The sequence below is a fragment of the Streptomyces sp. NPDC050548 genome, from assembly GCF_044457385.1.
Lineage (GTDB): Bacteria > Actinomycetota > Actinomycetes > Streptomycetales > Streptomycetaceae > Streptomyces.
Window position 1 is genome coordinate 390993 of record NZ_JBITGV010000007.1, and the last position, 46239, is coordinate 437231.

Sequence of the window (46239 nt, forward strand, 5' to 3'; positions counted from 1 at the left end):
CGACGAGCGCTACGAGCCCGACCTGGGCCCGGAGCCGGATGTGGACGAACTCCGCGAGCGCTTCGCGGTGATGCTGGAGCCGATCGACGTCTACTCGGAGGTCTTCGACCCCTACGAGCCGCGCAAGGCCCCGGTCCCGGCCCGCATCTCCGACGACCTCGCCGACCTCATCACCGACCTCCGCCACGGCATGGCCCACTACCGCGCGGGCCGCACCACGGAGGCCCTGTGGTGGTGGCAGTTCTCCTACTTCTCCAACTGGGGCTCGACGGCGTCGGCGACGCTGCGCGCGTTGCAGTCGGTGGTCGCGCATGTGCGGTTGAACCAGCCCCTCGCGGAGTTGGACGGCCTCGACACCGACCAGAGCGTCATGGGCGACGAGACGCTGGAGTTCGAGGCGGGTGCGGTGATGGCGGAGGAGATCGCGGGGCCGTTGGGGATCAGGCCGGTGAAGTAGGGCTTTCAGGGCTTTTCCACGGCACGTTGTGGGGCGCGGCGAGTACGCTGCGCCCCACAGTGCGTATACGGGGACGAGGGGGACGCCCGATGGCCGATGAGGTATGGATGGGCTTGGCCGAGGCGATCGGGGCGATCCGCGCGGAGCTTCAGCAGGCGGCGCGGGACGGGGCGGGGCAGGAGATCCAGTTCCGGACGGGCCCGGTGGAGATCGAGTTCGCCGTGGACATGAAGAAGGACGGAGAGGCACGGGCGAAGGTCTTGGTGCTCCCGTTCGGCGCGGAGGCGAAGGTGGCCCGGTCGAAGGGCACGACGAGCCGCGTGAAGCTCACCCTCCAGCCGGTCGACGCCGAGGGCGAGGATCGGCGTATCGCGGACGACTCCGGGGAACGCCCCAAGTAACGGGGAACACGGGGGTGTTGGCCTGTGGCTGTGGACGTGCGGCGGGTCGTGGAGATCTGGAATCCGGTCGGGAAGTGTTCGGGGACCGGTTACTTGGTCGCGGACGACATCGTCCTGACGGCTCTTCACAATGTGCTGGGCTGTGGGGTCTTGGAGGTCAGGGGTCTCGGTGGCGACTCCAAATGGCTTGCGGCGGAAGTGTTGTGGCCGCTGACAGAGCTACCCGATCTGGAGCGGGAGCCGCAGGCGGACGGGGCGTTGGTCAGGATCACGGATGTCGGATGGTTCCCGCCGATGGGAGCTGACCCCGTCCGCTGGGGGCCGGATCGACGGTGGCCCGGTCGTCGCGGACGAGGGGCGGCTTGCGTGCGTCGCGGTCGGCTTCCCCCGGTCCGAGGTGCGGGACGGCATCCCGGACACGAAGGAGATCCGCGGCCACATCGAGAGGCTGACGGGACTCAAGTCCAGTGGGCTGATCACGGCGTACGTCGACCAGGTAGCCGTGCCCGGTGTCTGGGCGGGCGCGTCCGGGGCGGCGCTCTTCGCACGGGGGCGGCTCATCGGGGTCGTGACGGAGGATCACCCGAGCACGCTGGTTTCGCGGAGCAACCGGGCTGGCGCGTATCGGGTGTCGGGGGATGTGGCGCGGGCGATCCTGCTCTACGAACAGGCGTTGGCCCGCTGTCTTCGTGTACTGGGCGAGAACCACCCGACGACAAAGACCGTCCGCGCGAATCTCTCCGCCGCGCGCGCCCAACAGCCCTGACCTACGCCCCCGCCAACGCCAGCACCGCCCCCAACCGCCCCGCCTCCACAAACGGCGCCGTAACCGTAGGCTCGCTGTACCACCGCAACGGCCACGTGTTCCCGTCCAGCGCCGGAATCCCGATGTACGTGACGGTACGAGCGCCCCGGCCGCCGAACTGCTGCACACCCAAAGGCCAGTTGTGCCGGCGCACCTCTCCGGGCGCCAGCAGGAAGTACATCCACCGGAACCCGGCGGCCTCGCAGACGACAGGCCCGGCATCCCCGTCGGCGGCCTCGATGAGACGCGCGGCGACCCGTTCTCCCCGTACGCCTTCGATGCGTACGGCGTCGAAGTGGACCCCGGTGAGACGGAGTTGGTGACCGGACGCGGGGATCCAGTCCGGCAGGTGAAGTGAGTCGGTCATGGTCACACGGTGGCGTTTGCGAAGCTACGCTCGGTAGTGACTGAGGTGATACACGCCGGGGTGTATCGGTCGGAGGTTGGTGCTGTGCCTGGTCAGTCCAAAGCCAAGTCCATTCCGCCCGTGGCCTGGCGGTACAGCGGGAACCAGCTGAAGCGGTGGCGCACCAAGGCCAACGTGAGCCGGGAGCAGCTGGCCGCCGCCTCCAACTACTCGCCGGACACCATCAAGTCCATGGAGCAGGGCGTACGGATGCCGACGCCGCGCGTGCTCGACGTGGCCGATGGGATGTGCCGGGCCGAGGGCCTGTTGAGCGCGGCCAAGGACTACTTGCTGAGGGAGAAGTTTCCGGCGCGTGCGCAGGACTTCATGGAGAAGGAGCGGGAGGCGATCAGCCGGTGGTCGTACGAGACCACTCTGGTACCAGGGCTGTTGCAGACCGAGCCGTACGCACGGGCGCTCATCGAGAATCGCCTTCCGCCTCTGGACGAGGCGACGGTGGAGAAGCGGATTGCGGCACGAATGGAGCGGCAGGCCCTTCTCACGGGGTGCACACCGCCGATGGCCGTGAGCTTCGTTCTCTACGAAGCGGTTCTGCGCAGCCCCCAGGTGGACACCGAGCAACTGCACCGACTGCTTTGGACGTTCCGTCTGCGAAACGTCGTCTTGCAGGTGCTCCCCTTCGAACGGGCCATCAGCGACGCCCTCGTCGGGCCAATGGTCCTGTTGGAGACCTGCGACCACCAAAGGTTCGCCTTCACGGAAGGGCCGTTCGTCAGCGAGTTGTCGGCTGATCCGGAGGTTGTAAGCCGGGTGAGTGAGCGGCTTAGCATGATCCGCGCGCAGGCTCTGAGCCCTGCCGAGTCGGCCCGTTTCATCGAGCGGATGGTGGATCAGTCATGAGTGACAAGTTGACGTGGTTCAAGTCGAGTTACAGCGACAACGAGGGCGGCGACTGCGTAGAAGCAGCCATTCCCACCCCCCGAACCACCATCCACATCCGCGACTCGAAGAACCCCTCAGGCACTCAACTCACCGTCCCCGCCCCCGCCTGGACGGCGTTCCTCTCCGGAGTCTCCGCAGTTCACCCCGGAGCTTGAGCCCCGGGCTTCGAGCTCTTTTCTTGGGTTCTGGGCTGGGTGAAAACAACCCAACCAACCAAGCCTGTACGTGAGTTGAGGGGGGTTTAATCCGAACGGGTGACGTTTCGTGATCAGCTTGCGCCGCAAGGTAAAGCCGCTCTAGGTTCACGGCAAACAAGCAAATAGATCGGCCCCGGTCGGTGCGCCAACACCGGCTCCGGGGCCTAGACCTACGGATCGAAAGAAGCTCGATCGTGGCTTACGCCCAGCCTAGCCCCGCCCTGCCGTCCCCGTCGCACCCCATGGCCAAAACGGGCTACGGAAAACGCGCCACGGGTGACGAAGAACCGCACGCGGACCCGGACTTCGCACATCTGCTCCCGCGAGACGCCGAGATCGCCGTCTTCATCGACCACCTCGACAACGGCCACGCCATGGGCCACAAGGTGATCGCGGCCGAGCATCCCCGTTACGGCCAGCAGGCCTGCCGTACGTCGCTCAAGAGCCTCACCGAGGCCGGCCACCTGCGCTGGATCAAGGAACACATCACCGTCGAGGACAACTCGATGCGGTGGGTGACGCGGACGTACTGGTCGCGTACGCCCAGGTCGGCGCAGTGGTGGGCCGAGTTCGCGCGTGAGCGCCACGGCAGGGACGTCACGCACGACTACCAGCCGGGCCTGGCGAGGACGGAAGACCCGGCCCCTGCGCCGGAGCGCGAGAGCGAGAGCGAGACCGACGGGACGCCGGAGACGGACCCGACCCCGGAGACGGACCCGACCCCCGAGCCCAGCGCCGCGTACCGCGCTCTCGCTCAACTCCGCACCGCAGACCCCCGCATGTCCCTCTCCGAAGCCGAGTGCCGAGCCCTCGAACCCCTCGCCGCCGAGTGGTTGGCACGAGGCGCCACCCCGGCCGACATGGCCCGCGCGCTGACCGACGGACTGCCACCCACCATCACGAACCCGGGCGGGCTGGCCCGCACCCGACTGGAGACCAAGATGCCCCCGAAGAAGAACGACGCTGCCGAGACCCGCCCCCTCCGCGCCCGTGTGACCCGCGTGCTCATGGCCTGCGCCACCTGCGACGCCGACGAGCGGACGGCGAAGATCATCAACGGCATCTGTGAGGAATGCCGTGCGGAGCCTGAGATGAGCGAGGAGGAGATCAAGAAGGGGTTCGAGGAGATCGCCTACCTGGGAACCACGACGGCCCGCCTCCTGAAGCAGAAGCTGGAACGCCGTACGGGCGGGCCTGTGCCCGACACGTTCCGCCCCGTGCCGATCGAGGACCGCGTCCACTACCACTACCGAGACAACCGCGACCGCATCGCGAACGGCCTCCCGCCGAGGCGGTGGAATCCGTGACGGTCGGGAAGCGGCACGGAGGAGAGGGCGGCGGCGTATGAGCGTGCAGGACGTGCCGGTCGGGGCACTATGGAGTCGAGGAGGCGACGCCATGACCCCCAGGACCGAGCAGCAGCCCCAGATGTCCGTCGAGGAGTTCGAGCAGCTGGAACGCCATGCCCCCGAGACCGTGCGGCTGGAGTTCATCAAGGGGAAGGTCCAGGTCAAGCCCGTGCCGGACGGCAACCACACGGAGATCTACATCTGGCTACTGGAGCGGTGCATGCAACTGCGTCCGGACCTCCGGCTCTATCCGGAGCGGGGCCTCAAGACCGAGGCCTACCGCAAGGGACGCGCTCGCGCGGACGCGATCCTGATGCCCAAGGGCAGCCTCAAGGGGCATGGGGAGTGGTCCGAGGCCGACGGAGTGTTGATGGCTGTGGAGGTCACGTCGTACGACTCTGACACGAATCAGCGCGACCGGATCGAGAAGCCCGACGGGTACGCGGCCGCAGGCATCCCCGTCTACCTCCTTATCGACCGCGACGACTGCTCGGTCGTCGTGTTCAACCAGCCTGAGGACGGCCGCTACCGCCACGAGGAGAAGCTCCCCTTCGGCGCGACCATCAAGATCCCGGACCCCGTGAACATCACCCTGGACACCGACCCCCTCAAGGAGTTCGCCGACTGATCACAGCCCCCACACCCCCTTCCCCACCGCCGTCACCCCACCCGCCAACGCCAGCGTCAACACCAGTGCCCGCGCCCGCGGTTCGGGTATTCGCCCCGCCAACCCTCGCCCGATAACCCCGCCCACAACCATCGCGGCGCCCACCGCCACCCACCGCGCCCCGCTCAACGACGGCACCCCGTTCGCCGCCACCGAGAACGCGTTGACGACGACGCCGTAGAACTGGGCGTTGGGGACGAACTCCCGTACCGTCCAACCCGCGTTGACCGCGTACAGGGAGATCGGCGGACCGCCCACCCCCGCCGCCGCGTTCATGAAACCGCCCGCCGCTCCCGCCGCGACCGCACCGCGAGTGCCACGAAGCGCCGGCACCCGGGCGCCGCGCATCACCAACAAGACAGCCACCGTCACCAACCCGCCCATCACCAACAGCAGCACAGGCGGCGGCAGTTGGCGCGTCATCCACGCCCCCGCCGGCACCGTGCAGACCGCCGCCGCGCACAGCGGGACCATCGCGCGGGCCCGGACCTTGCGCCAGCCGCCCGCCAGGCCTACGACACTGATCGCACCGGCGGCGCAGTTCGCGAGGACGACGCCCTGCGTCGGGCCGAGGAGCAGCACCAGGGCCGGTACGGCTACCAACGCGAAGCCCATTCCCGTCAGCCACTGGACGGAAGAGCCGAGCAGAACGATCGCGGCCAGCAGCATGTCCCCCGTCATGGGGCAACATCATCCAGGGTCGGGGTGTAGCCCGCTACACCCTCACTTCGGGACTGGGCTCCCTCGTTGCGGCACCCGGGAAACGGGATCGTTGGACGCATGAAGAACTTCCTCTCCTCCAAGCCCGTCCTCTGGTTCCTCTTCCTCTTCAACCTGGTCGTCGCCGCGGTCGCACCCTTCGTGGTCGACGGAACGCAGGGCGTGATGACCGCCGTCGGCATGGGCGTCGTGGCCCTGGGTGCCGGTGTCAGTCTCGTCCGGGACCGTGGTCAGGCGGACACGGCGCGTTAATTGGAGCAGTCCTTCCTCGCTCCTGTACGTCCGCTGCACGGGCGCTAACCAGCGGAAAGCCAGTCTGGAGTCATCCCAAAACACACCAGTACAACTGGAGTTGAGATGACCCGCCGGACCATGAGCAAGCGTGCAGCCGCCGTCACCGTCACCACCGTCCTTGCCCTCGGTTCCCTCGGCACCGTCGCCGCGACCGCCGGGCCCCGGCACGACACCAAGCCCTCCAAGAAGCAGATAGCCGCCCTCTTCGACGGCTGGAACGCCGCGCTCAAGACCGGTGACCCGGAGAAGGTCGCCAACCGGTACGCGCCGGATGCCGTACTGCTCCCCACCGTCTCCAACAAGATCCGCACCGACCGCGCGGAGATCGTCGACTACTTCGAGCACTTCCTGCCGAACAAGCCGGTCGGCAAGAAGGTCGAGACGATCGTCAACGTCCTCGACAGCAACTCCGCGATAGACACCGGCATTTACGAGTTCACGCTCACCGACCCGGGCACCGGTGCCAAGCGGGTCGTCGAGGCCCGTTACACCTACGAGTACGAGAAGCGCGGCGGCAAGTGGCTGATCGTCAACCACCACTCCTCGGTGATGCCCGAAGGCTGATCGCGACAGCGAGTCCTCCGCCGGGCGCGTCCCGCAGGGTCACCGTTCCGCCGTCGTCCGTCACCAACTGCCGTACGACGGCCAGGCCCAGGCCCGAACCGGTGCGCCCGGTGAGGCCCTGGCCGCGCCAGAAGCGGTCGAAGGCGCGGGACTTGTCCGCGTCGGACATGCCGGGGCCCTCGTCCGTCACCGTCAACTCGACCTCGTCGCCCCGGGATTCGGAACGCACGGTGATCTTCGCGCCGTCCGGCGACACCTCCAGGGCGTTCGACAGCACGTTGTCCAGGACCTGTTCGAGATGACCGGGACTGGCCAGCACCAGCGGCCGGCCGTCGACAACACTCCCCCTGAGCGCGATCTCGACCCCGCGCTCGTCGGCGGCCGGTCTCCACACCGAGAGGCGTTCGGCCACGATCTCCCGCAGCGGCAGCGGTTCCGCCGCCGTCACCTTCGCCTCGGCCCGCGCCAGCACCAGCAGGCCGTTGACCAGTCGGCTCATCCGGACCACTTCGGCCGTCGCCTGATCGACGTCCTCCCGTACGAACTCGTCGTCCACACCGTCCGCGATGTTGTCCAGCGAGAGTCTCAACGCCGTGAGCGGGGTCCGGAGTTGGTGGGAGGCGTCGGCCACGAAGATGCGCTGCGAGGCGATGAGGGTGTCCAGGCGCTCGCCCGCCTGGTTCAACGTCCTGGCCAGCGTCTGCGTCTCGTGCGGGCCTGTCACGGGCGTACGTGCCGTCAGGTCGCCGTCGCTGAACTTGCTGGCCATGTCGTTGAGTTGGCGCAGGGGGCGGGTCAAGCGGCGGGCCACGAGCGCGCCCAGGCCGGCCGCCACCGCCAGGACACCCACCGCGAGGATCGCCCGGAAGCCCCAGATCTGCCAGAGCCGCCGGGTCAGGTCCGAGGTCGGGTACGTGATGCGTACGGCGCCCACCGTCTTGCCGTCGCGCCGCGCCGGTGCTGTCACCTCCAGCTTTCCGCCGCCCCAGTGCGTCGCGGTCTTGGCGCGTGACGCGGGGAGTACCTCGGCCGTCCCGGGGGTCTCCTGCGCGTACGCCACCACCATGCGGTCCAGCGCGGCGCGCGAGGCCGCGTCGCCGCTCAGCAGCAACGCCATCGTCTTCGCCTCGCGCCGCACCGACTGCTCGGTGTCGCCCCGGAGTTGGGCGGTCAGCGTGAAGGCGACCGGCACGGTGAACGCCGTCAGCGCCACGGCCACCAACAGGACGTAGCTGACGATCAGTTGCCGGATCATGAGGCCGGAGGCCCGTCTCCGGAGGAGGTGATCTCCAGGCGGAAGCCGACTCCCCGTACCGCCTCGATCGTGATCGCGCCCGCCAACTTCCTTCGCAGCGCGGCCACATGGACGTCCAGCGTCTTCGTCGGGCCGAACCAGTTCGCGTCCCAGACCGCTTCCATGATCTGCTCGCGCGACATCAGCGCGCCGGGCTCCTCGGTGAGGAACGACAGCAGGTCGTACTCCTTGGGGGCGAGCGGGATCTCCGCGCCGTCGAGGCGGACGCGGGCGGCCTTGCGGTCGATGGTGAGGCGGGTGCCGTAGGCGTCGGGGCCGGCCGCTTCCGAGACCGCCCTCGGCTGTGCGCGGCGCATCACCGCCCTTATGCGGGCGATGACCTCGCGGACACCGAAGGGTTTCGAGACGTAGTCGTCGGCGCCCAGTTCCAGGCCGACCACCCGGTCCGTCTCGTCGCTGCGCGCGCTGATCACGATGATCGGGACGTCGCCGCGGGCGCGCAGCGCCTTGCACACGTCGAGGCCGTCGGTGTCGGGCAGGCCCAGGTCGAGGAGGACGACGTCGTAGGGGGCGGAGTGGCTCAGCGCCGCGCCGCCCGTGGTGACCCAGTCGACCTCGAAGCCGTAGCGGATCAGTCCGCGTCGTAGGGACTCGGCGACCGGCTCATCGTCTTCCACCAGAAGTACGCGCACACGGCGCACCTTAGTGCGGGAAACCCGATTCCCGGCTGTCACCTGTGACGCTCGGCACTTTTCCCGCACCCTTGGATTGGGCATGCGCTGACCTGGGTGTCCGAAGCTTCCGGGTCTCACCATGCGATACCGCGGAAGCGAATTTCGGGCGCTCGTTAAACTGAGCCGACACACCAGGACTGAGCGAGGAGCGCACGTGGGCCTTGTCGTGCAGAAGTACGGAGGCTCCTCCGTAGCCGATGCCGAGGGCATCAAGCGCGTCGCCAAGCGAATCGTGGAAGCGAAGAAGAACGGCCACCAAGTGGTCGTCGTCGTTTCCGCGATGGGCGACACGACGGACGAGCTGATCGATCTCGCCGAGCAGGTATCTCCGATGCCCGCCGGGCGTGAGTTCGACATGCTGCTGACCGCCGGAGAGCGGATCTCCATGGCACTGCTGGCCATGGCGATCAAAAACCTGGGGCACGAAGCCCAGTCGTTCACCGGCAGCCAGGCAGGCGTCATCACCGACTCGGTCCACAACAAAGCCCGGATCATCGATGTCACGCCGGGGCGCATCCGGACCGCGCTGGACGAGGGCAACATCGCCATCGTCGCCGGGTTCCAGGGTGTGAGCCAGGACAAGAAGGACATCACCACGCTGGGGCGCGGTGGCAGCGACACCACCGCCGTCGCGCTGGCCGCCGCCCTCGACGCCGAGGTCTGCGAGATCTACACGGACGTCGACGGGGTGTTCACCGCCGACCCGCGGGTGGTGCCGAAGGCGAAGAAGATCGACTGGATCGTCTTCGAGGACATGCTGGAGCTCGCCGCCTCCGGCTCCAAGGTGCTGCTCCACCGCTGTGTGGAGTACGCCCGCCGTTACGACATCCCGATCCATGTGCGGTCCAGCTTCAGCGGACTTCAGGGCACCTGGGTCAGCAGTGAGCCGAAGCAAGGAGTCCAGCAGGTGGAGCAGGCCATCATCTCCGGTGTCGCGCACGACACCTCCGAGGCCAAGATCACGGTCGTCGGCGTGCCCGACAAGCCGGGCGAGGCCGCGGTGATCTTCCGGACGATCTCCGACGCCCAGGTCAACATCGACATGATCGTGCAGAACGTGTCGGCGGCCTCGACGGGGCTGACGGACATCTCCTTCACCCTCCCCAAGGCGGAGGGCCGCAAGGCCATCGACGCCCTGGAGAGGAACAAGGACGGCATCGGCTTCGAGTCGCTGCGCTACGACGACCAGATCGGGAAGATCTCGCTGGTGGGCGCCGGGATGAAGACGAACCCGGGCGTCACCGCCGACTTCTTCACCGCCCTGTCCGACGCGGGCGTCAACATCGAGCTGATCTCGACCTCCGAGATCCGCATCTCGGTCGTGACCCGTGCGGACGACGTCAACGAGGCCGTCCGCGCCGTGCACACGGCGTTCGGCCTCGACTCCGACAGCGACGAAGCCGTCGTCTACGGAGGCACCGGCCGCTGATGGCCACCACCGGAGCGACCGTGCGTCCGACGCTCGCCGTTGTCGGAGCGACCGGGGCCGTCGGCACGGTCATGCTCCAGATCCTGTCCCAGCATGCGGACATCTGGGGCGAGATCCGCCTGATCGCCTCTCCGCGCTCGGCCGGCCGCAAGCTGGCCCTGCGCGGGGAGCAGGTCGAGGTGGTGGCCCTGACGGAAGAGGCCTTCGACGGGGTCGACGTCGCGATGTTCGACGTACCCGACGAGGTCTCCGCCCAGTGGGCGCCCATCGCCGCCGCCAAGGGCGTGGTCGTCGTCGACAACTCGGGCGCCTTCCGGATGGACCCCGAGGTGCCCCTGGTGGTCCCCGAGGTCAACCCGCACAAGGTGCGCCACCGGCCGCGCGGGATCATCGCCAACCCGAACTGCACGACCCTGTCGATGATCGTCGCCGTGGGCGCGCTGCACGCCGAGTTCGGGCTGCGCGAGCTGGTGGTGTCCTCGTACCAGGCCGTCAGCGGGGCCGGGCGGGCCGGGGTCGACACCCTGCGCCAGCAGCTGGCCCTCGTGGCCGGTACGGACCTGGGCACCAAGCCCGGTGACGTGCGCCGGGCCGTCGGCGACAACACCGGGCCGTTCCCGGAGCCGGTGGCGCTGAACGTCGTACCGTGGGCCGGTTCGCTGCGCGAGGACGGCTGGTCCTCGGAGGAGATGAAGGTGCGGGACGAGACCCGCAAGATCCTCGGCCAGCCCGCACTGCCCGTCGCCGTGACGTGCGTCCGCGTCCCGGTGGTCACCACGCACTCCCTCACGGTCCACGCCCGCTTCCAGGGCGAGGTCACCGTCGACAAGGCGCGCGAGATCCTCGCCACGGCCCCGGGGGTCGTCCTCTTCGACGATCCGGCCGCCGGGGAGTTCCCCACCCCCGCCGACGTGGTCGGCACCGACCCGACCTGGGTCGGGCGGCTGCGGCGGGCGCTGGACGACCCGACGGCGCTCGAACTGTTCGTCTGTGGCGACAATTTGCGCAAGGGAGCGGCCCTCAATACGGCACAGATCGCCGAGCTGGTGGCGCGCGACCTCGGGTGAGAAGCGGACCCACCCGCTCCGCCCAGCCGTAAATCCGCTGGCCAGTGGCGCACGGGTTTGTAGGATCACTGTGCGCGATGTGGCCGGATTAATGGTTGGGACCACTTGAATCCAGCCACCTCCGCATCCGAAGATTTCACTCCCCGCTCTCCGCAACCGCGCGGTCGGCGGGGAGCGTCTTTGCGGACGCCCTTCAGCGGGCGCGGGGATGCGGCGAGGGGCGTGGGGACGCCCCGGCCTTTTTGTGACACAGGGGAAGAGCGGGTAGGCATGAGGGTGTTCGACGCACTATCGGTTGTGCTGCCTGACACCAGACGGGTGGGTGGACTGTTTGTTTCGTCTGACATAAATGTGACGGTCGACGCGTACAACCCCCGAGGGGGGAAGCGTGTCCAACTTGCGTGGCTCAGGTACTCGACTTCACTGCGGCACGCGGCACGGCCCTACGGCCTCCGCGTGGATCCCGTGCGCCCGGCGGCATGCCGGTGATCGCGCCGATGCCCGCAGCGCGGCCCGCCCGCATCCCGAACCAGCGCGAAGGTGTCGACGACACCGTCGCGGCCGGAACGACCGTCGACCACCTCACCGAGACCTATCGGGCGCACTACCGCTCGCTGCTCGGCCTGGCCGCGCTCCTCCTCGACGACACCGCCTCCTGCGAGGACGTCGTCCAGGAGGCGTTCATCCGGGTCCACTCGGCGCGCAAACGTGTCCGTGACCCCGAGAAGACCCTGGCGTATCTGCGCCAGACCGTCGTCAACCTCTCCCGCTCGGCCCTGCGCCGCCGCATCCTCGGCCTCAAGCTCCTCTCGAAGCCGATGCCGGACATGGCCAGCGCGGAGGAGGGCGCCTACGACCAGTTGGAGCGCGACTCCCTCATCAAGGCGATGAAGGGCCTCCAGCGCCGCCAGCGCGAGGTCCTGGTCCTGCGCTACTTCGCGGACATGACCGAGGCGCAGGTCGCCGAGTCGCTCGGCATCTCGCTGGGCTCGGTGAAGGCGTACGGCTCCCGCGGCATCGCCGCCCTCCGGATCGCGATGGAGGCCACGGCATGAGCGACAACGTCGACGGAAACGGCGCGCGTGGGCGGCGCGAGCCGGAAGTCCGGCGCGGTCCGACCTGGGCCCGCAAGGAAGAACCGAACGAATCGCACGCTGGGAACGGAATTGTGAACCACGGCCCCGACGAACAGAGCCCCACCGGGCCGAGCCTCGACGGGAACTCCGGAGGAGGCTCCGGAGGGGAGAACCCCGAGAACCCGGACGGCATCCAGGCCGCCGAGAGCCCGGAGGGCCCCGAGACCGTTCGGGGGCGCGACCCCGAAGGACTCGGGGGGCTCGCCGGACTCGCCGCGCAACTCGACGGACTCGGCGACCACGACACCGAGGGATTCGCCCCGGACGAGCTGGCACTGCGCCGCCTGCTGCACCAGGCGGTCCAGGAGGTCGAGCCCCGCGACGGGACACTGGAGCACCTGCGCAAGGCGGTGCCCGCCCGCCGGGCCCGCAAGCGCCAGGCCGTCGTCGGCATGGCCGCCGCCGCGCTCTTCTTCGGCACCGCCATCCCGGCCCTCGTGCACGTCTCGAACTCGACGGGTTCCGTCGACCCGTCCATGGCGGGCAACAGCTCACAGGCCCAGGGCGGCACCAGTCAGGGCAAGAACCCGGACGGGGGTTCCAGCACCTCGGGCGGCTCCTCCGGGCAGACGTCGGGACAGAACCCGGGCGGCCACAAGAACGAGGGCGGGGGCAAGAACCAGGGCGCCGGCACCGTGAGCGCCAACCCCTCGGCCAGCACCGGGACGGCCGCGCCCATCTGCGGCGCCACACAGCTCGGCTCCGCCACGTCGTCCGTGGCCGCCGCCGATACGGGGGGCATCGTCTACGGCACCTTCACCGTCACCAACACCTCCGGCACCAGCTGTACCGTCGGCGGGCCCGGCACCGTGGGATTCACCGCGCTGGGGGCCGCTGAGAGCAGCAAGATCTCCGTGACGCTGCACGCGGCGGGGGACTCGGCGACCGGCCTGCCCGACCCGTCGACGGAGCCCGCCGAACTGGTGCTGCTGCCCGGCGCCGCCTACCAGGTCAAGTTCGCCTGGGTGCCCTCGGAGACCTGCCCCACCAGCAGTGGCGGCAACAGCGGCGGCACCACCACCGGCGGCACCACGCCCAGCCCGTCGCCCTCGGAGGACGCCAGCACCACCAGCGGCTCCACGGCCGGTGACACGGGCACGTCCGCCCAGCTGCTCCCCGAGGACGGCACGCTCGACGGCAGCGTCCAGGTGTCCCTCACGGCGGAGGGCGGCTCGCCGGCGACCTCGACCGTCGTACCGAACGCGTGCGCGGGGACGATCTACCGGACGGGCGTGCTGTCGGCGTCGTAGGACGGCCGTCGGTCGTCGCAACAAGGCGCCGGTTGCCGGTCCACGGGGGACCCGGCGGCGGGCGTCAGACGGTGACGCGGGCCGCCTGCTCGCTCTCGTCCTCCGGCAGCAGCCCGAGTTCCGCGTCCCGCGCGAACTCCACCTCGCGGCGCAGCAGCCGGAACCACATGAAGACGACGAAGCCCGCGAAGACGAACCACTCGCCGGTGTAGCCCAGGTTCTGGAACGCCTTCAGGTCCAGGCCGGTGTTCGCCGGCGCGGTCGCCGGTACGGCCGTCATCCCGGAGTCGGCCCTGTCGAGCGTGATCCACGCGTCGTACACGGGGTAGGGCACCAGGTTCACCAGCGAGGCCGCGCTGATCGCCGCGGTCTGGCCGGACGGCAGGCCGCCCTGGGCGCTGACGCCGTTGTCGCCGGGCGTCTCGGAGGCCTGGAGCGAGCCGGTGACGGTGATCTCGCCGGTCGGTGCGGCCGGTGCCTTCGCCGCGTCGGGCGTGCCGGGGAGCCAGCCGCGGACCACGGGCAGCGCCTTGCCGTCGTCGGTGCGCAGCAGGGTGAGGACGTAGTAGCCGTTCTTCCCGTCCAACTGGCGGTCGGGGACGAGGAGTTGCTTGCCGTACCGGCCGGTCGCGGTGGTCTGCCGGCCCGAGGTGGCCTGGTCGACCGGCAGCAGTTCGGCGAGCGGGCGGGCGGTCTCCTTGCGGTCCGTCTGGACCTGCCTGGTGGCCTGGTGGCTGCTGTCCACGCGCGCCTGGAACCGGCTCAGCTGCCACGACCCCATGAAGATGCAGAAGGGGATGGCGAGCAGTACGAAGACGTTGATGCCCCACCAGCGCGATGTCAGCAGAAACCGGTACACGCCTTCCACGGTACGGGGCTGCCGCGAGGGCCTCGGCCCGGGGGTGGGCCCCAGGGTTCACCGGCCGTCGGCAATGCTCCGACCGGGACTTGGTCGAAGTTATCCACAGGCTGAGGATCCAGTCAGTGCAATGTCTGTGAGGGCGGGCAGTATGGGGCCATGACTGAGAGCAACGGGTCCGCGTACACACCGGACTGGGAGAAGCGCTTCAGGGCGCCCCGAGTGTCCCTGCCCGACTGGGCGGAGGACGCACCCGACCGTTCCCTGTTCGTGTCGAACGCGACAGGGACGTATGAGCTGTACGCCTGGGACCGGGCGACGGGCGAGCAACGCCAGGTCACGGACCGGCCGAACGGCACGACGGACGGTGTGCTCTCCCCGGACGGGGAGTGGATCTGGTGGTTCGACGACAAGGACGGCGACGAGTTCGGCGTCTGGCGCCGCCAGCCCTTCAAGGGCGGCCCCGACGAACCGGCCGTCCCCGGCCTCGAACCGTCCTACCCGGCCGGACTGGCCCTCGCGCGCGACGGCCGCACGGCGGTCGTGGGCCGCTCCACGGACGAGGACGGTACGACGATCCACCTCGCCCGCACCGGCGACGAGACCGCGCTGATCTACCGCCACCGCGAGTCCGCGGGCGTCGGCGACCTCTCGCACGACGGCTCGCTGATCGCCATCGAGCACACCGAGCACGGCGACGCGATGCACTCGGCGCTGCGCGTCCTGCGCCCGGACGGCACGGCGGTCGCCGACCTGGACGACACCAAGGGCGGCACCGAGGAGCTGGGCCTTGAGGTGCTCGGCTTCGCACCCGTCGAGGGCGACACCCGGCTCCTCATCGGGCATCAGCGGCGCGGCCGTTGGGAGCCGTTGGTGTGGGACGTGGTGAAGGGCGGCGAGACCGACCTGGCCCTGGACCTGCCCGGTGACGTGAGCGCCGAGTGGTACCCGGACGGCTCGGCCCTCCTCATCGCGCACAGCTTCGAGGCCCGCAGCGAGGTCTTCCGCTACGACCTCGCCTCGGGCGCCCTGGAGAAGGTGCCGACCCCGCCCGGTACGGTCTCCGGCGCCACGGCCCGCCCCGACGGCAACGTCGAGTACCTCTGGTCGTCGGCCGCCGAGCCGTCCGCCGTGCGCTCGACGACGGGTGAGGTCGTCCTGGACCCGCCCGGCCTGAAGTCACCGGGCTCGGTGCCCGTGGAGGACGTGTGGGTGGAGGGGCCGGGCGGCCGTATCCACGCCCTGGTCCAGAAGCCGGCGGGGGCGACGGGCCCCCTCCCCACGGTCTTCGACATCCACGGCGGCCCGACCTGGCACGACAGCGACTCCTTCGCGGCGGGCCCGGCGGCCTGGGTCGACCACGGGTACGCGGTCGTGCGGGTCAACTACCGCGGCTCCACCGGGTACGGGCGGGCGTGGACGGACGCGCTGAAGCACCGGGTCGGTCTGATCGAGCTGGAGGACATCGCGGCGGTCCGCGAGTGGGCGATCACGTCCGGTCTCGCCGACCCCGCCCGGCTGATCCTCACCGGCGGCTCCTGGGGCGGCTACCTCACCCTCCTCGGCATCGGCACCCAGCCCGACGCGTGGACGCTCGGCATCGCGGCGGTCCCGGTCGCCGACTACGTCACGGCGTACCACGACGAGATGGAGGCCCTGAAGGCCATGGACCGCACGCTGCTGGGCGGCACCCCCGAAGAGGTCCCCGACCGCTTCGAGGCGTCCTCCCCGCTGACCTACGTCGACAAGGTCACGGCCCCCGTCTACATCTCGGCCGGCGTCAACGACCCCCGCTGCCCGATCCAGCAGATCGACAACTACGTCGAACGACTGGAGAAGCGTGGCGCGGTCCACGAGGTGTACCGGTACGACGCGGGACACGGGTCACTGGTGGTGGACGAGCGGATCAAGCAGGTGAGACTCGAACTGGACTTCGCGGCAAGGCATTTGGGGGGAGTGGTGTCCGCTTAGCCGCGGGCAGTCGTGCCGCTGGGGCGGCACGGGTGGGCGCGGACGGCAACCCCGCAGCGCCGGGTTGCGGTCCCACCCCCGGCCGACCCCGGCGCAGGGCACCGTCACGTCCCGGCCCGCTCCCGAGGCCGCCGCCCCAGCAACTCCGCCAGCCCCCGCCGGGTCGCGGCAAGCACAACCCGGTCCGAGCCCCGCAGGACATACGTGTCGGGAAGGTCCCACATCAACCCCGACCGCCGTACGTCCTCCGACGCGTCCTGGTTGGCCGTGTCCAGGGCCAGCACCCGCCAGGACCCGGCCCGGAACGCCTCGGCGATCGTCCTGCCCTCCAGTTGGGGATGCCCGCCCACGGTCATCGCCGCGAACAGCAGCACCCGCCGCTCGACGGGGATCGCGCCCAGGATCTGCCGGCCCATCATCGCCCCGGCGAACGCGGGCGCGGCCAGATGGGAGACGCTCCGGCTCCGGGTGAGGGCACCGGGGTGGGCGGCGCGCAGGGTGCGGTACACGGCGGTCGCGAAGTCGTCGTCGTAGAGCCGGAGTACGACGCGCAGATCGGGCCGTACGGAGCGGGCGTAGAGCACGGCTTCGAGGTTGGTGGTGTCGGAGCTGGTGACCGCGAGCAGGGCGTGCGCGCGGTGGATCTTCGCGGACTCCAGGACGCCCTCCTGGGTGACGTCCCCGAGGATCACCGGCACCCGCAGCCGGCGGGCGACCGCGAGACCGCGGGCCTCGGGGTCGGCCTCGACGCACACCACGGGGATGTTGAGTTCGCGCAGCCGGGTCAGCACCCGGGTGCCGATCTTGCCGAGCCCGAGCAGCACCACATGCCCGCCGAGCCCGCGCGGCGGCTTGCGCAGCGCGGACGCCGTACGGAACGTGCCGAGGGCCTCAAGGACCGCGGCCAGCAGCACCGGCAGCATCAGCAACCCGACGAGACCGGACAGGAGTTGAAGGATCTGCCGGCCCAACGGCGCCCCGATCGCGGGGTCGTCGATCGCGAAGAGATCCAGCAGCGTCAGATAGAAGGCCCGCACGGGATGGATACCGGTCACCAGCCACAGCGAGACGGCGAGCGCGATCACGCACGCCACCATGCCCGCCAGCGACCAGCGCAGCCGCCGCGAGAAGAGGGAGGAGAAGGCCGGTACGACACCGCCCCCGCGTCCGCCCGGCAACTGCGGCCCGGCGTACGACACTTGCTCAAGGACGACGGTGCCGCGCCCGGTGGCCGAGGCGACCGCCGCCGCGTCGGGCAGCAGGCGCGGGCCCTGTTCGCCCATGCCCTCGGAGCCGTCCGCGCCGGCCGGGTCGCTGCTGGTGGCCGAGAGCAGGGCGAGCGTGGCGAGTCCGGGGTCGGCGACCTGCCCGGGCCCCGGCGGCGGCCGTTCCACCGCGCGCAGCAGCAGCCCGTCGGTCTGGACGACCTTGCTGGTGCCGGCGAGGGCGGTGGCGGCCAGCGCGGGCGCGGCGGTGTCGGCGTCGGAGAGGACGGTGGTGGAGGCGTCGAACCCCGTGACGGTGGCGTCCCCGGTCGCCAACGCGGCCGCCTGGTCGAGGAGTTCCTCGATGTGCTGGCCGAGGCGCCGGTTGTAGAGGCGGAGCACGAGCCGGATACGGGGGTTGAGGCGGCGGGCGGTGAGGGCGGCGCGGATGTTGGTCTCGTCGTCGTCGTGCACGAGGGCCAGCGCGGTCGCCCGCTCCACGCCCGCCTCCGCGAACACCGCCTCGGTCAGCTCGGGGACCTCCAACACCCGTTCCCCGCGCGGGGTTTCGGGGGCGGGCGGGGCGCCGTTGCCGTTCGCCCTGGCCACCGCCGCGTTGACCCGGTCGCGCAGCGCCACCGAGGCGGCACGCGCGCGGCCGACGACCGGCGGGCGGGAGTTGACCTCGGAGAGCGGTACGACGAGGGTGATCTGTTCGCCGTAGACCGTGCGCAGTTCGGCCGCGAGCCGGTGCGCGAGCGCGTCGTCGCCGCACACCACCATGTGTGCCCGAGCGGTGCCCGGCGGGGTCTGATGAGGAACGCTGCTCGCCACGAGGGGAAAGACTGCCCCAAGGAGGCGGGTGGTTCCAGTATTCCGCTGAACACCCGTGCCCCGACTGCCGTATGCAGAGAGAGGGAGCAAAACTCGCGAAACCCCGCACCCGCCGGAGGTAGCACACCCGTGGCCATCACCACCGAACCAGCCGCGCCGACCACGGAGACTCCGCCGACCCCGGAAGCACCCCCGGAAGCATCCCCGGCGGCACCCGCTCCGGCGAAGGACGGCTGGCAGCTCAACTCGCCGCTCGTGCTGACCATGGTGCTGCTCCTGGTGGTGCTGGCGCAGGCGCCGATCCGTACGGCCCTGTCCGCGCCCGTGATGCAGAGCTGGATGACGGTGTTCGTGGCCGTGGTCGTGCAGGCGCTGCCCTTCCTGGTGCTGGGCGTGCTGCTGTCGGCGGCCATCGCGGTGTTCGTGCCGGCCACATGGTTCACCCGCGCGCTGCCCAACAACCCCGTGCTCGCCGTACCGGTGGCCGGGATGGCGGGCGCGATCCTGCCGGGCTGCGAATGCGCGTCCGTGCCCGTGGCGGGGGCGCTGGTGCGCCGGGGTGTCACCCCGGCGGCGGCGATCGCGTTCCTGCTCTCCGCCCCGGCGATCAACCCGATCGTGCTGACCGCGACGGCCGTGGCGTTCCCGCGCAACCCCGAGATGGTGCTCGCCCGGTTCGTCGGCAGTCTGCTCGTGGCCTGTGTGATGGGCTGGCTGTGGACGCGGCTCGGCCGCACCGACTGGCTGAAGCTGCCCGCGCACGAGCCGCACGCGGGGGAGACCAAGGGGGCCGCGTTCTGGGGCTCGGTGCGGCACGACGTGATGCAGGCCGGCGGGTTCCTGGTGCTCGGCGCGATGTCCGCGGCGACGCTCAAGGCGGTGGCACCGGCGAGCTGGCTGCGGACGGCGGCCGACAACCCGGTGGTGGCGATCCTCGCCCTCTCGATCCTCGCCGTACTGCTGTCCATCTGCTCGGAGGCGGACGCGTTCGTGGCCGCCTCGCTGACCCAGTTCTCGCTCACGGCGAAACTCGCGTTCCTGGTGGTGGGACCCATGATCGACCTGAAACTGTTCGCCATGCAGGCGGGCACGTTCGGGCGCGGCTTCGCGATGCGCTTCGCGCCCGCCACCTTCGTCCTCGCCATCGCGGGCGCGGTCGTCACCTCGGCGGTGCTCCTGTGAGCCGGCAGGCACAGGCGGCGGTCCTGTTCCTGATCGGCACGGCCCTGCTGCACGCCGGCCTCACCAACCTCTACCTCCGCTACGTCAAGGCAGGACTCCAGCCACTGCTGCTGCTCTCCGGCGGGGTGCTCATCCTGGCGGCACTGGCGACGGCCTGGTACGAGTGGCGGCGGGCGCGGGCGGAGAAGGCGGCCCACGCAGATATTCCGGTGACGGACGACAGCCACGAGCCCGGTCATGGTCACGTACACCGCGAACCCCGCATCTCCTGGCTCCTGTTGCTCCCCCTCTTCGCCCTCATCCTGGTCGCCCCGCCCGCCCTCGGCTCCTACAGCGCGGTCCGCACGGGCACGGCCATCCAGCAGCCCTACGGCCTCTCCAAGCTCCCCGCCGACAACCCGCTCACCATCGGCCTGGTCGACTACGCGACCCGCGCGGTCTACGACCACGGGCACTCCCTCGGCACCCGTCAGCTCAAGGTCACCGGCTTCGTGGCCCTCGACAAGTCCGGCGCCCCCTACCTCGTGCGCATGGCCCTCAACTGCTGTGCCGCCGACGCCCAGCCGGTGAAGATCGCCCTGACCGGCAAGATCCCGCCGGTCCTGCAGCCCGACACCTGGCTGCTGGTCACCGGCACCTACTCCGCCAAGCAGACCAAGGACCCGGTCAACAACCGCCCCATCCCCTACTTCCAGGTCACCGAGGCCAAGCCGGTCCCGACCCCGAAGGACCCGTACGACGAGAGCTGGAACCAGTGACGTCGTAGGGCGCAGGGGGACCCCGCTCCAAGCCGTGTCGTGGCCCGCGGGCGTACCGTGAAGAGACCGAGGATTTCTCGCGCACCGGATCGCGCCGGTGCCGTCCTCGGCGAAGGACGACGCCGGGGCGGACCTGTCCGCACCCGGGGCAGGACTCGCCCCATGACCGTGAATGTGCCCGGTCGGCCGATGACCGCGGACCTCGGCAGGCACGGCGGTGCGGACGCGCGCGGCGCTGCGGACACGCGCTTCGGTGCCGACGCGGCCCAGGGGGAGAAGTCGTGGTCGCCCGGCCGGGAGCGCGGCCCGTCCCCGCGGCAGGGGGACCGGCTCCGCCCGCTCAGCCGACGCCAGATCGAGGACCGGTTCGATGACCTGGGCGATCTGTACGAGGAGACCTCCGGCGGCCACCGCGCCGGGACCCGCTCCCGCGCCGAGTTCCTGCGCCGGCTCGCGGGCGATGTCCGGCGGCCCGGGTTCACCCTGCTGATCGCCGAGAACACCACCCTGACGGCCTTCGCCTACGGCTTCCCCGTGCGCGGCGCCGATCCGTGGTGGCAGGGGTGCGACACCCGCCTTCCCCGGACCGTGCGCGGTCTCGCGGTCACCGGCGGGCTCTTCGCCGTCTCCGGGATCGTCGTCCCGCCCCGTGTGCGCACCCACTACCAGGACCGGGACTGGAACCTCGCCCGGCGCCTGCAATGCCGGCTGCTCGACGATCACGCGCCGGCCCTCGGCGTCACCCTGGTGCCCGCCGGCGACACCGAGACGCTGACGGCGTACCGGGCCTGGGGCTGGCGGGACGTCGTGGCGGAAGTGCGCGATCCGCGGCCGCCCGCCGGGGCCTGCCGGGTCCTGCTGCTGGGCCGCTGAGCGCGTCAACCGGCGTCCACGGGCGTCAGGACATCTGTGCTCGCCGCGACAGAGATTCCCCGGGTGCGACTAGAGTTCCCGTAGGGGGAAACACGCTCCCCTGCGGCGGGCCTTCCCTCTCCGGTGGTCCGCAGGAAAGGTGTACATGCCCGCAGAAAGCCAGCAGCCCGCGGCCGACCGGCTCGACGACGACGACTACCCCGCCTACACCATGGGCCGGGCCGCCGAGCTGATCGCCTCCACGCCCGGATTCCTCCGGTCGCTGGGCGAGGCCGGGCTGATCACGCCGACGCGGTCGGACGGCGGTCACCGCCGCTACTCGCGCCATCAGCTCCGTACGGCCTCCCGCGCCCGCGAGCTGGTCGACCAGGGGACGCCCATCGAGGCCGCCTGCCGCATCATCAGCCTGGAGGACCGGCTGGACGAGGCGCTGCGCGTCAATGAGGAGCTGCGTCGTTCGTCCCATCGGTAGAAAATCTGATGTCGGCGAAACAGAAATTCACTGTTTCGAGCGGCGCTTTTCGAACCCATTTACGCCGCCGCGGAAATGGGTTCCGTGCTAGGCTGACTTCAGTTGCAGTTGTGGTTGCCAATTTTGAACCGGTTCTCCGGGCAGGTGATCATCACGGCGATGGAGGAGATTCGTAAAGTGCGGATCTCGTGCACTGCCTAGGAGTTAAGACATGGCCACCGGTACCGTGAAGTGGTTCAACGCGGAAAAGGGCTTCGGCTTCATCGAGCAGGACGGCGGCGGCGCTGACGTCTTCGCCCACTACTCGAACATCGCCACCCAGGGCTTCCGCGAGCTGCAGGAAGGTCAGAAGGTGACCTTCGACATCACGCAGGGCCAGAAGGGCCCGCAGGCGGAGAACATCGTTCCCGCCTAAGCACGCGAAGCTGCGAAACAGGGGCCCGCACCTTGGGTGCGGGTCCCTTTTCGTATCTGCTCATTTACCCGCTGTTCCCTCTGCCGTTCTACGGCCACCCGCTGTTCTTCGGCCGTTCTCCGGCTTCCCTGTTTTCCCCGAGGAGAAATCCTCCCCTCTCCTCCCGCTCGAACCCCTTGGTGAGGCACCATGCGCTGCGTGATCGCCCGTTACCCCTTCGATCTGACGAAGAGCGAGGTGGAGGAGATGCTCAAGGGCATCCGCCCGGAGCAGCCCGTCAGCGGCCCCTGCGCCGTCATCAGCCGCAAGCTGTACCCGGTCAAGCAGGTCGGCGAGGTGATCACCAAGCAGGATCGCCGTGACTTCACCGCCTTCGAGGTCACCCGGGCCCTGACCCGCCTCGGCTTCACCTGCCACGAGACGCCGCCGGCACCGGCCACCCCCGCGCCCGCCGCACCGTCCGCCGAGTCCGGGTCCGACTCCGGCCCCGAATCGACGTCGTACATCGGCACCACTCTGGGCTGACGCCTCCGCCCCGCACACCTCCGCATCCCCCAAGCGACCACGCCGCCGACGAATCATCCGGGCGCGGGGTCGCTTTTTTCTGCGCCGAACGGCTTGCCTCACAGTTCCTTGTCCGGCCAGTCCAGCAGCCGCGCGCCGATCACCGCCGTCTGGAGCGTGTACCGCTGGCCGGGGTCCGCCGGGTCCGCGCCGGTCAGTTGGTGGATGCGTTCGAGGCGATACGTCAGGGCGCGGACGCTCAGGGAGAGCCGGCGGGCGGCCTCCGCTGCCACGCAGCCGCAGTCGAAGTACGTCGAGAGCGTGTCCAGCAGCGGTCGCGGGCCGCCGCGCGCCTTGGTGAGCGGGCCCAGCGCGTCGAGGACCAGGTCGGCCATCGCCTGCCGGTCGCGGGTGAGCACCGGGTAGACCAGCAGGTCGGCGGCGCGCAGCAGCGGGCCCTCCAGGGTGAGCCGCTCGGCCAGTTCGAGGGTGTTCAGGGCCTCCTCGTACGACTGGACGATCCCGCCCGCACCCGGCTGCGGCCGGCCGATCGCCACCCGGGTGCCCTCCGCCGCCGCGTACGACTGCTTGGCGAAGTGGGTGAGGACGTCGTCCTGGTCGCCGGGCGCGACGCACAGCATCCGGCCGGCCTTCGTGGTGAGCAGGATGTTGCGGTCACCGAAACGGCTGATCATCGCGCGCTCCACCTGACGCGGAACCGGCGCGCTCTCGTCGTAGGGCATCGGCCCCTGGACGACGGCGACGGCGTGCGAGTGGGACAGCCGCAGTCCGAAACGCTCGGCGCGTTCGGCGAGCCGGCCCAGACCGCCGCGGCCGTAGAGCAGATCGTCGATGAACTCCCGTCGGGCCGCCTCCTCCTGGCGTACGGCGACTCGCTGGGCGCGTTCGTAGCCCTCGGCGAAGGCGTCGACGACCTGGTGCACCGCGGCAAGTGTGCAGTCGGCGGCGCCGGGAGTCTCCGGCCAGGCCGCGCGGGTGGCGGCGAGATGGGCGTTGACCAGGGCGCGCAGTCCGTGTCCGGCCTCGGCCGCGTGTTCGCCCAGGGCGCGGCGGGCCTCCAACTCGGCCCGGGTCAGGCGCCGTCCGGTGACCGCGACCTCCGCCAGGAGTTGCGCGTACCCCGCCAGATACTGCTCAGGTATTCCGCGCTCCGGCAACGCCGCCCCCTGTTTTCTTGACGCCCTGGTGACGCTTTCTTAGCGCGTCACCGGCATCAAGACCCTAATGAACACTGCCGGGTTCCGGCAATGCGCGGGCGTGCACCCCGCGTGCACCATGGCGCCAGGGGAGCACCGCGGATGGTTCGGGTGCCGGACACCGGCAGGTTTCCGGCACCCGAACCGCGATCCGGGCGTCCCCGTCGACAGTCGGGCGAGTAAGGGAACGGGGGGCCGGGATCATGGGGGCGTTCATCGCTGCCGCGACCGGTTTTCCCACCGTCGTCTTCACCGCGGCGCTCGTCGTGGTCGTCCTCTACTGGCTGCTGGTCGCGCTCGGCGCGGCCGACGCGCACGGCCACGGCCACGGTCACCTCCACTCCCGCGCGCACTCCGGTGGCCGATGGCTCGGCGGGGTCCCGGTGACCCTCGCCTTCTCACTGTTCGTCGCCGTCGGCTGGCTGATCAGCTTCTGCGCGAGCGTGCTGCTCGTCCCCTCGGGCCCGGCCGGCGTCCTGATCGGGGCGGCCGTGCTGATCGGCGCGGGGTACGCCTCCTGGCAGGCGACCAAGCTGCTCGTACGGCCGCTGCACCGCCTGTTTCCCGACGAACACGGGCCGTCCCGGCTGGACTTCGTCGGGCTGACCTGCACGATTCGCACCGGGCGGGTGGACGCCGACTTCGGGCAGGCCGAGGTCAGGGCGGCGGACGGCTCGGCCGCGACGGTCCAGGTCCGGCAGACGGGCAACGACGCCCTCGCCGGCGGCAGCACCGGACTGCTCTACGCCTACGACGAACCCGGCGAGTTCTTCTGGGTCGCGCCCTACGACAGCGCGCTGGACCCGAGGACCGGACCCGGCACGACGGGATAGGCCGCCAACTCCGGCCACCCGCACGCCCATCGGTCTCCACTCGCTGACCTCTGCCTGCTTGTCGATCACCCTTCTCTCCTCAGAGGACCCATGTCATGAACGCCATCACCGTGGGCATCGGTGTGTTCGTCGCCGTTGTCCTGCTCATCGCGCTCGCCCTGCTCCTGCTGGTCGGGCGGCTGTTCCGGAAGGTGGAGCAGGGGCGGGCGCTGATCGTCTCCAAGACGAAGAAGGTCGACGTCACCTTCACCGGCGCGGTCGTTCTGCCGGTGCTGCACAAGGCCGAGTTCATGGACATCTCCGTGAAGACGATCGAGATCCGCCGTACCGGGCGCGAGGGGCTGATCTGCCAGGACAACATCCGGGCCGACATCCACATCAGCTTCTTCGTGCGGGTCAACAAGACCGTCGAGGACGTCATCAAGGTCGCGCAGGCCATCGGCACCCAGACCGCGAGCGACCCGGTGGCGATCCAGGACTTCTTCGCCGCGAAGTTCTCCGAGGCGCTCAAGACCGTGGGCAAGCAGCTGGACTTCGTCGATCTCTACACCAAGCGCGAGGAGTTCCGGGACCGGATCATCCAGGTCATCGGCACCGACCTCAACGGCTACCACCTCGACGACGCGGCCATCGACTTCCTCGAACAGACCCCGATGACCCAGCTCGACAACCAGAACATCCTGGACGCGCAGGGCATCCGCAAGATCACCGAGCTGACGACGATCGAGCACGTCCGCACCAACGAGTTCCAGCGCACCGAGCAGAAGGAGATCACCCGGCAGAACGTCGACGCCCGGGAGACCATCCTGGAGCTGGAGCGCCGGCAGGCCGAGGCGGAGATCAAGCAGCGCCGTGAGGTGGAGGTGCTGCGGGCGCGCGAGGAGGCCGCCACCGCGAAGGTCCAGGAGGAGGAACGGCTCGGCGCCCAGGCCGCGTTCCTCCGTACCGAGGAGCAACTCGGCGTCCAGCGCGAGAACCAGGCCCGCGAGATCGCCGTGGCGCAGAAGAACCGCGAGCGGGTCATCGCCGTGGAGAACGAGCGCATCGAGAAGGACCGGCTCCTCGAAGTCATCGCCCGCGAACGGGAGACCTCGCTGTCCGGGATCGCCCGCGACAAGGAGGTCGAGGTCGAGCGGCGCGAGGTCGCGGACGTGGTCCGGGAACGGATCGCCGTGGACCGTACGGTCGCCGAGCAGGAGGAGGCCATCAAGAAGCTGCGGGTGGTCGAGGAGGCGGAGCGCACCCGGCAGGCGGTGATCATCGCCGCGGAGGCCGAGGCGCAGGAGAAGCTGGTCAAGGACATCAAGGCGGCCGAGGCCGCGGAGGCCGCCGCCAAGCACCGCGCCGGAGAGCAACTCACCCTCGCCGACGCCCGGTTGAAGTCCGCCGACCTCGACGCCCGCGCCAAGCTGCGCCTCGCGGAGGGCATCCAGGCGGAGGCCGCCGCGGCCGGACTCGCCGAGGTCCAGGTCCGCGACAAGGAGGCCGAGGTCACCGTGAAGGCGGGCCGCGCGGAGGCCGAGGCCACGGGGGCGCGGCTGCGGGCGGAGGCGGACGGCACCGAGGCCCGGCTGCGCGCGGAGGCGGAGGGCACCCGGGCCATGGCACTCGCGGAGGCCGAGGGCGCGCAGGCCAAGGTGCTCGCGCAGGCCGAAGGCGTACGGGCGAACGCGCTCGCCGAAGCCACCGGTATCGGCGAGAAGCTCAAGGCCGAGGCGGAGGGCCTCACCGAGAAGGCCGCCGCGATGGCCGCCCTCGACGACGCCTCGCGCGGCCACGAGGAGTACCGGCTGCGGCTCCAGGCCGAGAAGGAGATCCGGCTCGCGGGTCTCGACGTGCAGCGGCAGGTCGCCGAGGCGCAGGCCACGGTCCTCGCGACCGGTCTGGAGAACGCCGACATCGACATCGTCGGCGGCGACACCGTCTTCTTCGACCGGCTCGTCTCCGCGGTCTCGTTCGGCAGGAGCGTCGACGGCTTCGTCCAGAACTCCGATACGGCACAGGCGTTGGCGCGCCCGTGGCTGGACGGTACGTCGAACATCGCCGAGGACCTCGGGCGGGTACTCGGCTCGGTCTCCACGGCCGATGTGCAGAACCTCACCGTGTCCGCGGTGCTGATGAAGCTGATGCGGACGGACACGGCGAACGCCGGTCAGCTACGGCAACTGCTCGACAAAGCCGGTGAGTTGGGCCTCGCGGACACCCCGCTGACCGCGCTCAACGGGCACCCGGCGAAGGCTTGACGCCTGGCGAAAGCCTGACGGCCGGCCAGGGCTCGACGCCCGGCGAGGGCCTGACGGCCGGCGAGGGCTCGACGCCCGGCGAGGGCCTGACGGCCGGCGAAGGCCCTACGCCCGGCGAAGGCTCGACGCCCGGCCGAGGCCGCCGCCAGGCCCCACAGACGGTCCGGAACTGCCGCACAGGGGACGGCAGTTCCGGACCCACCACTCCCGACCACGCACCCCGCCCGAGATCCTGAGAGGGCCCCATGACCACCGGCCTGGACACCGGCACCTACGAGGTCCTGCGCGACCGCCTCGCCGCACAGGCCGCCGAACTCGCCCGCCGCGCGGAGGCGCTCAACGCCCGCCGCACCGAGGAGTTCGGCTCGACCCGGCTGGAACTCACCGGCACCGGACGCCTCACCACCGAACACCCGGCGACGCCGAGGGACATCGTCGCCGTAGGAGACGCGCTGCTCTTCGGCCGGCAGACCTCCCTCGGCGTCACCCGGGAGACGGCGGTGGCCGACGTTCTCGCCCTCCACGACCGCCACGACCTGCGCGTGCTGCCCGAGAACGCTGTACCCGGACTCCTCGACGACCCGGAGTTCGTACGGGAGTTCACCGCCCTGCACCGCTACTACCGGCAGGCCCGCCTCCTCCAACTCCGGCGCGTCGACGGCAAGTTGCTGGCCGTCTTCCGCACCGGCGAGAAGGCCGACGACATCCGGGTACTGCGCTGGGCCCTCACGGACGACGGCCGGGCGGCGACCTTCCTGGACGCGCACGGCGAACGCGACCACGTCTTCCCGCCGCCGTACGACTTCGACTGGACGGGAACGGGCCGCGAGGACCTCGTCCCCGGCCGGCACCCGCATGTGCGGATCCAGGACGGGCTGTACGTCGACACGCTGGGCGGCACCCTCACGGTGAAGGTGGAGGACAACACCGAGACGGGGGAGGGGATCTACTCCGAACCGGTGGACGAGCCGCTGCAGTCGCCGGCCGACGCGGAGATCGCGTACGCGCGGGTGGGCGCGCTCGTGCTGCTGCGGGTGCGGCCCTACAAGGAGGACGCCCACCGCTACCTGGTCTTCAACACGCTGACCAAGGGTGTCGTACGGCTCGACGGGATCGGGCTGTCCTGCCGGCGGCTGCCGGAGGAGCAGGGGATCGTGTTCCCGGGCGGGTACTGCCTGGCCACGGGGGAGTGCAAGACCTTCGAAACGGCCACCGACAGGCTGGAGTTGGAGCGGATCGTCCGCTCGCCCAACGGGGAGGACGTGCTGTTCGGGTACCGGTCGCGGGGGTCGGGGCGGAGCCTGCTGCTGCCGTACAACATGATCCGCAAGGAGGTCGCGGCGCCGCTGCCCGGGCAGGGGTGGGCGCTCTTCGACGACGGCACGGTGATGGTGCTGGGCGCGGCGGGGGATGGGGAGGCGGCTCGGGTTCATGCGGTGCGGATCTGGCGTACCCCGTTCGTCTCCGACACCCGTGCCGCCGCTCAACTCGCCGGTTCCGGCCCGCTGTTCCGCGTCGGGAACGCCGATCTCGTGCGCGGGATCTCCGACTGTCTGTCGCTGACGGGCGCGGTCGTCGGGATGGAGCCGGCGGCGGAGGTGTACGAGGCGCTGGTCGCCGCGTGTGTCCGGGCGGCCGATACCCATCACTGGCTGGGGGATGCCGAACTCGGCGATCTGCGGGGGCCGTTGGAGGAGGTGCGAGGTACGGCGGAGCAGGTCCTGACCGAGTTCGAGACGGTCCGGACTCTGACCGGGCGGGCCGCCGACGCCGTTGCCGATGCGACGGCCCATCTCGCCTCCCTCGTACGGCGGTTGCGGGGCGAGGTGCCCCGGGACGCGGCGGGCTGGGTCGCCGGGCTCACGGAACTCCGGCGGGCACAGGGGCACTTGCTGACGCTGAAGGAGATGCGGTACGCCGACACCGCGCGGATCGAGGAGGCGGCGGCCGAAGTCGAGGCGGATCTGGGGGTGTTCGGGCAGCGGGCGGTGTCGTTCCTGGCGCGCGAGGACGCGTTCGCCGGGCACCACGAGCTGATCGAGGGCCTGGTCGCGGAGGCCGGGGCGCTGGCCAAGGTAGCCGAGGCGGCCCCGGTCGCGGCTCGCCTGGACGAACTGACCGAAGGGCTGCGGACGGTGACCGAGGTGGTCGCCGGACTCGACATCGGTGACGCCACGGTCCGTACCTCGATGCTGGAGCGGGTCGCCGAGGTGCTGGGCGGCGTCAACCGGGCCCGCGCCATGCTGGACGCCCGGCGCGCGGAACTCCGGGACGGGGAAGGGCGGGCGGAGTTCGCGGCCGAGTTCGCGCTGCTGGCCCAGTCGGTGACCGGAGCGCTCGCGGACGCGGCCACCCCGGAGGCCTGCGACACCCAACTCGCCCTGCTGCTGGTCCGGTTGGAGAACCTGGAGGCCCGCTTCGCGGACTTCGACGACTTCCACGCCGAACTGGACAGCAAACGCACTGAGATCCACGAGACGCTCTCCGCCCGCAAGCAGACCCTCGTCGACGAACGCGCCCGCAGGGCCGAGCAGTTGGCGCGGTCGGCGGTGCGGGTGCTGGAGACCGTGGGACGGCGGGCGGTCGCGCTCGCCGACGCCGACGCGGTGAACACGTACTTCGCCTCCGACCCGATGGTGGCGAGGATCCGCCGTACCGCGGGCCAAATCCGCGAACTCGGCGAGCCCACAAGGGCGGAGGAGCTGACGGGCCGGCTCACGGCCGCCCACGCGGAGGCGACCCGCGCGCTGCGCGACCGCGCCGACCTCTCCACGGACGGCGGCCGGACCCTTCGTCTCGGCCGCCACCGTTTCGCCGTGCACACCGAGCCCCTCGACCTCACCCTCGTCCCTTCCGGCGACGGCCTGGCCTTCGCCCTCACCGGCACGGACTACCGATCCCCGGTCAGGGACCCGGAGTTCGCGGCCACCCGCCCGTACTGGGACCGCCCGCTGCCCTCCGAGTCACCCCGGGTCTACCGCGCCGAACACCTCGCCGCCCGCCTGCTCGACGAACACGGCGCACAGGCCCTCGCCCAGGAGACCGACCTCGCCGCCCTGGTCCGCCGGGCCGCGCAGGAGTCGTACGACGAAGGCTACGAACGCGGTGTGCACGACCACGACGCGACCGCGATCCTCACGGCCCTGCTCCGCCGGTACGAGGACGCGGGCCTGCTGCGCCACGAACCGGCCGCCCGCGCATGCGCGTTGCTCTTCTGGACGCACGCCACGAGCCCACGGGCCCGCGAGAACTGGACCCGGCGCGCGAGGTCCCTGGCCCGGGCCCGCGACCTGTTCGGACCCACCCCCGCCGACGCCGAACTCCGCGCGGAACTCGCGAAGGAGCTGGGCGGCGAGCCCGCCGCGGCCTACCTCCTCGACGAACTCACCACCGCCCCCGAGGGCTTCGTGATCAGCGCGGGCGCCCGCACCCTGCTCGACAAGTTCCGGCGGGCAGTGGGCAGTTCGGCCTACGACGACGATCTGACCGCCCTCGACGACGACCTGCCCGCGCGCCGCCAGCTGGTGGAGGCCTGGCTCACGGCGTACACGACGGCGTCCGGGACGCGGGTCGATCCGGGAGACCTGGCGGAGGCGGTGGCGGCCGAACTCTGCCCCGGTGCACCGCGTTACGAATCGGACGCGCGGATGACGGAGACGGTGGGCGGACTGCTGGGCAGCCATCCTCGTGTCGTGGGGGGTGAGTTGAGTGTGAGGGTCGATGAACTCCTTGCCCGTACGCGCGAGTTCCGAACCCGGGACGTGCCCGGTCACCGCGCGTACCAGAGCCGTCGTACCGCCCTCGTGGTGGCGGAACGCGCTCGGCTGCGGCTCGACGAGTACCGGCCGCGCGTCCTGTCGTCCTTCGTCCGGGGCCGGCTCGTCGACGAGGTGTACCTCCCGCTGATCGGGGACAACCTGGCCCGGCAGCTCGGCACGGCGGGGGAGGACGGGGCGGTCGGCACCGGCGGGCTGCTCCTGCTGATCTCGCCGCCGGGGTACGGCAAGACGACCCTGATGGAGTACGTCGCCGACCGGCTCGGACTGGTTCTGGTCAAGGTCAGCGGCCCGGCCCTCGGGCACGGTGTCACCTCCCTCGACCCGGCCGAGGCGCCGAACGCGACCGCCCGACAGGAGGTGGAGAAGGTCAACTTCGCGCTCGCGGCGGGCAACAACGTGCTGCTCCACCTGGACGACATCCAGCACACGTCACCCGAACTCCTGCAGAAATTCATCACGTTGTGCGACGCGACCCGGCGGATGGAGGGCGTGTGGGAGGGCGTGGCGCGCACCTACGACCTGCGGGGCAAGCGGTTCGCCGTCTGTATGACCGGCAACCCGTACACCGAGTCCGGCAGCCGGTTCCGGGTGCCCGACATGCTGGCCAACCGTGCCGATGTCTGGAACCTCGGCGACGTACTGACCGGCAAGGAGGCGCAGTTCGCCCTGAGTTTCGTCGAGAACGCGCTGACCTCGAACCCGGTACTGGCCCCGCTCGCCGGCCGCGACCGCGACGACCTGGACCTGCTGATCCGGCTGGCGCGGGGCGACGCGACGGCCCGCGCGGACCGCCTCTCCTACGCCTGCGATCCCGCCGAACTGGCCCGTGTCGTCGCCGTGTTGAGGCATCTGCTCGCCGCCCGCGACACCGTCCTCGCGGTCAACTCCGCGTACATGGCGTCGGCGGCGACCACGGAAGAGGCCCGCACCGAACCGCCGTTCCGGCTCCAGGGGTCGTACCGGACGATGAACCGGATCGCCCGGCGCATCGAGCCGGTGATGAACTCCCGTGAACTGTCAGCGGTGTTGGACGACCACTACACCGCCGAGGCACAGACCCTGGGGACGGAGGCGGAGGCGAACCTGCTGAAGCTGGCGGAGCTGCGGGGCACGCTGACGGATGAACAGGCCGTGCGCTGGGGCGAGTTGAAGGCGACGTACCCGCGCATGAGTCAGAGCTGAAGGAGCCGTTGGGTGATCTCGCGGTACTGCCGGAGTGCGTGCCGGAGTTCGTCGGACTGGGACGTGAGGTCCGCGGGTTCCTCGGGTTCCGCAGCGGCGGCGGTGTCCTGGTCGGCCCAGGCGGCGCGGAGGAGTTCCCGGCGGGCCGCGAGGGCGCTCACCAGCTGGGCGGTGGCCTCGTCGTAGGCGCTCTCCGCCTCCGCCAGGGCGTCGTGCGGGGTGTCGGCGAAGGTGTTGAGGGCGTGCCGCAGCCGCTGGAGGACCTGCTCCCGCTCGGCGGACGGGAGCAGTGGCTCCGGGCCCGGTGTACGGCGTTCGGCGGGGGTCCGGTTCTGGCCGGCGGGCTGCTGGGCGCGTGTCTGGTCGTACATCAGGATGCCGCTTCCGTTCCGCCTGAAGGCGTTCGTGCCTCGTCGGCCTCTCGACGGCCTGTTCCAGGCTCCCGGAGACCCGGTCGGTCGTACCCTTCAACGACTGCGCAGTGCTGCCAGTCAACGTCCGGCGCGGGTCGGTGTCAACGCGAGGTCGGACGGGGCGTGCGGTTGCCCGCGGCTCAGTCGGCCTGGTGGGGCACCCACTCGCTGGTGTCCAGCGAGTAGCCGTACTGCGGACGTCCGCTCATGCCGCTGGTGCGGAACGGCTTCCCCTGGTCGTCGATGCGCAGCACGCCCTTGCGGGTGCCGCTGGACCACGCCAGCTCCAGATACCAGCGCACGTCGTGGGAGGCCGCGGCGGCCGTGATGTACAGGACCTCGGGCTCGCTCTCGCTCACCTTGTACGGCAGACCCGTCTGCCCGGACTTCGGCGTGACCGCCGGGCGGATCGAGTCCAGCCCGATGTCGAAGGAGTGCGTGGGCACCCCGCCGCCGCAGCCGACCCCGATGTACCCCATCTCGTACACGTTCCAGGCCGGTGGCGCACCGCTGTCGACGACCCGGACGTTCAGGGACTGCAGCACCACGGTGTCCTGGCCGGTGCCCTGCACGGTCAGTTCGAGGTACTGGCTGTCGGCGGAGACGGCGCCCAGCGCGCTCACCCAGCTCGGCGCGTCCTGCTCGGTCGGCGGCGGCGGCACCTTCGCCGCGTCCCGGTCGACCAGATAGGTCTGGCCGCACGGGCTCTCCCAGGCATACGGCCGGGTCGTCACCGTCAGCGGAACGGCCGCCGCGTCCGCGGCCCCGCCGGACTTCGCGCCCGTGGAGGCGGACGCCCCGCTCTTCGCCGTAGCGGACCCGGAGGGACTCGCGGAACCGGAGGGCGAGGTCGACGCGGACGGCGAGGAGGTCGACTTCGCGGAAGCGGAAGCGGACGCGGACGAGGAGGGGGTGCCGCGTCCGGTGGAGGTCACGGAGCCGGCCTCCTGCTTCCGGTCGCCGCCGCCGTTACCGGACATGAAGTGGGGGACGAGCGCGGTGGCGGCGAGTACTACGGCTACCGCGGCGGCTGCGAAGAGGGTGGTACGGCGGCGGTTGCGCGGGGCGGTCGCGGTCACCGGTAGGGCGGATTCGGGTTCGGGTTCGGGTTCGACTGCGGGGGGAGGGGTGGGAGCGGGGGTCGGCCCTGGGGCGAGGGTCGCCTCTGGGACCGCGGTGGTCGCTTCCGGGGGCGGGACAGGGGGCGTGGCGGCGGCGGTGGTCGCGGTGGCCGTGGCGGTGGCCGTGGTTGCGGCCGTGGCGTTCGCGGCGTTCGCGGCGGACTTCCGTTCGCGCTGGCGGGCCCCGTCGGCCAGGATCCAGCGGCGGTGGGCCTCGACGAGTTCGTCGGGGGTCGCCTTGCAGAGGCGGGCGAACCGCTCCACGGGGGCGTACTCGGTGGGTACGGCGTCGCCGTTGCAGTAGCGGTGCAGCGTCGACGTGCTCATGTGCAGCCGCTTCGCGAGCACGCCGTAGCTCAGCCCCGAACGGTCCTTGAGCTCCCGTATCAGCGCCGCGAAATCGGCCGTCTCGTCCACCACTGCCACCCAGCCCCCATTCCAGTCCAGCGTTCCAGGGAAGTCCTGTTCCCCCAGGTAAGAGCCGGTGCGAACGTTCCAGGTTCCCGTAACTCACGGCTGCCGTGGCGGGTGGGACGGAAAGCGGCACAAGCTCTGGTCATCAAAGCACGCCGTCCGCCGACCGGTCGGACGGCCCGCGAACTCCCACCTTCCGAAAAGGATCACAGCCATGTCCGTGTTCACCGCCCGTCCCCGTACCCGTACTCGTCTCTTCGCCGCCGCCACTGTCGCGCTCGCCGCGCTCTCGCTCACCGCCTGCAACGGCGAACTGGGAGTAAAGGACTCCGGCGCGGTCTCCCCGAACCCCTCGAAGGTGACGACCTCGGCACCGTCCGGGACGAAGACCGGCCAGAGCGGCGGCAGCACGTCGGGCGGCTCCTCCACAGGGGGCTCTTCGACCAGCGGCGGCAAGGGATCGGGCGGCAGCAAGACGAGCGGCGGCTCGGGTTCGACGTCCGGCTCCGGCTCCGGCTCGGGTTCGGGCAGCTCCACGACGCGCGTCAGCTGCAGTGGCGCCAACACCAAGGTGACCGCCCAGCCGGTCAGCCGCCCCATCAACCACATGCTGCTCACCGTCACCAACACCGGCTCCAAGACCTGCGACCTCCACTACTACCCGGCCGTCAACTTCGACGACGCCCAGTCCGTGCCGCCGGTGATCAAGGACTCCCAGCCGCAGGCCGTCACCACGCTCGCCCCGGGCCAGTCCGGCTACGCCGGCGTAGCCCTCTCCGGCGGCAACGACGGCAGCGGCACCAACGGCGGCACCGTCAAGTCCCTCTCCGTCTACTTCTTCGACGGCAACAAGAACAGCATCAGCCCGGCGGCCACCCCTGCCCTCCCCAGCAAGGGCGTCTACATCGACGACTCGCTGCGGGTGACGTACTGGCTGAGCAGCGTGCAGGATGCGTTGACCTACTGAGACGGGGGCGTACGGGGTGGTGGTGGGAGGGGGCCGGTACTGGACGTGGATCCGGTACCGGCCCTCCGGATGACCGCCTGGTTGTCGTCCACGACGACATGGCATCAAGGCCTTGGAGGTCGAGGTCCCGCCCGGCGTGGAGAATGCCATCGCAGTGCGGATGATCCACGGGCTGCGAAAGGGTGCACATGAAGTACGTCACGGCAGTCTGGGACGACGGAGGGTTCTTCCTGGATGCCGGGGCCTATCTCGCCGAACTGCCGCGACTGCGCGCCGACCTGCCCCCGGGAGCCCGGTCCTTCGCCACCGACCCCGGCCACTACGACATCGCGGGCGCGACCCGCTGTGTAAAGGACCTGGAACTGACCGGGGTCCACCTCGCCACCGACAAGAGCGGCTGCCTGGTCCTGGACTTCGCCCCCAACAAGTTCAAGCACGACGCCGGCCTGCGCATCAGCTACTCGGGCGTGACCCACTTCTCCGTCGACTACGAACACTCCATCGACTGGATGCCGACCGATGCCGTCCTCCTCGACGAAATCCTCCCGCACGAGGACGACGGCTGCACCCACGAGATCGCACTGACCGACGCGACCGTCCTGGTCCGCTGCCGGGACCTGGAAGCGGCGTGGGGCGACACGGGTTGACGGGTACGGCGTCGGTGGTCCCACACCGCCGGGACCGACTCTCCGCGCATACGGGCGTCGGCGGGGCCGCACTGACGCGGTTTCGCCATGATGTCCGGGACTCCGGGACGGCAAGGTCCGCCGGCAGCGTTCCGCAGAAGACCCGCATGATCGCGATGTGCTCCAGCCGCTCGGGCGCGCTGAGGTACGCCCGCAGCTCCTGCACGCCGCTGCCGGGACTGCCCGGAACGCGGTCGGCACGCACCTCCCAGGCGCCATCGGTCACCAGATGGTGAAAGGGGCAGGCGGGTGTCGTCCTGTTGGCCGGGCCGTGCTCGGCCAGTAGCTGCCTGAGGTCGTTCTCCACCGTGCTGTACCGCAGCTCGCCGTCGGCATCCTGCTGGAACCGGCCGAGCGCCTACAGGAACAGCAGCGGCTTGTGCGGAGCGCGGGTCCCGCTTCTGGTCCACTGCCTCGGCTTCGCGGTGCGCTCCGACCAGTCCATGGCCGGTGATCGTAGTGGTACCTCGTCGAACGACGATCCGCGCATGTGAAAGGGCGTGGGCAGGCTCGTGAGGCCCTTGACACGAAACCTCGCGTTGTCGAATCGGTGTCACCCAGTTGTCCGCCAGGTCACCCTCATTCGAAGGGGTGTTGGTACAGACCCTGATGGGATGATTCCCATCTCTTACCGTCATGAGTTCGGCTGCGCCGTGGGCGTTGTTGTTGAGGACGCAATCGGAGCACTGGACGACCAGAAGCCGTCGTCTGCGTTGGGGCGCGGGACCGCTTTTCCGTAATAGCTGCGACCATTCACCTGTGTCGAAGGTGCGGTAACGTCTGATTTTTTAACGCAAGCAGTTTGGACGTCAAGAAAGAACTGCCCCTCTCCGCCGACGATCAAACTCATCTTCAACAGGCCATCACCGGTCTCGGCATACACCTCAGGAAATTCCTTATCTGAGTTGACGTCGATAATTTTATGTCCACCCTTCTTCCAGTAGCGCTCAATTACACCAATAAGAGCCCCCCTTCTCGCGGCCGAAACCTTCGTCATTACGACTGCACGGCGTGTAACATCCCCATAGCCACTAGATCCGCCGTCGCAACTGCCATGATCTGAAGTGTCGTGAGTCCACTCAATGGGGGGCTTTACCGCCGAGAAGGTCTGATAGACCAAATTGTCGGCCTCGTTCGCCTTACGCGCCGCAGGCGACTTGTCGAGCGGAATTTTTTTCTCTGAGATAAGGCGTCGCGGATGCGTCAACAGCATCGATATCGGATGCCACGTCCGCCCATGTCTTGGTATCCACATCCAATCCAGGCGCGGCCTTCAGTTTCTCCAGCGCCCCGTAATAGCGGACGTCGATCTCTTGAGCGCGGAAGACGGCATAACTGAGACGGTCGGCGATGTCCTTGGCCTTCGCGTAATGTGGATTCGGGCTCTTGAATTGGGTTCCACCGTCCCCCATCCCCGGTTGATACAGCCCCTCCTTGCCGGAAGACGGACTCGGATTGCTCGAATCGAACCGCCCGTTCTGGCCGTAGGCTGTTCCGCCGGGGACTTCCTCACCCGTCAGGTCGCCTTCTCCACCGGCGGGATATCCGATGCTGCCGTTCTCGTTGACACGGAGCGGCCTCTGTCTGCGCTCACCGGCTCGCTTCTTCACGCAGCCTCTCCCGCGTTGTGCTGTCCCGCGGTGCGGCGCCGCGCGTGTTCGGCGTCGAGTTCCTCCAGCTCGTCGAGCGCTGCCGCATGCTCGTCCTCAGTCACGGGGCCGTGTTCTTCCTGCAGCCAGTCGACCAGTTCCCGGAGGCGGTCCCGGTCGCGCTTGAAGCGCAGCGCCTCGGCGACGTACGCCGACAGGCCCCGCTCTGCCGCGTCCGCGCGGATCTCGTCCAGGAGATCCTCGGGGATCGTCACGGTTACCTTCTTTGTCGCCATACAAGAGACCATACTCTTGGTATTGCACTGCTTACCATTGGGGCGCGCGTCGAGGCTCGGCGATCAGGTGGCCGCGGCGGGGCGTGGGCTGCCGTGGAAGACCTGGCTGGTGTGCCAGGAGCGGTGGATCGCCGCGACGGCGTGGGCGCCTGGTCGAGGTCCGATGAGCGGGCGGTCGGCGAGCGCTATGACGTGCCCGCGGGCGGCGGGACTGTGGCCAATGAAGCGCTGCGAGACCAGGATGCGGTGGCCGCCGCCGATGCCGAGGACGCCCTTGTCGAAGAGCTTGTGGTGCAGCGAGCACAGGCACAGTCCGTTGCCGACGTGGTCGGGGCCGTCGAACGCCCACCAGCGCACGTGCGCGGCCTCCAGTCCGACCGGTACCGTGCCGATTCTGCTGTCGTAGCCGCAGAAGGCGCACTGGTACTCGTAGGCCGTCAGGACCAGCTCCCGCATCCGCGGATCCCGTCGCCTGCGCAGGGTCGAGAGCTGTCCGGTCGCCGACGGCTTCGCACAGGTCGCCGTGGAGCGAAGGCGGGAAGTGCAGGTCGAGCAGGACCCGTGCCATCCGGCCGAGCAGCGACGGCTCTTGCCGCGGCCGTCCGCAGTTCCGGCGCCAGCCGCCCTGCGGCTCCGACACCCCGCAGCTCCCGCACGCTACTGCCGGGACTGCTCAGTCCGCGATCGGTGCGTACTTCCCACACGCCGTCGCTCACCAGATGGTGGAACGGCTAGGCGGGCGTCGTCCTGTTGGGCGGACCGCACTCGGTCAGCAGACGCTGCAGATCCTCCTCCACCGCGCTGTACCGCAGTTCGCTGGCAGCATCCTGCTGGAACCGGCCGAGAGCGTACTGCAGCAACAGTAGCGGCTTGTGCGGAGCGCGGGCCCCGCTTCTGCTCCATTGCCTCAGCTTTGCGGTGCGCTCCAGCCAGTCCATTGCCAGCGATGGTAATCGTGACCCGTCAGCGGCACCTTCGGCCTCACGTAATTCCCACAGCCAGAGACGAACTCAAACCGGCGTGCTTCCGCCAGGAACAACGGGTGTTGTCACGGCGACACGCACAGCGCCGGTGTTCGATGGGGCGACCTGGGCCACGCTCTCGTCCTCGGCGTTGCGGGCGACGATCGCGGGGACACCAGTGCCTGTCGGGACATGGCGCACGGTCCATCCAGCGCTCTCGAAGTAGGTCTGTGTGCGTGCCATCGCCCGGACGATCTCCTCTTCCGTAAGAGGCTGGGTCGACCAGGCATGGTGGACGTAGGGGCCTTCGGAGTCCTGGTAGGCGCTGGTTCCCTCTCCCGCTTGTGCTGGGGAGTGCGGGGCTTGGAGAGCTTCGTAGATCCGGCTGGAGTGGTCCAGGGCCCGATGCTCGGCGAGCTCGTCTACCTGCGTGTGCCGGAGGGCCGTGGAGTCGGCCGTGGACTGGTCGCCGGCGCTGCGCGGGAAGCAGGGCGATGTCACGCCGAGGGAGGCCAGCCCTTCACCCGTAGACCGGTTCACCACACCGGTGATGGCGTCCATCCAGAAGTCGTCGGGTTCGGTACGCATGTTCACGTGAGGGAAAGGCTTGGACCAATCTGTGTCCGATGACTGGAACTTGTAGCCCAGCTTCACCCAGGCGTCCCTAGCTTGCCGCACCAGCGATTTAGCTTTGCTGCCCGGCACTCCAGTCAGCTTGTATGCGATGCTGACCTGCAACCGATCATCCGAGCCACCGTCGTCCCGGGCAATACAGGCTCCCATCGGCGCGGCGCCCACCTGCTCGATTTTCGGCTTCGGCGACATGCCGTCCACCGCCTGGTGAATGATTTCATTAGCACGCTTGATTGCCTGTTGCTCGTTCATCGTGGTCTGTTTCGGCGTTGCGGCGCCGTCTCCTTCCCCATCCTTCGATGTTCCGCAGGCCGTAACCGCAGTCATCACGGTCACCAGTAGACCGATCGACATCAAGTTGCGCAATTTCACGGGGTTCCTCCGGTTACGATCTCCGCCATATGATCCAGCGACTCGCCCTCCCAATACTGAGAGTGGGCGGGCATAGGCTTCCCATGCCAACCCGGAAGATGCCCATCGCCAACCTTGAAAGTTTGCCCGCCAAATTCGTCGGACGTCGGGTCATTCCCGTACATGACTGAATGGTCGTTAAAAAGGCGCCAATAAGCCTTCGGGTTCAGCGGTGCCGCCTGCCCTGCTGGCGGCGGGGCCATATTGACCAGGTCGTTCTTCGCCGTTGCAGCCCAGACATGGTCCGCTGGAATGTTCAGGTCCCCGGCATGACTGACCCCCACGCCCGGGCTCCCGACCAGGATCGCGTTGTCTACCGGCAGATTTGGGTGATCACGCATTGTCTCTCCGGCTACAAGAGTTCCGTAGCTGTGCCCTAAGAGTGTTGAGTTCGCGTGCCCTCCCTGATGAGCCGTGTCCATTCCGGTCAGAAAGTTACTCAGCGGCTCACGCGCGTTGTCGGCCCACTTGGCGTCAGTCGCGTCGCCCAACAGACTTTGAGGAGCGTCGTAACCGAGCCACAGGATTGACGCGGTCGAATGTGTTGGATCCGTTCGCTCTGCTCTTCCTTGGAGCTGCTCGGCCCGGCGAACGTCACCGTCGATGCTGCTGAGATTCGATCCGGTTCCCGGAACATACGTTGCCACGTTATCGGCAGTGTCAGGATTCCCGATGGCCATAACTACATGCCCGAGGTTCTTGTTGTCGAACCCGAGCAGATATGGTTGGGTAGCCTCATCCCCGGTGTAGTTGTCGTAGCGGCTCTGGATTGAATCCATGCCGTCAATTCTACCCTGAATTTCCTGCCGCTTCGCGTCCCATTTCTTCCATTCCGTTTCGGGAAGTCTTTCCTTTACATCCACCGTCTCGCCGGTATTAGGGTTGATCTGGTGAACGATCGTATATCGGTCGGGCTCCTTCGCCATCCAAGCGTCCAATTCAACCTGCGCGGCACCATGAGCCTCGGCAAGGACAGTTCGGTTCGCCTCATCGCGCACAGCGGTGGGAAGCCCGTCCATCCAGCCAATCGAATCGGGATGGACAGAGATGTAGTCCGCCTGCTGTTCATCAGTGAGGCTCTTCCACCATGCAGCGTTTTCCTTCGGAGTGCCGTGCTTGGGTGGCTCCCTGAGTGAGTCCAGGTAGTCCTCGGACGCTTTGAGGACACCGCCGGTATCCTTCTTCACGTCCACCCAGTCCCGGTCGGAGACCGTCAGATCGTCGTCGGCCTTCAGCGCCCGCAGCTTCGGCGCCCACTTCTCGTCGGCCTCCGTGGCCTCCTTGAGGGCGTCGGTTATCTGGTCTGCGTACTCCTGCGCGCGACGGTGATGGGGATTGGGGTCGAAGTTGGCCGCCTGGCGGCCGACCGCCGAAGCCGTCGCGTCGCCCAGACCAGTGACCGTGCCGCCCTCGGGAAGCTTGCCGTCGACCTCGTCACCGCCGGCCGGATAGCTGATCGAACCATCGGCGTGCACGGTGAACTTCTCGGCCTGCGCGTTCTCGACCGCCGCGTCCAGCTTCTTCTTAGCTGCCGCCAGGTCGTACGCGAACCCGTCGAGCGCCGTACCGACCAGGCCGCATTCCGCCTGTGTGTAGTGGAAGTTCTGCGCCAACTCCTGCAGCTGCGTCAGGGCTGCGTCTGCGGCCTCGCCCTGGTTGGCGTTGCGCATGGCCACGCTGATCTGTCGTTCGATACGGTCCTTGGCCGCACTGGCCATGGCGCTCGTACTGCGATATCCGTCCGCCGAGTCCGAGAACTCCCACGGCTTCAGGGCCCTGAGGGTTGCGAAATCCACGGCGCCCCGTCACCGGCCCCCGGCCTGGCCGCCGACGGCGGGCGTGTCCTCGTACTGGACCTTCAGCTCGGCGATTTCGGCCTTGATCGCCTCGTCGGTCCGTACCTGGCCGTTACCCACCTTCTCCAACAACCCCGCCAGCGCGTCGCACCGCCCGCTCACGTCCTTGACGTAGCGCTCCCAGGAGCCGTAGACGTCCCGCTGGGCGGCAGCAGTCAGGCACCCGGAGTCCTTTCCGAGGCCCTTCTGGCCGTCCGCCAGTTTGGCCAGCGCCCTGCTGATGTTCTCGGACAGCGAGCCCACGCCTTCCCCCGCCTTGGACCACGCCGCCTTGTCCGACCTCAGCCTGCCGGAAGGAGTGTCGGCGCTGCTCGTGCCGCCGCCTCCCGGATCCATCGGCAGCGAGTTGAGCTGCATCCGCGCAAAGTGCCGGTCGACCGCAGTGGCCTTGAGCTGCTTCCACTCCTCCCACGCCATGCGTGGCCCCTCCCCGTGTTTTGTCGTATGCCGCCGAGCGGTTGTGACAGTGCGACCGCAACGCTCTGGTGATCGAGAAGCACAGTAGCGTTACCGCATCTTGGGCCTCATCCGTATCGGCCACCAGTGCGTGTGAGTACCTGTACTCAGGCGACACCAGGTCCTGGCCGTCGCCTGCGGGCGACAGCAGCAACCGCGATCACGCCTCCGAGGAGTACGACACCGCCGATGCCCAGCGCGATCCAAGAGGTGTCGTCCTCCTTGTGCGCGGAGGCGGCCGAAGCGGAGCCGTCAGCCTTTGCCGGAGCACCCGTGCCCGTGGACTCGGAGGCGTCCGAGGAAGGCGAGTTCGAGCCCGCGGCCGCGGGGTCCGGGAAGTCCGGGAGAGGGTACTTGTCCGCGGGCCCGGGGTTGCCGGGATTCGTCAGTGCGATGCGGGGGCGTACGGCGCCGTAGCCGAGGTAGTCGGTGCGGTCCTTGCCGCTCTTGGGTTTGCTCGCGGTGTTGAGCATGACCCGCAGGACCTGGTTGTTGGTCCAGCTGGGGTGCTTGGACCAGATCAGGGCGGCGGAGGCTGAGGCGAGGGCGGTGGCGTCGCTGGTGCCGTCCGTCTTGCACACTCCTGTGCTGCTGGTCAGGCAGGCGGCGACGATGTCCGCTCCCGGCGCGACCACGTCGACCTCGGGGCCGTGCTGGGACTCCTTCGTCGCCTTCACGTTCCTGTCGATCGCCCCGACGCCCACGACACCCGGAGTCGCCGCCGGATATTCGAGTTCGTTGAGGGCGTCGCCGGTGTTGCCCACGCCCGCGAAGATCAGCTTGCCCTTGGACAGCGCATAGGCGACGGACTCGTCCAGTTCCCGCGAGTGCGCGGTGCTCCCCTGCGAGATGTTGATGACCTGGGCGTCCGAATCAGCCGCGAACCGGATGGCCTTCGCCATATAGGTGGGGAAGTCGTCCGGGTTGCCGTCGGCACGGCTCTGCTCGATGAAGTCCGGCATGCGGATCGGAAGGATCTTCGCCCCCGGGGCCAGGCCGTAGGAGCCGTTGGCGGTGCCACGGCCGCCGGTACCGGCGATGAGGACGGCCATGCGTGTTCCGTGGCCGTCGTAGTCCGAGTGCTCGTCCCCGGGGTGCTTGGAGTAGTCCTTCCCCGCCACGACCTGGCCGCGCAGGTCGGGGATATCGGCCTTCACACCGGTGTCGATGACCACGACCGTGATGCCCTTGCCCGTGCTGGTCTTCCACATCTGGTCGGCCTGCATGGCATCCAGATACCACTGTTGATCGCGGATGGTGTCAGCGTGCGCGGGCGTGACGGCGACGCCCGCCAGCAGGATGCCTGCCACGGCCGACACGACCGGTCCACGTCGTCTGGCCTGCTTGCTGCGGGTGCGCATGTTCGTCCTTCTCGTCGGGCGTATTCGTCGAACCCGTTCTACGGGTGGGGTCGAGCTCATGCGGGCTGCGCTGGGTTGCTGCGCGCGCTGTCCCCGTCTTCCCCCGGATGGCCGGAGCCGTTGCGGGAACGATTGTCGCGACGGGAGCCGTCGCCCTGGCGCGGGGGCGGGGCGAATGCGCCTCGCGCTGTTCCGTTGCTCCGCGGTGGTGTGCCGTTGGCGTTCGCTCCGTGGACGAGCCCCTCGCCCCCGGAGGTGAAGGCAGCCCTCCCGCGCCTTTGCGAGGGCCTCGGCTGTCCGCCGACGATCCCGCTGGACTGGGCAGGCATCCTGGATCGCCTCGCCGCTCCCTCTCGGGTTGTCGTGCGTTCTCCGCTGCGGGTTGGCGTGGCGCCTGGGCTCGTACCTCCGGTCACAGGGCTACGGCCCGCGGAAGTTTGCTGCTGGTTCGGGGTACCGCCGATGACGGTGCCGCGCGGAATCGCACCGGTGGGCCGTCCCGCGGCGGGCGAGATGGGGCGGCCGCCGGTGATGCCGCTGGTGCCCCTGCTTGCGCTGGGGCCGGCCAGCCCTTGTCCAGGCGTCCGCGGGCTACCAGTACCAGCAGTCAGACCGGGATCGGGCGTTGTGGGCAGCCCACGGACTGCGCGCGGACTTTCGGATGCGCCTGGCCCGGTCGGCAGTGAGCCCCGACCGCTGTACGTGGAACGGCCTCCGCCTGTCCCAACGCCCGGCGGAGGCATCGTCCCACCCCCGAACGCGGGCGGGAGCAGACCAGTGGGAGACGATGCTCTGCTGTCCGGGCCGCCGATCCCCGAGGGTGGAGCCGGAGCGGAGGATGGAGCCGCTGGGGCGGACGGAAGTGTTCCGACGCTGTCGATTGCAGTGTTTGTCACGGCAGTTGGGAGGCTCTGCTCCGTAACTGGTACATCCGGCACGCCTGCCAGGTGGCGCGGCGGGGACGCCTGCGGAGCCGAACTCGTCACGCTTGAACCGGAGTCGCTGCCAGGCTCCCGCCCCGGCGACACCGCTCGCGCGGCCACTTCTCCGCCTGCGCTCCCACTGCTGGTCGGAACCGAGACGGACGTGCGGTCGAAAGATGGGGGCACGAACCGTTCCGGCAGCTTCGGGAACTCGGGCGCCTCCAGCGCGTCGATCTGCTCGGTCGAGGCCGTGTACGACTGGGCGAGCTTGATCATCAGGCCGGCGGCGTCGGCGCTGTCGTTGGAGTACCGGGTCTTGGCCGTCTTCACCTCGGTGGCCGAGGGGCCGCCGTCGTGGTTGCCGACGTCCGTCGCCTTGGCTGCGTGCGCGTCGAGCACCGACCGCGCGGTGGCGCTCTGCTTTCGCAGGATCTCCAGCTGGGGCTTGACCTCGTGGAGTGTGTCCGCGGCGTGGCCGAGCCACTTGCCCGCGGACTCGCTGTAGTCGCCCAGACCCAGGGTGGCCAGCGCGGCCTGGTTGCACCACGTCCGGAATGCCTCACCGCCCTCGCCGTCCCACTCGACCGCCATGCTGTGCGTGCGCAGGTCGCCGCCGATCTCCTTGATCGTCTTGGCGGCTTGGGTCAGCAGTTCGCCCAGCTCCGTGGCCGTCGCACCGTCCGCGGGCTCGACCATGGCCCACAGCTCTTCCGGATTGTGGGCAACGAACCGGGTCTCCTTGACCATCTGCCAGGCTCGACTGCCCCAGTCAGACATGAAGTTGACCCGCCTTCCCTACCGCGGTCACTGTGCTGCCACTCTTCGCCGACACCGACATCACAGGCCACCGGCTTGCTCATCCGCCGGCTGGGAGCCCTGCTGGTCACGGGCCGATCCGTTCGACGCGCCGCCGGTGTGTGCCTTCGTCCCCGGACCCGCCTCGTCGGCGATCAACTTGTCCGCCTCGACTCGGATCCGGCTCAAGCGGTCGCGGATGTCGTCGTCCAGGTTGTGATAGCCGCTCTTCGACGCGTCGACCGTGACGACCAGCCCCTCGATCTGTAGCGCCAGCATCTTGGACAGCTGCTCCAGGCGGGAGTGCACGCGGGTATAGGAGGCGTGAAGTGCGTCGGCCTCGTCGAAGCTCCCCAGTCGTCCCGTCGGCAGGCCACCACCGGCGATCTTTCGCGGGGCGGCCTTCGACTGCTCCAGCTGGGTCAGGAGATCGTCGACCCGCTTCTTGAAGGTCGTCAGCGTCTCGCCCTCGACCCGCAGCGCCTGTGCCACGGCGACACCGGCAAGGGGCCCGATGCCCGACGCGGCGATCGCCCCGGCAGCCGCTTCCAGCCCAGCGGCAGTTGCCTGCGGATCCCCCGTGCTGTCGACCGCCACCGCTTCCTCCCCGTACGGCACGTTGCTCAGCGAGTACCTCGACCGCTCACTGGCAGTGCCTCATCCGTAACAGATGCAACTCGGCAAGATAGCTGTGGTCTTGCGTCTCCGCGGAATCCGGCTGCCACGAAGGCGTGAAGCTGGCTGAAAGCCGATCCTGTTGAGGCTCGGAGTCGATTTGCCCCTGCCACGTGTGACCTCCTTTACCGCGCCGGTTGAGCGAGAGGCGGCTATCGACCGGACCAAGAGAGTGGGTTGTGAATGGCCGATGCGAGACGGTAGCCAACTGTCCGCTCAACGAAGCCGTGCTGAAGGACCCCGCTGTGGCCAATGTGCCAGCAGGGCACCTGCGGGGACATGAGTACGAGTACTCAGCTGGGGTGGCGGATCGATCACACAGATGCAGCGGGTTGAGGGTGACCGAAATCAGGCCAGCCTCAAGATCAACTCTGTCAGGCGGCGAGACCGGCGAAGAGTGGACAGACAGAAGTGGCTGGTACGCGGCGGTACATGGCGCAGAGCCGACCTTGACCAGCGTCCGCGGCGGCTGGTCCGCTTACTGGGGTTGGGATGTCGGGCTCGGGGGGTGTCTGCGTGTTTCGGGTGGACCTGCATGCGCTGTGTCAGCTCGTCCGCCCGGAGGTGGAGGCCGTACACCGGACCCGCCTGTCGCGATGCCGACGTCCACTCGGGTCCGCGCTATGCAGTGAGCCTTTTCCAACCTCAGCTCGTTGCGTGGTGAAGGACGAGGACGGCCTTCACCATGTCGGTGATGCGGTTGGTGCTTCAGCGGAGCTT

42 protein-coding genes and 2 pseudogenes (1 of these 44 cut by a window edge) are annotated in these 46239 nt (G+C 69.5%); 25 read left to right on the forward strand and 19 right to left on the reverse strand.

The annotated features are described in order from the left end of the window. The 3 genes from ACIBJH_RS22230 to ACIBJH_RS22240 form a co-directional block, all read left to right on the forward strand. Window positions 1-457, forward strand: partial view of a DUF5063 domain-containing protein gene (locus ACIBJH_RS22230; RefSeq protein ID WP_381245312.1) — the 3' portion only. It extends 206 nt beyond the left edge of the window; 457 of the gene's 663 nt are visible here — the last part of the coding sequence; its start codon lies beyond the left edge, outside the window; it ends in the stop codon at window positions 455-457. A gap of 89 nt (window positions 458-546) precedes the next feature. Then, a complete protein-coding gene (locus ACIBJH_RS22235) occupies window positions 547-858 on the forward strand; it encodes a trypco2 family protein (protein ID WP_399118567.1) in 312 nt (103 codons plus the stop codon). 274 nt (window positions 859-1132) lie between these two features. Continuing rightward, complete coding sequence (locus ACIBJH_RS22240) at window positions 1133-1624, forward strand: tetratricopeptide repeat protein (protein ID WP_399118568.1); 492 nt, start codon at window positions 1133-1135, stop codon at window positions 1622-1624. Between the two features lies 1 nt (window position 1625). Here the strand turns inward: ACIBJH_RS22240 and ACIBJH_RS22245 are convergent, their stop codons facing one another. Then, window positions 1626-2036, reverse strand: coding sequence for a hypothetical protein (locus ACIBJH_RS22245; protein WP_399118569.1), 411 nt, complete (start codon window positions 2034-2036; stop codon window positions 1626-1628). A 78-nt stretch (window positions 2037-2114) separates the two neighbouring features. Here ACIBJH_RS22245 and ACIBJH_RS22250 point away from each other — a divergent pair, with 78 nt between their 5' ends. The 4 genes from ACIBJH_RS22250 (at window position 2115) to ACIBJH_RS22265 (ending at window position 5146) form a co-directional block, all read left to right on the forward strand. Next, the gene (locus tag ACIBJH_RS22250) at window positions 2115-2930 is read left to right on the forward strand and encodes a helix-turn-helix domain-containing protein (protein ID WP_399118570.1); all 816 of its coding nucleotides are present in this window, start codon (window positions 2115-2117) and stop codon (window positions 2928-2930) included. Next, the gene (locus ACIBJH_RS22255) at window positions 2927-3127 is read left to right on the forward strand and encodes a DUF397 domain-containing protein (RefSeq protein ID WP_399118571.1); all 201 of its coding nucleotides are present in this window, start codon (window positions 2927-2929) and stop codon (window positions 3125-3127) included. Before ACIBJH_RS22250 ends, ACIBJH_RS22255 begins: the two co-directional genes overlap by 4 nt. Before the next feature lie 284 nt (window positions 3128-3411). After that, the gene (locus tag ACIBJH_RS22260) at window positions 3412-4476 is read left to right on the forward strand and encodes a hypothetical protein (RefSeq protein WP_399118572.1); all 1065 of its coding nucleotides are present in this window, start codon (window positions 3412-3414) and stop codon (window positions 4474-4476) included. A gap of 91 nt (window positions 4477-4567) precedes the next feature. Continuing rightward, window positions 4568-5146 carry a Uma2 family endonuclease gene (locus ACIBJH_RS22265; RefSeq protein WP_399118573.1) on the forward strand — a complete coding sequence of 193 codons (579 nt, stop codon included), beginning with the start codon at window positions 4568-4570 and terminating at the stop codon, window positions 5144-5146. On the opposite strand, the gene ACIBJH_RS22270 is transcribed toward ACIBJH_RS22265, so the two are convergent. Further along, window positions 5147-5866, reverse strand: a complete 720-nt coding sequence (locus ACIBJH_RS22270) for a TSUP family transporter (protein ID WP_399118574.1) — start codon at window positions 5864-5866, stop codon at window positions 5147-5149. A gap of 99 nt (window positions 5867-5965) precedes the next feature. Between ACIBJH_RS22270 and ACIBJH_RS22275 the strand changes: the two genes are divergently transcribed. Further along, window positions 5966-6157 (forward strand): hypothetical protein, encoded by a 192-nt coding sequence (locus ACIBJH_RS22275; protein WP_399118576.1) that lies wholly within the window; start codon window positions 5966-5968, stop codon window positions 6155-6157. Window positions 6158-6262: 105 nt separating this feature from the next. Then, on the forward strand, window positions 6263-6763 hold the full coding sequence (locus ACIBJH_RS22280) for an SgcJ/EcaC family oxidoreductase (RefSeq protein ID WP_399118577.1): 501 nt from the start codon (window positions 6263-6265) through the stop codon (window positions 6761-6763). Here ACIBJH_RS22280 and ACIBJH_RS22285 read toward each other — a convergent pair. Both ACIBJH_RS22285 and ACIBJH_RS22290 read right to left on the reverse strand, forming a co-directional pair. Next, window positions 6729-8018, reverse strand: a complete 1290-nt coding sequence (locus tag ACIBJH_RS22285) for an ATP-binding protein (RefSeq protein WP_399118578.1) — start codon at window positions 8016-8018, stop codon at window positions 6729-6731. The genes ACIBJH_RS22280 and ACIBJH_RS22285 overlap by 35 nt on opposite strands. Continuing rightward, complete coding sequence (locus tag ACIBJH_RS22290) at window positions 8015-8710, reverse strand: response regulator transcription factor (RefSeq protein ID WP_399118579.1); 696 nt, start codon at window positions 8708-8710, stop codon at window positions 8015-8017. The genes ACIBJH_RS22285 and ACIBJH_RS22290 overlap by 4 nt, the downstream gene beginning before the upstream one ends. A gap of 196 nt (window positions 8711-8906) precedes the next feature. Here ACIBJH_RS22290 and ACIBJH_RS22295 point away from each other — a divergent pair, with 196 nt between their 5' ends. The 4 genes from ACIBJH_RS22295 to ACIBJH_RS22310 all read left to right on the forward strand — a co-directional run bounded on the left by ACIBJH_RS22295 (window position 8907) and on the right by ACIBJH_RS22310 (window position 13634). Next, complete coding sequence (locus ACIBJH_RS22295; RefSeq protein ID WP_399118580.1) at window positions 8907-10181, forward strand: aspartate kinase; 1275 nt, start codon at window positions 8907-8909, stop codon at window positions 10179-10181. Next, window positions 10181-11248, forward strand: a complete 1068-nt coding sequence (locus tag ACIBJH_RS22300; protein WP_399118581.1) for an aspartate-semialdehyde dehydrogenase — start codon at window positions 10181-10183, stop codon at window positions 11246-11248. Before ACIBJH_RS22295 ends, ACIBJH_RS22300 begins: the two co-directional genes overlap by 1 nt. A gap of 479 nt (window positions 11249-11727) precedes the next feature. After that, the gene (locus ACIBJH_RS22305) at window positions 11728-12303 is read left to right on the forward strand and encodes a SigE family RNA polymerase sigma factor (protein WP_019070324.1); all 576 of its coding nucleotides are present in this window, start codon (window positions 11728-11730) and stop codon (window positions 12301-12303) included. Next, window positions 12300-13634 carry a hypothetical protein gene (locus ACIBJH_RS22310; RefSeq protein ID WP_399118583.1) on the forward strand — a complete coding sequence of 445 codons (1335 nt, stop codon included), beginning with the start codon at window positions 12300-12302 and terminating at the stop codon, window positions 13632-13634. The genes ACIBJH_RS22305 and ACIBJH_RS22310 overlap by 4 nt, the downstream gene beginning before the upstream one ends. A 64-nt stretch (window positions 13635-13698) precedes the next feature. Here ACIBJH_RS22310 and ACIBJH_RS22315 read toward each other — a convergent pair whose 3' ends face one another. Further along, entirely contained in the window at window positions 13699-14493 is a 795-nt protein-coding gene (locus ACIBJH_RS22315; RefSeq protein WP_399118584.1) for an SURF1 family protein, read from the reverse strand. Window positions 14494-14652: 159 nt separating this feature from the next. On the opposite strand from ACIBJH_RS22315, the gene ACIBJH_RS22320 reads away from it, so the two are divergent. Then, window positions 14653-16464, forward strand: coding sequence for a prolyl oligopeptidase family serine peptidase (locus ACIBJH_RS22320; protein WP_399118585.1), 1812 nt, complete (start codon window positions 14653-14655; stop codon window positions 16462-16464). 104 nt (window positions 16465-16568) lie between these two features. On the opposite strand, the gene ACIBJH_RS22325 is transcribed toward ACIBJH_RS22320, so the two are convergent. Next, on the reverse strand, window positions 16569-18452 hold the full coding sequence (locus ACIBJH_RS22325) for an NAD-binding protein (protein WP_399118621.1): 1884 nt from the start codon (window positions 18450-18452) through the stop codon (window positions 16569-16571). A gap of 180 nt (window positions 18453-18632) precedes the next feature. Here ACIBJH_RS22325 and ACIBJH_RS22330 point away from each other — a divergent pair, with 180 nt between their 5' ends. From ACIBJH_RS22330 to ACIBJH_RS22355, 6 genes are all read left to right on the forward strand, one after another. Next, window positions 18633-19685, forward strand: coding sequence for a permease (locus ACIBJH_RS22330; RefSeq protein WP_399118586.1), 1053 nt, complete (start codon window positions 18633-18635; stop codon window positions 19683-19685). Then, on the forward strand, window positions 19682-20443 hold the full coding sequence (locus tag ACIBJH_RS22335) for a TIGR03943 family putative permease subunit (RefSeq protein ID WP_399118587.1): 762 nt from the start codon (window positions 19682-19684) through the stop codon (window positions 20441-20443). The genes ACIBJH_RS22330 and ACIBJH_RS22335 overlap by 4 nt, the downstream gene beginning before the upstream one ends. A gap of 162 nt (window positions 20444-20605) precedes the next feature. Further along, window positions 20606-21316, forward strand: a complete 711-nt coding sequence (locus ACIBJH_RS22340) for a hypothetical protein (RefSeq protein ID WP_399118588.1) — start codon at window positions 20606-20608, stop codon at window positions 21314-21316. 145 nt (window positions 21317-21461) lie between these two features. Further along, on the forward strand, window positions 21462-21788 hold the full coding sequence (locus ACIBJH_RS22345; RefSeq protein ID WP_019070316.1) for a MerR family transcriptional regulator: 327 nt from the start codon (window positions 21462-21464) through the stop codon (window positions 21786-21788). Between the two features lie 211 nt (window positions 21789-21999). Next, the gene (locus tag ACIBJH_RS22350; RefSeq protein WP_019063123.1) at window positions 22000-22203 is read left to right on the forward strand and encodes a cold-shock protein; all 204 of its coding nucleotides are present in this window, start codon (window positions 22000-22002) and stop codon (window positions 22201-22203) included. A 189-nt stretch (window positions 22204-22392) separates the two neighbouring features. Beyond that, window positions 22393-22728 (forward strand): SCO5918 family protein, encoded by a 336-nt coding sequence (locus ACIBJH_RS22355; RefSeq protein WP_399118589.1) that lies wholly within the window; start codon window positions 22393-22395, stop codon window positions 22726-22728. Window positions 22729-22826: 98 nt separating this feature from the next. Here the strand turns inward: ACIBJH_RS22355 and ACIBJH_RS22360 are convergent, their stop codons facing one another. After that, window positions 22827-23885 carry a PucR family transcriptional regulator gene (locus tag ACIBJH_RS22360; RefSeq protein ID WP_399118590.1) on the reverse strand — a complete coding sequence of 353 codons (1059 nt, stop codon included), beginning with the start codon at window positions 23883-23885 and terminating at the stop codon, window positions 22827-22829. Window positions 23886-24127: 242 nt separating this feature from the next. On the opposite strand from ACIBJH_RS22360, the gene ACIBJH_RS22365 reads away from it, so the two are divergent. The 3 genes from ACIBJH_RS22365 to ACIBJH_RS22375 all read left to right on the forward strand — a co-directional run bounded on the left by ACIBJH_RS22365 (window position 24128) and on the right by ACIBJH_RS22375 (window position 31961). Next, window positions 24128-24757 carry a hypothetical protein gene (locus ACIBJH_RS22365; protein ID WP_399118591.1) on the forward strand — a complete coding sequence of 210 codons (630 nt, stop codon included), beginning with the start codon at window positions 24128-24130 and terminating at the stop codon, window positions 24755-24757. 95 nt (window positions 24758-24852) lie between these two features. Then, entirely contained in the window at window positions 24853-27000 is a 2148-nt protein-coding gene (locus ACIBJH_RS22370) for a flotillin family protein (RefSeq protein WP_399118592.1), read from the forward strand. Window positions 27001-27245: 245 nt separating this feature from the next. Then, entirely contained in the window at window positions 27246-31961 is a 4716-nt protein-coding gene (locus ACIBJH_RS22375) for a DNA repair ATPase (RefSeq protein WP_399118593.1), read from the forward strand. Here the strand turns inward: ACIBJH_RS22375 and ACIBJH_RS22380 are convergent. Next, a complete protein-coding gene (locus ACIBJH_RS22380; protein WP_399118594.1) occupies window positions 31952-32332 on the reverse strand; it encodes a hypothetical protein in 381 nt (126 codons plus the stop codon). The genes ACIBJH_RS22375 and ACIBJH_RS22380 overlap by 10 nt on opposite strands. Before the next feature lie 182 nt (window positions 32333-32514). Then, on the reverse strand, window positions 32515-33915 hold the full coding sequence (locus tag ACIBJH_RS22385; RefSeq protein WP_399118622.1) for a helix-turn-helix domain-containing protein: 1401 nt from the start codon (window positions 33913-33915) through the stop codon (window positions 32515-32517). A 208-nt stretch (window positions 33916-34123) separates the two neighbouring features. Here ACIBJH_RS22385 and ACIBJH_RS22390 point away from each other — a divergent pair, with 208 nt between their 5' ends. Further along, window positions 34124-34876, forward strand: coding sequence for a DUF4232 domain-containing protein (locus ACIBJH_RS22390; RefSeq protein WP_399118595.1), 753 nt, complete (start codon window positions 34124-34126; stop codon window positions 34874-34876). A 188-nt stretch (window positions 34877-35064) separates the two neighbouring features. Further along, window positions 35065-35523 carry a hypothetical protein gene (locus ACIBJH_RS22395; RefSeq protein WP_399118596.1) on the forward strand — a complete coding sequence of 153 codons (459 nt, stop codon included), beginning with the start codon at window positions 35065-35067 and terminating at the stop codon, window positions 35521-35523. 187 nt (window positions 35524-35710) lie between these two features. Here ACIBJH_RS22395 and ACIBJH_RS22400 read toward each other — a convergent pair. The 10 genes and pseudogenes from ACIBJH_RS22400 to ACIBJH_RS22445 form a co-directional block, all read right to left on the reverse strand. After that, window positions 35711-36007 (reverse strand): annotated as a pseudogene (locus ACIBJH_RS22400) (restriction endonuclease); the annotation flags it as partial. 189 nt (window positions 36008-36196) lie between these two features. Further along, entirely contained in the window at window positions 36197-36775 is a 579-nt protein-coding gene (locus tag ACIBJH_RS22405; protein WP_399118597.1) for a hypothetical protein, read from the reverse strand. After that, window positions 36702-37172, reverse strand: coding sequence for a hypothetical protein (locus ACIBJH_RS22410; RefSeq protein ID WP_399118598.1), 471 nt, complete (start codon window positions 37170-37172; stop codon window positions 36702-36704). Before ACIBJH_RS22410 ends, ACIBJH_RS22405 begins: the two co-directional genes overlap by 74 nt. Then, the gene (locus tag ACIBJH_RS22415) at window positions 37169-37447 is read right to left on the reverse strand and encodes a CopG family transcriptional regulator (protein ID WP_399118599.1); all 279 of its coding nucleotides are present in this window, start codon (window positions 37445-37447) and stop codon (window positions 37169-37171) included. The genes ACIBJH_RS22410 and ACIBJH_RS22415 overlap by 4 nt, the downstream gene beginning before the upstream one ends. A 63-nt stretch (window positions 37448-37510) precedes the next feature. Continuing rightward, window positions 37511-38385: pseudogene (locus tag ACIBJH_RS22420) on the reverse strand (phosphorothioated DNA-binding restriction endonuclease). Window positions 38386-38457: 72 nt separating this feature from the next. Then, window positions 38458-39414, reverse strand: coding sequence for a hypothetical protein (locus ACIBJH_RS22425; protein ID WP_399118600.1), 957 nt, complete (start codon window positions 39412-39414; stop codon window positions 38458-38460). After that, window positions 39411-41249: an alpha/beta hydrolase gene (locus tag ACIBJH_RS22430; protein WP_399118601.1), complete on the reverse strand. Its 1839-nt coding sequence runs from the start codon at window positions 41247-41249 to the stop codon at window positions 39411-39413. The genes ACIBJH_RS22425 and ACIBJH_RS22430 overlap by 4 nt, the downstream gene beginning before the upstream one ends. Before the next feature lie 9 nt (window positions 41250-41258). Continuing rightward, on the reverse strand, window positions 41259-41726 hold the full coding sequence (locus tag ACIBJH_RS22435; RefSeq protein ID WP_399118602.1) for a hypothetical protein: 468 nt from the start codon (window positions 41724-41726) through the stop codon (window positions 41259-41261). 146 nt (window positions 41727-41872) lie between these two features. Further along, complete coding sequence (mycP, locus tag ACIBJH_RS22440) at window positions 41873-43126, reverse strand: type VII secretion-associated serine protease mycosin (RefSeq protein ID WP_399118603.1); 1254 nt, start codon at window positions 43124-43126, stop codon at window positions 41873-41875. A gap of 1760 nt (window positions 43127-44886) precedes the next feature. Further along, a complete protein-coding gene (locus tag ACIBJH_RS22445) occupies window positions 44887-45441 on the reverse strand; it encodes a hypothetical protein (RefSeq protein ID WP_399118604.1) in 555 nt (184 codons plus the stop codon). Window positions 45442-46239 lie beyond the last annotated feature (798 nt).

Excerpts from the sequence above, each read along its gene's own strand:
- ACIBJH_RS22320 (WP_399118585.1), top strand. The coding sequence starts at position 14,653 with ATGACTGAGAGCAACGGGTCCGCGTACACACCGGACTGGGAGAAGCGC.
- ACIBJH_RS22365 (WP_399118591.1), top strand. The coding sequence starts at position 24,128 with ATGGGGGCGTTCATCGCTGCCGCGACCGGTTTTCCCACCGTCGTCTTC.
- ACIBJH_RS22395 (WP_399118596.1), top strand. The coding sequence starts at position 35,065 with ATGAAGTACGTCACGGCAGTCTGGGACGACGGAGGGTTCTTCCTGGAT.
- ACIBJH_RS22235 (WP_399118567.1), top strand. The coding sequence starts at position 547 with ATGGCCGATGAGGTATGGATGGGCTTGGCCGAGGCGATCGGGGCGATC.
- ACIBJH_RS22255 (WP_399118571.1), top strand. The coding sequence starts at position 2,927 with ATGAGTGACAAGTTGACGTGGTTCAAGTCGAGTTACAGCGACAACGAG.
- ACIBJH_RS22305 (WP_019070324.1), top strand. The coding sequence starts at position 11,728 with ATGCCGGTGATCGCGCCGATGCCCGCAGCGCGGCCCGCCCGCATCCCG.
- ACIBJH_RS22285 (WP_399118578.1), bottom strand. The coding sequence starts at position 8,018 with ATGATCCGGCAACTGATCGTCAGCTACGTCCTGTTGGTGGCCGTGGCG.
- ACIBJH_RS22340 (WP_399118588.1), top strand. The coding sequence starts at position 20,606 with ATGACCGTGAATGTGCCCGGTCGGCCGATGACCGCGGACCTCGGCAGG.
- ACIBJH_RS22310 (WP_399118583.1), top strand. The coding sequence starts at position 12,300 with ATGAGCGACAACGTCGACGGAAACGGCGCGCGTGGGCGGCGCGAGCCG.
- ACIBJH_RS22300 (WP_399118581.1), top strand. The coding sequence starts at position 10,181 with ATGGCCACCACCGGAGCGACCGTGCGTCCGACGCTCGCCGTTGTCGGA.
- ACIBJH_RS22325 (WP_399118621.1), bottom strand. The coding sequence starts at position 18,452 with ATGGTGGTGTGCGGCGACGACGCGCTCGCGCACCGGCTCGCGGCCGAA.
- ACIBJH_RS22415 (WP_399118599.1), bottom strand. The coding sequence starts at position 37,447 with ATGGCGACAAAGAAGGTAACCGTGACGATCCCCGAGGATCTCCTGGAC.
- ACIBJH_RS22275 (WP_399118576.1), top strand. The coding sequence starts at position 5,966 with ATGAAGAACTTCCTCTCCTCCAAGCCCGTCCTCTGGTTCCTCTTCCTC.
- ACIBJH_RS22350 (WP_019063123.1), top strand. The coding sequence starts at position 22,000 with ATGGCCACCGGTACCGTGAAGTGGTTCAACGCGGAAAAGGGCTTCGGC.
- ACIBJH_RS22380 (WP_399118594.1), bottom strand. The coding sequence starts at position 32,332 with ATGTACGACCAGACACGCGCCCAGCAGCCCGCCGGCCAGAACCGGACC.
- ACIBJH_RS22390 (WP_399118595.1), top strand. The coding sequence starts at position 34,124 with ATGTCCGTGTTCACCGCCCGTCCCCGTACCCGTACTCGTCTCTTCGCC.
- ACIBJH_RS22435 (WP_399118602.1), bottom strand. The coding sequence starts at position 41,726 with ATGGCGTGGGAGGAGTGGAAGCAGCTCAAGGCCACTGCGGTCGACCGG.
- mycP (WP_399118603.1), bottom strand. The coding sequence starts at position 43,126 with ATGCGCACCCGCAGCAAGCAGGCCAGACGACGTGGACCGGTCGTGTCG.
- ACIBJH_RS22405 (WP_399118597.1), bottom strand. The coding sequence starts at position 36,775 with ATGCTGTTGACGCATCCGCGACGCCTTATCTCAGAGAAAAAAATTCCG.
- ACIBJH_RS22280 (WP_399118577.1), top strand. The coding sequence starts at position 6,263 with ATGACCCGCCGGACCATGAGCAAGCGTGCAGCCGCCGTCACCGTCACC.
- ACIBJH_RS22260 (WP_399118572.1), top strand. The coding sequence starts at position 3,412 with ATGGCCAAAACGGGCTACGGAAAACGCGCCACGGGTGACGAAGAACCG.
- ACIBJH_RS22345 (WP_019070316.1), top strand. The coding sequence starts at position 21,462 with ATGCCCGCAGAAAGCCAGCAGCCCGCGGCCGACCGGCTCGACGACGAC.
- ACIBJH_RS22370 (WP_399118592.1), top strand. The coding sequence starts at position 24,853 with ATGAACGCCATCACCGTGGGCATCGGTGTGTTCGTCGCCGTTGTCCTG.
- ACIBJH_RS22375 (WP_399118593.1), top strand. The coding sequence starts at position 27,246 with ATGACCACCGGCCTGGACACCGGCACCTACGAGGTCCTGCGCGACCGC.
- ACIBJH_RS22265 (WP_399118573.1), top strand. The coding sequence starts at position 4,568 with ATGACCCCCAGGACCGAGCAGCAGCCCCAGATGTCCGTCGAGGAGTTC.
- ACIBJH_RS22270 (WP_399118574.1), bottom strand. The coding sequence starts at position 5,866 with ATGACGGGGGACATGCTGCTGGCCGCGATCGTTCTGCTCGGCTCTTCC.
- ACIBJH_RS22355 (WP_399118589.1), top strand. The coding sequence starts at position 22,393 with ATGCGCTGCGTGATCGCCCGTTACCCCTTCGATCTGACGAAGAGCGAG.
- ACIBJH_RS22240 (WP_399118568.1), top strand. The coding sequence starts at position 1,133 with ATGTCGGATGGTTCCCGCCGATGGGAGCTGACCCCGTCCGCTGGGGGC.